The organism is Massilia sp. DD77 (assembly GCF_036961685.1).
In the GTDB taxonomy this organism is placed as follows: Bacteria; Pseudomonadota; Gammaproteobacteria; order Burkholderiales; family Burkholderiaceae_D; genus Telluria.
The window spans coordinates 167,783-225,453 of record NZ_JBAMDH010000001.1 but is presented as its reverse complement, the minus strand read 5'-3'; the positions used below and the strand labels follow the sequence as shown (position 1 = coordinate 225,453).

The 57,671-nt window shown below is 66.8% G+C and carries 47 protein-coding genes (2 of these 47 running past the window's edge); 17 read left to right on the top strand and 30 right to left on the bottom strand.

Annotated features, from left to right (window positions below):
• The 8 genes from V7778_RS01010 to V7778_RS00975 all read left to right on the top strand — a co-directional run.
• Positions 1-91 carry the 3' portion of a carbohydrate ABC transporter permease gene (locus V7778_RS01010; RefSeq protein ID WP_335551499.1) on the top strand. 785 nt of this gene lie to the left of the window's left edge, so 91 of the gene's 876 nt are visible here — the last part of the coding sequence; its start codon lies beyond the left edge, outside the window; the stop codon is at positions 89-91.
• A complete protein-coding gene (locus tag V7778_RS01005; RefSeq protein ID WP_442920675.1) occupies positions 88-984 on the top strand; it encodes a carbohydrate ABC transporter permease in 897 nt (298 codons plus the stop codon). Before V7778_RS01010 ends, V7778_RS01005 begins: the two co-directional genes overlap by 4 nt.
• 4 nt (positions 985-988) lie before the next feature.
• Positions 989-2,038, top strand: coding sequence for an ABC transporter ATP-binding protein (locus V7778_RS01000; RefSeq protein WP_335551498.1), 1,050 nt, complete (start codon positions 989-991; stop codon positions 2,036-2,038).
• A 71-nt stretch (positions 2,039-2,109) separates the two neighbouring features.
• Positions 2,110-3,138, top strand: a complete 1,029-nt coding sequence (locus V7778_RS00995; protein WP_335551497.1) for a LacI family DNA-binding transcriptional regulator — start codon at positions 2,110-2,112, stop codon at positions 3,136-3,138.
• 110 nt (positions 3,139-3,248) lie between these two features.
• Positions 3,249-4,613 (top strand): GH1 family beta-glucosidase, encoded by a 1,365-nt coding sequence (locus V7778_RS00990; RefSeq protein WP_335551496.1) that lies wholly within the window; start codon positions 3,249-3,251, stop codon positions 4,611-4,613.
• 23 nt (positions 4,614-4,636) lie between these two features.
• Positions 4,637-7,126: a glycoside hydrolase family 3 protein gene (locus V7778_RS00985; protein WP_335551495.1), complete on the top strand. Its 2,490-nt coding sequence runs from the start codon at positions 4,637-4,639 to the stop codon at positions 7,124-7,126.
• Positions 7,123-8,082: a glucokinase gene (locus V7778_RS00980; protein WP_335551494.1), complete on the top strand. Its 960-nt coding sequence runs from the start codon at positions 7,123-7,125 to the stop codon at positions 8,080-8,082. The genes V7778_RS00985 and V7778_RS00980 overlap by 4 nt, the downstream gene beginning before the upstream one ends.
• A gap of 13 nt (positions 8,083-8,095) precedes the next feature.
• Entirely contained in the window at positions 8,096-9,397 is a 1,302-nt protein-coding gene (locus tag V7778_RS00975) for a sugar MFS transporter (protein ID WP_335551493.1), read from the top strand.
• A gap of 69 nt (positions 9,398-9,466) precedes the next feature.
• On the opposite strand, the gene V7778_RS00970 is transcribed toward V7778_RS00975, so the two are convergent.
• The 5 genes from V7778_RS00970 to V7778_RS00950 form a co-directional block, all read right to left on the bottom strand.
• Positions 9,467-10,969 (bottom strand): tryptophan halogenase family protein, encoded by a 1,503-nt coding sequence (locus V7778_RS00970; protein ID WP_335551492.1) that lies wholly within the window; start codon positions 10,967-10,969, stop codon positions 9,467-9,469.
• 13 nt (positions 10,970-10,982) lie between these two features.
• A complete protein-coding gene (locus V7778_RS00965; RefSeq protein ID WP_335551491.1) occupies positions 10,983-11,996 on the bottom strand; it encodes a cupin-like domain-containing protein in 1,014 nt (337 codons plus the stop codon).
• The gene (locus tag V7778_RS00960) at positions 11,980-12,705 is read right to left on the bottom strand and encodes a SapC family protein (protein ID WP_335551490.1); all 726 of its coding nucleotides are present in this window, start codon (positions 12,703-12,705) and stop codon (positions 11,980-11,982) included. The genes V7778_RS00965 and V7778_RS00960 overlap by 17 nt, the downstream gene beginning before the upstream one ends.
• Positions 12,706-12,724: 19 nt before the next feature.
• Entirely contained in the window at positions 12,725-14,287 is a 1,563-nt protein-coding gene (locus V7778_RS00955) for a tryptophan halogenase family protein (protein ID WP_335551489.1), read from the bottom strand.
• 80 nt (positions 14,288-14,367) lie between these two features.
• A complete protein-coding gene (locus V7778_RS00950; protein WP_335551488.1) occupies positions 14,368-17,376 on the bottom strand; it encodes a TonB-dependent receptor in 3,009 nt (1,002 codons plus the stop codon).
• A 662-nt stretch (positions 17,377-18,038) separates the two neighbouring features.
• Between V7778_RS00950 and V7778_RS00945 the strand changes: the two genes are divergently transcribed.
• Positions 18,039-19,667, top strand: a complete 1,629-nt coding sequence (locus V7778_RS00945; protein WP_335551487.1) for a family 16 glycosylhydrolase — start codon at positions 18,039-18,041, stop codon at positions 19,665-19,667.
• Between the two features lie 122 nt (positions 19,668-19,789).
• Positions 19,790-20,557 (top strand): head GIN domain-containing protein, encoded by a 768-nt coding sequence (locus tag V7778_RS00940; protein WP_335551486.1) that lies wholly within the window; start codon positions 19,790-19,792, stop codon positions 20,555-20,557.
• A gap of 97 nt (positions 20,558-20,654) precedes the next feature.
• Here the strand turns inward: V7778_RS00940 and V7778_RS00935 are convergent, their stop codons facing one another.
• From V7778_RS00935 to V7778_RS00885, 11 genes are all read right to left on the bottom strand, one after another.
• Positions 20,655-21,794 (bottom strand): tetratricopeptide repeat protein, encoded by a 1,140-nt coding sequence (locus tag V7778_RS00935; protein WP_335551485.1) that lies wholly within the window; start codon positions 21,792-21,794, stop codon positions 20,655-20,657.
• Positions 21,795-21,820: 26 nt separating this feature from the next.
• Entirely contained in the window at positions 21,821-22,771 is a 951-nt protein-coding gene (locus tag V7778_RS00930; protein ID WP_335551484.1) for a type II secretion system F family protein, read from the bottom strand.
• A gap of 7 nt (positions 22,772-22,778) precedes the next feature.
• Positions 22,779-23,756: a type II secretion system F family protein gene (locus tag V7778_RS00925; RefSeq protein ID WP_335551483.1), complete on the bottom strand. Its 978-nt coding sequence runs from the start codon at positions 23,754-23,756 to the stop codon at positions 22,779-22,781.
• 12 nt (positions 23,757-23,768) lie between these two features.
• Positions 23,769-25,115, bottom strand: a complete 1,347-nt coding sequence (locus V7778_RS00920; RefSeq protein ID WP_335551482.1) for a CpaF family protein — start codon at positions 25,113-25,115, stop codon at positions 23,769-23,771.
• 41 nt (positions 25,116-25,156) lie between these two features.
• A complete protein-coding gene (locus V7778_RS00915; RefSeq protein ID WP_335551481.1) occupies positions 25,157-26,323 on the bottom strand; it encodes an AAA family ATPase in 1,167 nt (388 codons plus the stop codon).
• A 9-nt stretch (positions 26,324-26,332) separates the two neighbouring features.
• A complete protein-coding gene (locus V7778_RS00910) occupies positions 26,333-26,602 on the bottom strand; it encodes a hypothetical protein (RefSeq protein WP_335551480.1) in 270 nt (89 codons plus the stop codon).
• Positions 26,603-26,613: 11 nt separating this feature from the next.
• On the bottom strand, positions 26,614-28,197 hold the full coding sequence (locus tag V7778_RS00905) for a type II and III secretion system protein family protein (RefSeq protein WP_335551479.1): 1,584 nt from the start codon (positions 28,195-28,197) through the stop codon (positions 26,614-26,616).
• Between the two features lie 24 nt (positions 28,198-28,221).
• On the bottom strand, positions 28,222-29,094 hold the full coding sequence (gene cpaB / locus V7778_RS00900) for a Flp pilus assembly protein CpaB (RefSeq protein ID WP_335551478.1): 873 nt from the start codon (positions 29,092-29,094) through the stop codon (positions 28,222-28,224).
• Positions 29,091-30,482, bottom strand: coding sequence for an ATP-binding protein (locus tag V7778_RS00895; protein ID WP_335551477.1), 1,392 nt, complete (start codon positions 30,480-30,482; stop codon positions 29,091-29,093). The genes cpaB and V7778_RS00895 overlap by 4 nt, the downstream gene beginning before the upstream one ends.
• A 105-nt stretch (positions 30,483-30,587) precedes the next feature.
• Positions 30,588-31,121, bottom strand: a complete 534-nt coding sequence (locus V7778_RS00890; protein ID WP_335551476.1) for an A24 family peptidase — start codon at positions 31,119-31,121, stop codon at positions 30,588-30,590.
• Between the two features lie 63 nt (positions 31,122-31,184).
• Positions 31,185-31,370 (bottom strand): Flp family type IVb pilin, encoded by a 186-nt coding sequence (locus tag V7778_RS00885; protein WP_211520340.1) that lies wholly within the window; start codon positions 31,368-31,370, stop codon positions 31,185-31,187.
• 356 nt (positions 31,371-31,726) lie between these two features.
• Between V7778_RS00885 and V7778_RS00880 the strand changes: the two genes are divergently transcribed.
• Positions 31,727-32,743, top strand: coding sequence for a GGDEF domain-containing protein (locus V7778_RS00880; RefSeq protein ID WP_335551528.1), 1,017 nt, complete (start codon positions 31,727-31,729; stop codon positions 32,741-32,743).
• Here the strand turns inward: V7778_RS00880 and V7778_RS00875 are convergent.
• Both V7778_RS00875 and V7778_RS00870 read right to left on the bottom strand, forming a co-directional pair.
• On the bottom strand, positions 32,740-33,354 hold the full coding sequence (locus tag V7778_RS00875; protein WP_335551475.1) for a 2-hydroxychromene-2-carboxylate isomerase: 615 nt from the start codon (positions 33,352-33,354) through the stop codon (positions 32,740-32,742). The two genes, V7778_RS00880 and V7778_RS00875, sit on opposite strands and share 4 nt — an antisense overlap.
• Before the next feature lie 128 nt (positions 33,355-33,482).
• Complete coding sequence (locus V7778_RS00870) at positions 33,483-34,706, bottom strand: HD-GYP domain-containing protein (protein ID WP_335551474.1); 1,224 nt, start codon at positions 34,704-34,706, stop codon at positions 33,483-33,485.
• Positions 34,707-34,825: 119 nt separating this feature from the next.
• Here V7778_RS00870 and V7778_RS00865 point away from each other — a divergent pair, with 119 nt between their 5' ends.
• The 3 genes from V7778_RS00865 to icmF all read left to right on the top strand — a co-directional run bounded on the left by V7778_RS00865 (position 34,826) and on the right by icmF (position 42,956).
• The gene (locus V7778_RS00865; protein WP_335551473.1) at positions 34,826-35,758 is read left to right on the top strand and encodes a LysR substrate-binding domain-containing protein; all 933 of its coding nucleotides are present in this window, start codon (positions 34,826-34,828) and stop codon (positions 35,756-35,758) included.
• 183 nt (positions 35,759-35,941) lie between these two features.
• Positions 35,942-39,511 (top strand): indolepyruvate ferredoxin oxidoreductase family protein, encoded by a 3,570-nt coding sequence (locus V7778_RS00860; RefSeq protein ID WP_335551472.1) that lies wholly within the window; start codon positions 35,942-35,944, stop codon positions 39,509-39,511.
• Between the two features lie 142 nt (positions 39,512-39,653).
• Positions 39,654-42,956, top strand: coding sequence for a fused isobutyryl-CoA mutase/GTPase IcmF (icmF, locus tag V7778_RS00855; RefSeq protein ID WP_335551471.1), 3,303 nt, complete (start codon positions 39,654-39,656; stop codon positions 42,954-42,956).
• Positions 42,957-43,149: 193 nt separating this feature from the next.
• On the opposite strand, the gene V7778_RS00850 is transcribed toward icmF, so the two are convergent.
• Together V7778_RS00850 and V7778_RS00845 are read right to left on the bottom strand one after the other, a co-directional pair.
• Complete coding sequence (locus V7778_RS00850; protein WP_335551470.1) at positions 43,150-44,232, bottom strand: WD40/YVTN/BNR-like repeat-containing protein; 1,083 nt, start codon at positions 44,230-44,232, stop codon at positions 43,150-43,152.
• Between the two features lie 7 nt (positions 44,233-44,239).
• Positions 44,240-44,509, bottom strand: a complete 270-nt coding sequence (locus V7778_RS00845; protein ID WP_335551469.1) for a MoaD/ThiS family protein — start codon at positions 44,507-44,509, stop codon at positions 44,240-44,242.
• 100 nt (positions 44,510-44,609) lie between these two features.
• Between V7778_RS00845 and V7778_RS00840 the strand changes: the two genes are divergently transcribed.
• From V7778_RS00840 to V7778_RS00830, 3 genes are all read left to right on the top strand, one after another.
• Positions 44,610-44,927: a hypothetical protein gene (locus tag V7778_RS00840; RefSeq protein WP_335551468.1), complete on the top strand. Its 318-nt coding sequence runs from the start codon at positions 44,610-44,612 to the stop codon at positions 44,925-44,927.
• Positions 44,928-45,126: 199 nt separating this feature from the next.
• Positions 45,127-47,901, top strand: coding sequence for an XrtA/PEP-CTERM system TPR-repeat protein PrsT (gene prsT, locus V7778_RS00835; RefSeq protein WP_335551467.1), 2,775 nt, complete (start codon positions 45,127-45,129; stop codon positions 47,899-47,901).
• A 330-nt stretch (positions 47,902-48,231) separates the two neighbouring features.
• A complete protein-coding gene (locus tag V7778_RS00830) occupies positions 48,232-48,807 on the top strand; it encodes a GNAT family N-acetyltransferase (RefSeq protein ID WP_335551466.1) in 576 nt (191 codons plus the stop codon).
• 10 nt (positions 48,808-48,817) lie between these two features.
• On the opposite strand, the gene V7778_RS00825 is transcribed toward V7778_RS00830, so the two are convergent.
• The 10 genes from V7778_RS00825 to V7778_RS00780 form a co-directional block, all read right to left on the bottom strand.
• Positions 48,818-49,465 carry a hypothetical protein gene (locus tag V7778_RS00825; RefSeq protein WP_335551465.1) on the bottom strand — a complete coding sequence of 216 codons (648 nt, stop codon included), beginning with the start codon at positions 49,463-49,465 and terminating at the stop codon, positions 48,818-48,820.
• A 154-nt stretch (positions 49,466-49,619) separates the two neighbouring features.
• The gene (locus V7778_RS00820) at positions 49,620-50,429 is read right to left on the bottom strand and encodes a PEP-CTERM sorting domain-containing protein (RefSeq protein ID WP_335551464.1); all 810 of its coding nucleotides are present in this window, start codon (positions 50,427-50,429) and stop codon (positions 49,620-49,622) included.
• A 222-nt stretch (positions 50,430-50,651) separates the two neighbouring features.
• Positions 50,652-52,262: an FAD-binding oxidoreductase gene (locus V7778_RS00815; protein ID WP_335551463.1), complete on the bottom strand. Its 1,611-nt coding sequence runs from the start codon at positions 52,260-52,262 to the stop codon at positions 50,652-50,654.
• Between the two features lie 6 nt (positions 52,263-52,268).
• Complete coding sequence (locus tag V7778_RS00810; protein ID WP_335551462.1) at positions 52,269-52,994, bottom strand: GAF domain-containing protein; 726 nt, start codon at positions 52,992-52,994, stop codon at positions 52,269-52,271.
• A 122-nt stretch (positions 52,995-53,116) separates the two neighbouring features.
• Positions 53,117-54,220: a nucleotidyltransferase domain-containing protein gene (locus V7778_RS00805; protein ID WP_335551461.1), complete on the bottom strand. Its 1,104-nt coding sequence runs from the start codon at positions 54,218-54,220 to the stop codon at positions 53,117-53,119.
• On the bottom strand, positions 54,217-55,134 hold the full coding sequence (locus V7778_RS00800; RefSeq protein ID WP_335551460.1) for an HprK-related kinase A: 918 nt from the start codon (positions 55,132-55,134) through the stop codon (positions 54,217-54,219). Before V7778_RS00800 ends, V7778_RS00805 begins: the two co-directional genes overlap by 4 nt.
• Positions 55,128-55,409: an HPr-rel-A system PqqD family peptide chaperone gene (locus V7778_RS00795; RefSeq protein WP_335551459.1), complete on the bottom strand. Its 282-nt coding sequence runs from the start codon at positions 55,407-55,409 to the stop codon at positions 55,128-55,130. The genes V7778_RS00800 and V7778_RS00795 overlap by 7 nt, the downstream gene beginning before the upstream one ends.
• Positions 55,402-55,980 carry a hypothetical protein gene (locus tag V7778_RS00790; RefSeq protein ID WP_335551458.1) on the bottom strand — a complete coding sequence of 193 codons (579 nt, stop codon included), beginning with the start codon at positions 55,978-55,980 and terminating at the stop codon, positions 55,402-55,404. The genes V7778_RS00795 and V7778_RS00790 overlap by 8 nt, the downstream gene beginning before the upstream one ends.
• Before the next feature lie 207 nt (positions 55,981-56,187).
• Positions 56,188-56,802, bottom strand: a complete 615-nt coding sequence (locus tag V7778_RS00785) for an XrtA/PEP-CTERM system exopolysaccharide export protein (protein WP_335551527.1) — start codon at positions 56,800-56,802, stop codon at positions 56,188-56,190.
• 157 nt (positions 56,803-56,959) lie between these two features.
• Positions 56,960-57,671: the 3' portion of a S1 family peptidase gene (locus V7778_RS00780; protein ID WP_335551457.1), read on the bottom strand. Its footprint extends 74 nt past the window's final position; only the last 712 of its 786 coding nucleotides appear in the window; the start codon falls outside the window, past its right edge; its stop codon occupies positions 56,960-56,962.

The window sequence follows — 57,671 nt, the reverse complement described above, 5'->3', positions numbered from 1 at the left end:
GGCCTCGGCCGGCGCGGTGACGATGCTGATCCCGGTGCTGGCCGTGCTGGCGCCCTATGCCTATGCCCGGGCAAGGAGGCAGCACGCATGAACCACTCCAGCGCACCCACGATGGCCGCCGCCCTGCCTACGTCGCCCGATACAGTCCGCCCTCGCCGCCGCCGCATCAACGCCGCGCGTATCGGCGTCTATGCCTTCCTGTTCGGCGCGGCACTGTTCTTCCTGCTGCCGCTGTACGTGATGATCACCACCTCGTTCAAGACGATGGACGAGATCCGCATGGGCAGCGTGCTGGCGCTACCGCTGCAGGCGACCCTGGACCCGTGGCGCAGCGCCTGGGACCAGGTCAGCGGCGGCTTCTGGAATTCGGTGGCGATCACCGTGCCCTCTACCTTGCTGCCGATCCTGATCGGCGCGGTCAATGGCTACGCGCTGTCGTTCTGGCGCCCGCGCTTCGCCAACCTGCTGTTCGGCGTGCTGATGGCGGGCGCCTTCATCCCGGTGCAGGTGATGATCTATCCGCTGGTGTGGATGATGGCCAAGGCCGGCCTGTTCGGCTCCTTGCCCGCCATCGTGCTGGTGCACTGCATCTTCGGCATGCCGGTGATGACCCTCCTGTTCCGCAACTACTACGCCTCGGTGCCGCACGAGCTGTTCCAGGCCGCGCGGGTCGACGGCGGCGGCTTCTGGCGCATCTTTCTACAGGTGATGCTGCCGATGTCGCTGCCCATCATCGTGGTGGCGGCGATCATGCAGGTGACCGGCGTGTGGAACGACTACATCCTGGGCCTGGTGTTCGCCGGGCGCGACAACCTGCCGATGACGGTCCAGCTCAACAACGTGATCAACACCACCACCGGCACGCGCCTGTACAACGTGAACATGGCCGCGACCATCCTGACGGCGGCGCTGCCGCTGGCGATCTACTTCATCTCCGGACGCTGGTTCGTGCGCGGCATCGCCGCCGGCGCCGTGAAAGGCTGAACGCATGTCGAACGTCCATCTGCGCAAACTGTGCATCACCCGCGGCAGCAACGAGATCATCCGCGACCTCGACCTGCAGGTGGAGCCGGGCGAGTTCCTGGTCCTGCTCGGGCCGTCGGGCTGCGGCAAGTCGACCCTGCTGCACAGCATCGCCGGCCTGATCGACCTGTCCGGCGGCGCGATCGAGATCGGCGGGCGCGACATGAGCCATGCCGACCCGAGCGAGCGCGGGATCGGCATGGTGTTCCAGTCGTATGCGCTGTACCCGACCATGACGGTCGAGAAGAACATGTCCTTCGGCCTGCGCATCGCGGGCGCGCCGAAGGCCGAGATCCAGCGCCGCGTGGGACGCGCCGCCGCCATGCTGCAGCTCGACGCCCTGCTGGACCGCAAGCCGGCCCAGCTCTCGGGCGGCCAGCGCCAGCGTGTGGCGATCGGGCGCGCCCTGGTGCGCGAGGCCGGCGTCTACCTGTTCGACGAACCGCTGTCGAACCTGGACGCCAAGCTGCGCACCGAGCTGCGGCGCGAACTGAAGATGCTGCACCAGACGCTAGGGTCCACCATGATCTACGTGACCCACGACCAGGCCGAGGCGATGACCCTGGCCACCCGCATCGTGGTGATGCAGGGCGGGCGCATCCAGCAGATCGGCACCCCGTGCGAGGTCTACGAGCGTCCCGCGAACCGCTTCGTGGCGGGCTTCCTGGGTTCGCCCTCGATGAACTTCATCGAGGGCGAGGTCGACCTCCACGGGTGTTTCCGCGCCGGGGCGCTCGTGCTTCCGCTCCTGGAAACCCGCGCACTGCCCGGCGCGGCGACCCTGGGCGCGCGTCCCGAGCACCTGCGGATCCGCGACGACGGCCCGCTCGAAGCCCTGGTCACCCTGGTGGAGCCGATGGGGAACCACCAGGTGGTCTGGCTCGATTGCGGCGGGCACGCCTTATCCAGCCTGGTGCACGAGCCGCGCCCGATGGCCGCGGGCCAGCGCGTGCGCTTCGCGATCGATGCGGCCCGGGTATCGCTGTTCGATCCGTCCAGCGGAAACAGCGTGTAAAGACGGGTGCCGTGAAAACAAAGATGCAGTATGCTTCGGTGTTGTTTGAATAACTCAACAGGAAACGGTCAGTGGCGACTATCAAGGATGTAGCGCGTCTTGCGGGTGTGGGCCTCGGCACCGCCTCGCGCGTGGTCAGCGGCAAGGGCTCGGTGTCCCCGGCCACGCTGGAACGCGTGCGCAAGGCGATCGACGAGCTGGGCTTCCGCCCTTCGCACGCCGCGCGCGCCCTGCTGTCCGGCACCAGCCGCATGATCGGCGTCTACATCCCGGCCCTGAGCGGCACCTTCTACACGCCCATCCTGCAGATCATCGATACCGAGCTGCGCGCCGCCGGCCTGCACATGGTGGTGGCCTTCGGCGTGGGCCTGGGCGATGCGCGCCGCCAGGCGGTGGACGGCATCGAGTTCCTGATCGAGCGCGGCTGCGACGGCCTGATCATGATGACCAGCGCCCTGCTCGACGAGGACATCGCCGCCCTCGGCGTCAAGCAGCACCAGCTGGTGGCCCTGAACCACGAATTCAGCAAGGTTCCGGAACAGTGCTTCACGGTCGACCACGCGATGGGCGGACGCCTGGCCGCGCGCACCCTGCTCGACTACAAGCACCGCGACATCGCCATCATCGCCGGCCCGGCGGCGCTGGCCGACAACGTGGCCCGTATCGACGGCTTCATGGGCGAACTGGCGAGCGAAGGCATCGATACCAGCAAGATCTGGGTGGCCGAGAGCGACTTCTCGCCCGCCGGCGGCTGGGCCGCGGCCAAGGAACTGATCGAATCGGGCACCCCGTGCAGCGCCCTGTTCTGCGCCAACGACGAGATGGCGGTCGGCGCCCTGTCCTACTTCCAGGAAGCCGGCATCAGCGTGCCGCGCGACCTGTCCGTGATCGGCTACGACGACACCGAGAGCGCGGCCTTCTCGGCGCCGCGCCTGACGTCCGTCCACATGCCCTGGCGCGAGATGACCCTGAATGGCCTGAACATGCTGCTCAACCGCTGCTACGACCTGCAGCGCCCAGTGTCGCGCACCTTCCCGGTGAGCGTCACGCTGCGCGCCTCGCTGGCCAAGGCGCCGACGACGCGGAAGAAGAAATCATGAGCGGACACAGGGTTGCGACCCTGCGGCCGCTTGCCGGCCATTTTTTTGTCGCCGGATTGGAAAGCTTTCCATTAGAATGTCCGAATAACGCTTTTATTTGACGTGAGACCATGACCACTGCCAACCGCCCCGAGCCCGTCGCACCAGCGCGCAGCGACTTCGCCTCCGACTTCCTGTGGGGCTGCGCCACATCGTCCTACCAGATCGAGGGCGCCGGCGCGGTCGACGGCCGGGTCGAATCGATCTGGGACCGCTTCGCCGCCACGCCCGGCAAGGTGCGCGACGGCTCCAACGGCTCGGTCGCCTGCGACCACTACCACCGCTGGCCGGAGGACTTCGACATCGGCCGCGACATGGGCCTGAACGCCTACCGCTTCTCGATCGCCTGGCCGCGCATCTTCGGCGAATTCAAAAGCAAGCCGAACGTCAAAGGATTGGATTTTTATTCTCGCCTGGTGGACGGCATGCTGGAACGCGGCCTGCAGCCCTGGGCCACGCTCTACCACTGGGACCTGCCGCAATATTTACAAGACCGCGGCGGCTGGGCCAATCGCGAGACGGTGGACGCCTTCCTGGAATTCACAGATGCGATGACGCGCCGCCTGGGCGACCGGGTCAAGCACTGGATTACCCACAACGAACCCTGGTGCACGGCCATCATCGGCAACTTCGAAGGCTGGCATGCGCCGGGCAATACCGACTTCAAGACCGCGCTCCAGGTCGCGCACCACGTGCTGCTCTCGCACGGCAAGGCGGTGCCGCTAATCCGCGCCAACGTGCCGGATGCGCAAGTCGGCATCGCGCTCAGCCTGCACCCGCTGCGCGCCGCCAGCAATCAAGCCGAGGACGTGGCCGCGATGGAGCGCCACGACGGCCTGCGCTACCGCTGGTTCCTCGACCCGCTGCACGGCCGCGGCTATCCGCAGGCCGTCCTGGACTACATCGGCGAAGCCGCGCCGACGGTCCTGCCGGGCGACATGGACGCGATCGCGGTCGACACCGACTTCCTGGGCGTGAACTACTACTTCCCCGAGACCATCGCCAACGCCCCGGGTCACGCGCCGCTGGACGCCAAAGTGCTGCCGCCGGGCGAGGTCGAGACCACCGCGATGGGCTGGGAAGTCTCGCCGCAAGGCCTGGCCGAGCTGCTGGTGCGTATCGAGCAGGACTACCACCCGGGCCCGATCTACATCACCGAGAACGGCTCCTGCTACGAAGACAGCGTGGATGCGAACGGCGAGATCGAGGATACCGGGCGCCGCCACTACCTGATGCGCCACTTGTCCACCCTGAAGTCGGCCATCGCCGACGGCGTACCGGTGAAGGGCTATTTCGCCTGGAGCCTGCTCGACAACTTCGAATGGGCGGAAGGCTACCTGCGCCGCTTCGGCCTGACCCACATCGACTATGACACCCAGCAGCGCCGGCTGAAGAGCAGCGGCAAGTGGTACCGCTCCTTCCTGCGCCAGGAATAACCCACTTCTCCCCGAGACCGCCCATGACACCCAAGCTTCGTTCCCTTGTGCTGGCCCTTGCCGTCGCCCTTCCCGCGCACACCATCCAGGCCGCCGCCCCCACGGCCGCCTGGCCGAAAACCGGCAGCGCCATCCAGCACGACGCCGCGCTCGAGAAGCGGGTCGCCGAGATCGTCGGCAAGATGACCCTGGCCCAGAAGATCGGCCAGATGACCCAGCCCGAGATCAAGGCCGCGACGCCGGCCGACGTGACGCGCTACTACCTGGGCTCGGTGCTGAACGGCGGCGGCAGCTGGCCGAACAATAACAAGCATGCGACGGCGAAGGAGTGGCTGGCGCTGGCCCAGGCCTACCACGAGGCCTCGATGAAGACGGACATGGCGGTCAAGGTGCCGGTCATCTGGGGCACGGATGCGGTCCACGGCCACAACAACGTGCCGGGCGCCACCCTGTTCCCGCACAATATCGGCCTGGGCGCGGCGCGCAACCCCAAGCTGGTACGCGAGATCGGCGCCGCCACCGCCAAGGCGGTGCGCGCCACCGGTATCGCCTGGGTGTTCGGCCCGACCCTGGCCGTGGTGCGTGACGACCGCTGGGGGCGCACGTATGAAAGCTATGCGGAAGACCCGGCCGTGGTGAAACGCTATGCCGGCGAATACGTGAAGGGCATGCAGGGCGCGTTCAAGAGCGACGCCAACACGGTGGCCACCGCCAAGCACTTCATCGGCGACGGCGGCACCGAGAACGGCAAGGACCGTGGCGTCACCAAGGTCAGCGAAGCCGAGCTGCTGGGCATCCACGGCCAGGGCTACCTTACCGCCCTGGGCGCGGGCGCCCAGACCGTGATGGCCTCGTTCAACAGCTGGACTGACACCGCTACCGGCGTCGAGCATGGCAAGCTCCATGGCAGCAAGGTGGCGCTGAACGACATCCTGAAGAACAAGATGGGCTTCGACGGCTTCGTGGTCAGCGACTGGAACGGCATCGGCGAGGTGGCCGGCTGCCGCAACGACAGCTGCCCGCAGGCGATCAACGCGGGCATCGACATGATCATGGTGCCGGACGAGTGGAAAGCCTTCATCGCCAACACCATCAAGCAGGTGGAAAGCGGCGAGATCCCGATGGCGCGCATCGACGACGCCGTCACCCGGATCCTGCGCGTCAAGCTGCGCGCCGGCCTGTTCGACAAGAGCCCGGCCCAGAACGCCCACGCCGGCAAGGACGAGGCGATGCAGGCGCGCGCCCTGGCGCGCCAGGCGGTGCGCGAGTCGCTGGTGCTGCTCAAGAACGAAGGCCCGGCGCTGCCGCTGGCGCGCGGCAAGAAGCTCCTCGTGGTGGGCAAGAGCGCGGACGACTTGTCGAACCAGTCCGGCGGCTGGTCGCTCACCTGGCAGGGCACGGCGAATACCAATGCCGACTTCAAGCATGCCGACACCATCCTGGCCGGCATCCGCGCAGCGGCCGGCGCCGCCAACGTCAGCTACAGCCTGGATGCCAGAAATGTCGATGTGTCCAGCTTCGACGCCGTGATCGCCGTCATCGGCGAGCGCCCGTATGCGGAAGGCGACGGCGACATCGGCCTGTCCGGCACCCTGCGCCACAGCAGCCGCTATCCGGAAGACCTGGCTGTGCTGCGCAAGGTCGCGGGCAAGGGCAGGCCGGTGATCACGGTGATGGTGTCCGGCCGCCCGCTGTACACCAACGACCTGCTGAATCTGTCCGACACCTTCATCGCGGCCTGGCTGCCGGGCTCCGAGGGCAAGGGCGTGTCCGACCTTCTGGTGGCGGGCGCCAAGGCCTACGATTTCCGCGGCAAGCTGCCCTTTTCGTGGCCGAAGTCGGCCTGCCAGACCCGCCTGAACGTGGGCGACAAGGACTATGCGCCGCTGTTCGCCTACGGCTACGGCTTGAACAAGGCCAGCCGTTCGCGCCTCGGCAAGCTGGACGAGTCCATCCCGGCAGGCGGCTGTGGCGTGAGCAATACCTATCCTATTTTCAGCCAAGCCGACCGCGCCAGCTTCCCGCTGACGATCCGCGCTGGCCAGCAGAGCACCGTGCTGGGCGCCGACCTGAACGCCAGCTTCGCGCTGCCGGGCATCGTGGTCACCACCTCGCAGGTAAACACCCAGCAGGACGCCAAGCTGGTGAGCTGGACCGGCCCGGCCACCTTCGAGGCGCGCGGCGCGCGTCCGATGGCGCTGCCGGCGGCCGCCAGCGACAAGGCGGCGCTGCGTTTCGACACCATCGTCCAGGCGGCGCCCGCCGGCAAGGTGGCGATGGCGATGCAGGGTGCCACGATCGACGCGACCGCCCTGTTCAAGCGCCTGGCCGGCAAGGGCAAGCAGAGCGTCAAGATTCCGCTGGCCTGCTTCCCCGGCCTCGACCTGGCCAAGGTCGACACGCCCTTCAGCATCACCAGCGACGCAGCCTTCGCGGCGGCCTTCACCAACATCGAGATCGCCGGCGGCGCGGCTGCCGAAGCGGACGCCGTGCGCTGCGAGGAGCTGCGATGAGCGCACTGCGCCTGCTGGCCGACATCGGCGGCACCAACGCCCGCTTCGCGCTGGAATCCGATGCCGGCCTGCTTGATGTCGAAGTGCTGGCCTGCGCGGGCTACCCGAGCCTGGACGACGCGATGCGCGCCTACCTGGCGAATGCGCGCGGGCGCGGCCTGGCGGTGGACACGGTGCGCCATGCGGCGCTCGCCATCGCCAATCCGGTCGAGGGCGACGAGGTCAGGATGACCAACCACCACTGGAGCTTCTCGATCGAGACCCTGCGCCGCGCCCAGGACCTGACGACCCTGCTGGTGGTGAACGACTTCGCCGCGCTGGCGATGTCGCTGCCGCACCTGGCGCCGGACCAGCGGCAGCGCATCGGTGGCGGCGTCGAGCTGGCGAACCGCCCGATCGGCCTGATCGGACCCGGCACCGGCCTGGGCGTATCCGGCGTCATCCCGGCCGGGAAGCATTGGGTCGCGCTGGCCGGCGAAGGCGGCCATGTCAGTTTTTCTCCCGCCAACCGCGAAGAGGTGGCGATCCTGGAAGCGCTATGGGGCGAGTACGGCCACGTGTCGGCCGAGCGCCTGCTGTCGGGCATGGGCCTGGAGCTGATCCACTGGGCGCGCACCGGCAAGCGCATTGCCGCGCCGGAGATCACCGGCGCCGCGCTGGACGGCCGCTCGGGCGACTGCGCGGGGACGGTCGAGACCTTCTGTGCGATACTTGGCAGCGTTGCCGGAAACGTCGCCCTGACCCTGGGCGCCACCGGCGGCATGTACATCGGCGGCGGCATCGTGCCGCGCCTCGGCGGCCTGTTTACCCAATCGGCCTTCCGCGCGCGCTTCGAAGACAAGGGACGCCTGGGCTCCTACCTGGCGCGCATCCCGACCTACCTGATCACCGAGCAGTATCCCGCGCTGCGCGGCGTGTCGGCCATGCTGGCCGACCACGTCGCCAGCCTGCCATAACCACGGAGACACCATGCAGAACACCGTACCCAACCCCACCCTTTCGGCGGCGGCCGACGGAGAGCACAACCCGCACACCGGCGCGCTGGTGGTGGTCACCATCCTGTTCTTCATGTGGGGCCTGCTCACCTCGCTGAACGACGTCCTGATTCCGCACCTGAAATCGATCTACACCCTCACCTACCTGCAGGCGATGCTGGTGCAGCTGTGCTTCTTCGGCGCCTACTTCATCGTCTCGCTGCCGGCCGGCGCCCTGATCCGCCGCATCGGCTACCAGAACGGCGCCGTCACCGGCCTGATGATCGCGGCCGCCGGCTGCGCCCTGTTCTACCCGGCCTCGCAAGGAGGCTACGGCCTGTTCCTGTTCGCCTTCTTCGTGCTGGCGAGCGGCATCACCATCCTGCAGGTGGCGGCCAACCCCTATGTCACCGTGCTCGGACCGGCGCGCACCGCGTCCAGCCGCCTGACCCTGACCCAGGCTTTTAATTCGCTCGGCACCACCGTGGCGCCGGCCCTGGGCGGCATCCTGATCCTGTCGGCCGCCACCCTCGGCGCCGACCAGCTGGCGGCCATGTCCGCCGCCGACCAGGCCGCGTACAAGGCGACCGAAGCGGCGGCCGTGCAAGGCCCCTACCTGGGCCTGGCGGCGGCGCTGGCGCTGCTGGCGGTGCTGTTCGCGGTGGCCAAGCTGCCGAAGATCAACCATGACGACAGCACGGTCGCGGTGGACGGCAAGGGCGGCGCCCTGGCCTACCGCCACCTGGTGCTGGGCGCCCTGGCGATCTTCCTCTACGTGGGCGCGGAAGTCAGCATCGGCAGCTTCCTGATCAACTTCCTGGGCGAGAGCCACATCGCGGGCCTGAGCCACGCCGACGGCGCCCAGTACGTCAGCCTGTACTGGGGCGGCGCCCTGGTCGGCCGCTTCATCGGCTTCGCCGTGATGCGCTACGTCAGCCCGGGCAAGACCCTGGCCGTGAACGCGCTGGGCGCGATCCTGCTGGTGCTGCTGGCGACCTTCGGCGAAGGCAAGGTGGCGATGTGGGCGATCCTGGCGGTGGGCCTGTGCAACTCGATCATGTTCCCGACCATCTTCAGCACGGCGCTGCACGGCCTGGGCAAGTACACCGGCCAGGGTTCGGGCATCCTGTGCATGGCGATCGTGGGCGGCGCGGTGGTGCCTTTTGTCCAGGGCATGTTCGCCGATACCATCGGCCTGCAGCCGTCCTTCCTGGTGCCGGCGGTGTGCTACCTGTTCATCATGTACTTCGGGGTGAAGTATGCGAACCTGCATCGCCAGAAAATAACGGCGGAGTGAACGTAGGGTCGGCGGCGGAGCCGCCAACCCTACGGATAGAAAAATGCCCGCTGTTGCGGGCATTTTCTTTTATTTTGGCGCGGCGCAGTAGCGTTCGATGTACTGCTGGTGGGTCGGCAGCCCGCTCACCGTCTTGTCGATCGCGCTCTTGATCCCGCCAAGGAAGTGGGCCAGCTCCTCGTCGCCCATCAGGTCGGCCGCCTGGTGGTGCTGGAGCGGGGTCACGCCCTGCCCCAGCAGCACCTGGATCCAGGAATTCTCGGCGAACAGCTCGTTCGAGATGCGGAACACGCGCCCGGACTGGCGGAACAGCGCGATGCGGTGGCGCAGGCCGGCCGGCACCTCCATGTTGCGCGCGTCCTTCCAGTAGGGCGAATCGGTGCGGTTGTTGACGTGGTAGTGCAGGATGATGAAATCGCGGATGTGCTCGATCTCGGTCCAGGCCTGCTTGTTGTATTCGTCGACGTCGGCCTGGGCGATGCCCTCGCTCGGGAACATCTGCATCAGGCGGATGATGCCGCGCTGGATCAGGTGGATGCTGGTCGATTCGATCGGCTCGAGGAAGCCGCTCGCCAGGCCGAGCGCCACGCAGTTGCCCTTCCAGACCTGCTTGCGCTGGCCGGGCTGGAACCTGAGCACGCGCGGCTTCATCAGGGGCTCGCCCTCGACATTGTCCAGCAGCGCCTGGATCGCCTGCTCCTGCTCGACATAGCGGCTGGAGAACACGATGCCGTTGCCGACGCGGCTCTGCAGGGGGATGCGCCATTGCCAGCCGAAGCCGTGCGCGATCGCGCGCGTATAAGGCACGGCGTCGCCCGCCGACGTGGTCTGCAACGCCGCTGCGCTGTCGTTGAACAGCCAGTGCGACCAGTCCTCGTACTCCACCTTCATCGCCTGGCCGATCAGCAGCGCCCGGAAACCCGTGCAGTCGATGAACAGGTCGCCCTCGACATCCAGGCCCGAATCGAGGGTGAGCGAACGGATGTGGCCAGTGAGGGCGCTGGTGGTGACGTCGACGATCTTGCCTTCGATGCGCTGCACGCCATAGCGCTCGCTGAAGCTGCGCAGGAAGCGGGCATAGGCGCTGGCGTCCAGGTGGTAGGCGTAGTTCATGCCGTCATGCGGCAGGTGGGCGAAGCGGTTCTGCTGGGAGGCGCGCAGCTCCAGGCAGTAGTCGCCATACTCGCCCGCCAGGCCGCGCTCGCGGCCCTTGTGCCAGAAGTGCTGGAAGCCGGCGGTCCAGTGGTCGGTGCCGGTCAGCCCGAAGGAGTGGATGTAGTCTTCCTTGACGTTGCGCCAGTTCTCGAAGCTGATGCCCAGCTTGAAGGTGGCCTGGGTCGCGGCCATGAATTCCTGCTCGCTGATCTCGAGCAGCTTGTGGAAGTGCACCAGGGTCGGGATGGTCGCTTCGCCCACGCCCACCGTGCCGATCTCGTCGGACTCGATCAGCTTGATGTCGAGGCGCTTGCCCAGCACCTTCGAGAGGCAGGCGGCGGCCATCCAGCCGGCGGTGCCGCCGCCGGCGATGACCACGCGCCGCACGGGACGGGTCGTTTGCTTGCTCTGTTCCACGGTCGGTCTCCTGTCAGCGGTTCATCCGCTTTAATAATTGGGTACGGATTCCGCGCGTCGCGGCGTCGTCCAGCGGCGCCAGGATGCGGCGGGCGGCTTCCGGAATATGGGCCGCGGTGCCCTCGCCGGCTTCGAACACGTAGTGGCGGAACAGCTCCTGCCAGGCCTTGCGCTGTTCCGGCGGCAGGTCGCGCACCGTCATCAGGGCGTGCATCAGGGCGTTGGTTGGCGTGTCCATGTAGTCGGGCGACTGGCGCCACCAGTAATTCACCAGCACGTTGAAGCGGTCCAGCGCCTCGACGTGGTGCCACCACATGCTGGGGATGAACAGGGCGTCGCCCGGTTCCATCTCGGCGACCTGGGCGTGCTCGAGCGCCTGGGCGAAGCGCGGGAAGCGCGCGTAGTCGGGCCGGGCGAAGTCGACCAGGCTGATGGCCTGCCCGGCCGGCGTGAAGTCGAGCGGGCCGATGTACAGGTTTTCGAGCTGGTTCGGCGGGAACAGGGTGAAGCGGCGGTGGCCGGCGGCCACGCAGGCCAGGTTGTCCGGCAGGTCGTAGTGGGCGGCGATGCGGGTGCGGTTGCCGATCCAGATGCTGGCCAGCGGATTGCGCTCGCCCAGGTCGACGTCGTTCTCGGTGCGAAAACCCGGCAAGGCGGTGTCGATCGTGGTGGAGCCCACGTAGATCGAGGGCGGCGATTCGGTGGCGCGGTGCTTTTCCAGCTCGTCCAGCACGGAGTCCAGGCGCACCCGCACCGGGTAGAAATTGAAGCCGCTCAGGTCTTCGTTGTAGAAGTAGCGGCCCTCGATCTCGGGCGCGCCGAGCATGGCGCCGACCGTGGCGTCGCGATAAAAACGGCGCAGGTAGGCGTCGGCCGCGTCCTGCGACTGCCTGGCGGCCGCCACCATGGGCCAGTCGGCCACCAGGCCGCGCAATAGCAGCGGCGCGGTGGATGCCAGGATCTCGGGGCCCAGGTCGCGTGGACGCAGGCCCGTGAGTTCGCGGATGGGCTTAGCGGCGGGCAGCATCGGCTTTCATGCGGCGGTTCTTGCGGTCGATGAGGCCACGGAAGTTGGACAGCGACGCCAGCGCGTAGTAGATCGGCGCCAGGTGGCCGGCCTGGTGCAGCTCGTGCAGGGCGGCGGGGCTCAGGGCCGCCAGGCGTTCCTCGTGGATGGTGTAGAAGCCCGACATGCGGCTTTGGGAACCGTCGTCGAGGGTGATGTCGAGCGCGAAGGTCTCCAGCAGCTCGTGCTTCATGAGCGCCCACAGGAAACCGGCTTCGGCCTCCATGCCCTGGTGGATGACCGACAGCATGGCATTCACGCGCTGCAGGTATTCCGAATTGCCGCCGTGCGGCAGGAACACCGGTTCGCCCTCGCCGTCGCCGCGGGTGACGCGCGGGTTGTCCAGGTCGACCTGGATCATGAGTTCGTCGCCCTTGCGGCCGATCAGGAAGGGCTGGCGCGCGATCATCAGCGGAATCGCCGGCGCGTCCCAGCCTTCCGGGCCCAGGAACAGGTTTTCGTTCTCGGTAAAGCCCATCAGCGCGACCGCTTCGAAAGGCACGGCGCCTTCGGCGCGGCGGAAGATGATCGGGTAGTCCGACTGCAGCAGGCGGAATTCCTGGGCAAAGGTGGTCACCCAGGCGACTTCGTCGCCCAGGCCGGGACGGTTGGCGGTGATGATGCGCAGGTCCTTGTGGTCCACATTGTTCAGGAGGGCGATGTTGGGCATGTGTCTCTTTCGTTCTCGGTTATCGTTGTTGCAGCCCATGACGGCAAATGTGGTCGATGAGCGCGCGGTTGTCCGGCAGCGCCGGCAGCATCCGGCGAGTCAGGTTCGCCGCGTCGCGCAGGAAGCCATCGGCCAGCGCGCCGTCGTCATGACGCAGCGCCGGTCCCGGCTCGTGGCGGAAGCCCATCCCGTACAAGACATACTGATAGCTCGCCGCCGGGAAGACTTCCTGGATGCGGTTGATATCGTAGCGCGAGGGAGGGCGATGACGCCAGAGCAGAAGCAGATTTTGCAGGCGTTCGGGGATGGTCTCGGGACGCCGGTTGTCGCGCCAGTAGCCGGAACCGGCGGAATCCTCGCGCCGGCTCAGCACATAGTGCAGCTTGAGGAAGTCGATCACCCGCTCCCAGCGGTAAGCGAAGGTCTCGTTGAAGCGGGCCGCGGCGGCTCCCATCTGCCCGCGCGTGACCGGCATCTCGTCGGCCAGCATGGCGGCCGACAGCTCCACCATCGCCAGGGCCGAGGCTTCCAGCGGCTCGATGAAGCCGCTCGACAGGCCGATGGCGACACAGTTGCGGTGCCAGAACTTGGCGCGGTAGCCGGGCTCGAAGCTCAATTTGCGCGGCGCCGGGATGTCCTCGCCCGCTCCGCTTTGCTTCAGGTAGGCGCGCAGCTGGCGCTCGGCCTGGTCGTCCGAGATGTGGGCGCTCGAGTACACGTGGCCGACCCCGCGCCGCGTGGGAAGGCCGATGTCCCAGATCCAGCCTGCTTCTTGCGCGGTGGAGGTGGTCTGGGAGGCGATCGGGTCGGTCTCGTGCGCATAGGGGACTTGGACCGCCAGCGCGCTGTCGTTGAACAGGACGCCGCGCTGGGGCAGGAAGGGAATGCCGTAGTGCTTCCCGAGCAGCATGGACTGCATGCCGGTGCAATCGACGAACAGGTCCCCTTCCAGGTCGCCGTGGGCCTTGGTGTGCAGGGCGGCGATGTCGCCGTTATCGTGCGAACGGATGCCGGTGACGTGGTCGGGCACATAGTGCACACCCAGCTTTTCCAGGCAGTGCGCGCGCAGGAAGACGCCGAACTTGCCGGCGTCGAGGTGGTAGCCGTAGTTGGCCACCGCCGCGAATTCAGGTGTGGAGAGCTGCTTGGGCCCGCGGCCGGCCACGCACAGGTGCGGCTGGTAGCTCACCATGTCGGCAAAGGGCACGCCGCCGTGGTGCTGTTGCCAGTGGCGCGCGATGTCGGCCTCGCCGTAGCCCTGGGGCAGCACGAAGGGGTGGAAGTAATAGTCGTCCGCGCCGCCGGTGACCCAGCGGTTGAAGCGCGAGCCTTGCTTGAAGGCGGCGTCGCAGGAGCGGAAGAAGGCGGTTTCGGATACGCCGGCCTCGCGCAGGGTATCGCGCATGGTGGGCCAGGTGCCCTCGCCCACGCCGATCGGCGCGACGTCGGGCGATTCGATCAGGGTGATGCGCAGGCCGCCCTGTTCGAGCCCCCGGTAGCGCGACGCCAGAACGGCGGCCGTCAGCCAGCCGGCCGAGCCGCCGCCGACGATCACGATCTGCCTGATGGTGTTCGTCACCATGGTGCTTCCTGAAAAACAGATGGGGCAGTCTACCCCGAACGGGCCGCGGCGGGAATGCCCGCGGCCCTCGCACCGCTACATCAGAACTTGTAGCGCGCGGCCAGCATGTAGCGCGGGCCGGACTGTTCGACGAACAGCAAGGTCTGCTTGGTGCGGCCGTGGATGCGCTTGATCTCGTCCGTCAGGTTGATGCCTTCGAACTGGATGCTCAGGTTCTTGGTGACGTTGTAGCCGATGCTCAGGTCGAACTGGCCGTAGGCCTCGACATAGTTCGGGTTCGGACCCGAGCCGTCGAAGGTCGACGAGAGGAACTCGTCGCGCCAGTTGTAGGCCGCGCGCACATTCCACTTGTCGTTCTCGTAGATACCGACCAGATTGGCCGAATCGCCCAGGCCGACCAGCGCGAACTGCTCGCCGATGCTCGCATTGTTGTATTTCAGGCCGGAATGCACGTAGGTGTAGTTGGACTGCACACCGAATCCGCTGTTGCCGAACATGTGGAGCAGGTTGAACTCCAGGCCGCGCACCCGGTCCCTCTTCTGGTTCGAGAACGAGGTGATGCGGAAGTTCGCGACCGGATCGGTGGCGGTGGCGGTGATGGTGCCGGTCGGGTTGCCCGCACCGTCGTCCGCGCCGCGCACCACGCCCGGCTGGCCTGCGTAGTTACGCAGGATGTAGTTGCGGATGCAGGTGGTATCGCCGTTGCCGCAGCCGTTCTGGAGCGCCGCATTCCAGTAGGCGCCGCCGACCGGGGTGCGCACGCCGAAGGGCTGGGCGATGATCTGCGACTGGCCGGCATAATTGTCCAGGTGCTTGCGGAAGTGGTTGACCGAGAAGAAGCTCGACTTCGCGTAGTACCACTCGAAGGCAAGGTCGATGTTCTTGGCCTTGACCGGCTTCAGCGAAGGATTGCCCTGGCTGCCGGTGCCGCCTTCGACGCGGGCCAGGGTGTCGAGCACCTGGCCGCCGGCGATCTGGTCGTAGCGCGGACGGCCGATGGTTTCGCCGTAGCTGAAACGGGCCTTCATGTCCGGACGCAGGTCGATGTCGGCGTCGAAGCTGGGCAGCAGGTGCTTGTACTTGCCCTTGAGCGTGGTGAAGCCGCGCTCGCCGAACTGGACCGGGAACTCGTTCTGCGACACCCAGCTGATCGCGGTGGCGGTCGGCACCATCGCGCTCGAGCTCACGTCGGTCTTCTCGTAGCGCAGGCCGATCGAGGTGTGGATCGGCAGCGCGGTATCCCAGTCGGTGTTGAACTGCAGGTAGAGGCTCTTCGACTTTTCCTCGGTGCGGCGATCGGTGTCGTAGGTGGTCTTCGGGCGGTACAGATCCGGCAGGCCGGTGACCTGAGCCGCCAGCGCGCGCAGCTGCTCGAAGTCGAAGGTGTAGAACTGGTTGAACAGGGCCGGATTGTCGCTGCCGTCGATGTTGTCGAAGTATTTGCGCAGCGTCTCCTGGTGGAACATGCTGGCCGGGTAGTCGGCCGGGCTGGTGGCGCCGGTCCAGGTGTCGCGCTGCTGCACCGAGAAGGCCGAGCGGTAGTCGACCTTGGACGCGGCCAGGCCGAACTTGAGCTCGGAGGCTTCCAGCATCTTCCAGCTGCCGTGGACTTGCGCCTGGTCGATCTCGGTCTTCATGTAGCCGTTCTCGAACACCGAGCCGGTCACCTGCTGCGGCGCCCGCGCGAAGTCGGCGCCGGCGATGCTCAGGACCGGGAAGTCCTTGCTGAAATCGGCGGTGGTGTCGCCGCGGCTGAAGCTGGCGGTGCCCAGGGTGGCGCTCGAGCCCCAGGGGCTGTCCGGGGTCGATTCGGCGCTCGAATGGTGGGCGTCGAACTCGAGACGGACGTCGTTGTTGACCTTCCAGGCCGTGTTGAAGCCGAGCGACTTGTTCTCGTTCTTGGTGGCGAAGGCGGCGCCGCCCATCGCGATATCGCTGTTGGCGCCGGGGATCAGTTCGGTGTAGACCAGCGGGCTGGCCACCGGGCCGTCGGTCCAGCTGCTGCGCGACGCGCCGAAGTTGAACCAGGCCGAGACGTCGTTGCGGCGGGTCTGGACCTTGTTTTCCGAGTAGGTGTAGTCGAGGGTGGTGGTCAGCGCCTTGGTCGGGGCGAACTGGAACACGACCTGGCCGTTGGTGCGCTGGCGCTGCACGCCGTTCATGTTGTAGTTCAGGTTCTGCGGCACCTGGTAGACGTCGGTCGGGTCCGGACGATTGGTGATGTTCTCGGAACCCGGGGTGCCCGGCTGCGGGATGGTGCCCCAGTTGTTCTCGTCGCCGCGGAACGGACCCTTCCAGCCGTTCGAGACGGCGGCCTGGTTGAAGCCCAGGTTGCGTTCCTGGTAGCTGGCGGTCAGCGCCACGCCGAAACGGCCGTCCGCCGAGGTGTTGCTGTAGATGCCCGATATCTCCGGGGTGACCTTGTCGCCGCGCTTGACGTCGTCCGGCAGGTTCTGGGCCGACTTGTCGTACACGCCCTTGACGCCGACACTGGCCTGCATGCCGGGACGCGACAGCGGACGCGGGGTGATGATGTTGATGGTGGCGCCGATGCCGCCGGTCGGGGTCTCGGCGCGCGCCGACTTGTACACCTGGATCTGGGACACCGCCTCGGACGCCAGGTTGGCGAAGTCGAAGGCGCGGCCGTTGCGGTCGCTCAGGCCCGAAGTCGGCATCTGGCGGCCGTTCAGCAGCACCAGGTTGAAGTCGGGGCCGACGCCGCGCACGGTCACCTTCGAGCCTTCGCCAATGGTGCGGTCGATCGACACGCCGGAAATACGCTGCAGCGATTCGGCCAGGTTGGTATCGGGGAACTTACCGATGTCTTCGGCCACGATGCCGTCGACGAAGCCCTGGGCATTGCGCTTGAGGTTGAGGGAAGACTCGAGGCTGGCGCGCAGGCCGGTCACGACCACGGTCTGGGTGGCGCCGCTCGGGGACAGTCCGGGCGCGCTGGCGCCGTCGGTGGGCTGGGAGGCCGCGCTGGTCGGGGTGGCCGGAGCGGTGGTTTCCTGCGCCGCCGGGCTTGCCTGTTCCTGGGCATAGGCCGGCATGAATGCCGCGCATGCGCTTGCCACTGCCAGACTCATCAGTGTCTGTTTAGCCTTGGGGTAATACATGTGTTCTCCTGTTCTTTTTAAAATATGACCGTCACCCATCCACGGTGCCTACCCTGTCTCCACTACCGGCCGGCGCTCCGAACGCCCTGGAGCTGCGCCGGCCGGCCCTCCTATCCTTGCACCCGCATACTTTCCCGCCCGAAGCAGGCCCTGGCGCCGGCCGGACCGGCAGTGCCAGGGCCGCTGTCTGCTTCCCTGCCTGGTGCGCAGCGCCGCTGCAGGCCTGCGAAGCGGCGCGACGAGGACAACCGGCCGGGGCCGGTGTCCTCGTCGTGCGCTTGCGGATCTCGGGGTGCGCGCTGCGCTGTTTCATCTGTCATCCCTCAGCATGTGTCGGTGCCGTGGTTACGGAATCAAAGCTTCTCTGCGACTCGCTTCAACTACATGGAAACGTTTCCATGTAGTTGTCTGAATATTAGGGTTGGAAAAAAAAATTGTCAACGGAATATTCCATACAGATATGGGTCGATATGCGGCAGTTTTGCAACACTCCCCCCGCGCTAGAGGCGCAGGACGGCGGCGCTACCGGGACGATGGCTTTGGAAGGAATGGTTGACATCGATTTTTCCGCAGTGCTATAGTCGGCTTGTCGTTTTGGTAACGTTTCCAAATTCGCCGGGGAGAAGTGCCTGATGCGCCATTCTTTCGTTCCTGCCTTCCGTCTGCGGCCGCTGCTGGCGGCGGCGCCGTTCGGGTCGCTCCTTGGCCCGTTATTCGCCGCTTTCCTGCTGGCGGCGCCGGCAGCCGCCAGCGCGCCGGACCAGGGCTTCCGCTGGCCGAACGGGGCGCGCGCCGCGGTCAGCCTGGCCTACGACGATGCCCTCGATTCCCAGCTCGACCATGCCATTCCCGCCCTCGACCGCCACGGCATCAAGGGCACCTTCTACCTGCAGCTGTCCAATCCGGCGGTCGCCAGGCGGATGGACGCATGGCGCGCGGCCGCGCGGAGCGGACACGAACTGGGCAACCACAGCCTGTTCCACCAGTGTTCGGGCACGGGGACGGATCGCGCCTGGGTCGAGGCCCACCGCAACCTCGACACCACCACGCCGGAACAGATGCGCGACCAGGTCTTGCTCGGCAATACCATGCTGGAAGCGATCGACGGACGGCGCGAACGCACCTATACCGCGCCCTGCGGCGACATGCTGGCCGCGGGACGGCCTTATCTGCCTGCCTTGCGCGAAGCCTTCGTGGCGATCAAGGCGGGCGGAGGCGCGGACGTGGTGCAGTCCATGGCGCGGCTCGATCCCTACGCGGTGGCGGTGGTCGGGCCGGTGAACGCCAGCGGCCAGGAGATGATCGCGCTGGTCAAGCAGGCCGCCGCGCGCGGCACCATGGTCGCCTTCACCTTCCACGGCATCGGCGGCGACTACCTGAGCGTGTCGGCGCAGGCGCACGAGGAGCTGGTGCGCTTCCTGGCGCAGCACCGGCAGGAATACTGGACCGATACCTTCCTCAACATCATGAAGCATGTCAGGCAGGAGCAGGCGCCAAAGGCGGCAGCGGCAGCGGCAGCGGCAGCGGCGCCGGCCGCCGGCTGGACGCTCGACTGGAGCGACGAGTTCGACGGCGACAGCCTGGACCGCGGCAAGTGGGTCGCGGAGACCGGCGGGCATGGCTGGGGCAACAACGAGCTGCAGTTCTATACGGGGCGCCCGGAAAACCTGCGCGTATCCGGCGGCCACCTGGTCATCGAAGCGCGCAAGGAAGCCTTTGAGCACCGCGAGTACACCTCGGCCCGCATCAAGACGGCGGGTCTGTATGAGCGCATGCATGGCCGCTTCGAAGCGCGCATCAAGGTCCCGCAGGGCCAGGGCATCTGGCCGGCGTTCTGGATGCTGGGCGCCGACATCAAGCAGGCCGGCTGGCCGCGCAGCGGCGAGATCGACATCATGGAAAACATCGGCAAGGAGCCGGCCATCGTGCACGGCACCCTGCACGGGCCGGGCTATTCCGGCGACAAGGCCTTCGGCAAGCCTTCTCCCCTGGCCAGCGGCAAGTATGCGGACGCCTTCCACGTGTTCGCCGTCGAATGGGAGCCGGGCGAGATCCGCTGGTATCGCGACGGCATGCACTTCCACACGGCCCGGCCGGGCCTGGTCAAGGGCGACTGGGTGTTCGAGCATCCCTTCTTCATCCTGCTCAATCTTGCGGTGGGCGGCTACTGGCCGGGTTATCCGGACAGCACGACGGTCCTGCCGCAACAGATGCTGGTGGATTACGTGCGGGTGTACCGCAGGGCCGGTCCGGGAAGCTGAGTGCGGCAGGAGCGGAATTGTGCGGTCTATCCCGTCGAATGCGCAGTCCGTCGCAATCCGGAAGGCAAATCCTGCCCCCTTCCCTATCCTGTCTCCATCGACAATCATTTCGGAGACCCACCATGCAAAAACTCTTGACCGCCGCCCTCGTCGCCGGCTCGCTCGCCCTGGCCGCCGGCCCTGTCCTCGCCGACGAAGCCGTGCGCGAGACCCGCGCCGTGGACGCCAAGGTCACCAAGGTCAAGCTGGGCGGCGTGGTCGACCTGGTCCTGCGCCAGGGCGCCACGCCCTCGCTGGTGGTCTCGGGCGACCGCCGCTACGTCCAACGCATCACGACCGCGCAGCGCGGCGACACGCTCGAAATCGGCACCGAATCCTTCACCAACCGTAACGAGCGCATGGAGCACAAGCTGCGCGCCGAACTCACCGTGCCGAATCTGGCCGAGTTCGCGTCCAACGGCGTCGGCGCCTCGACCGTCAGCGGCTTCTCGGGCGATGCCGTCAAGCTGGCCCTGGACGGCGCCGGCGCGGTAACCGTCGACGGCGGCTTCCGCCAGATCGATGCGCGCCTGGGCGGCGTGGGCGCCATGACCCTGAACGGCGTGCGCGCCGAACGCGTCGACCTGAGCCTGCGCGGCGCCGGCCGCATGTCGGTCCAGGGCCAGACCCGCCTGCTGCAGGCCAAACTGAGTGGCGTCGGCAGCCTGGATGCCCAGGGCCTGCAGGCCGACACCGTCGACCTCGACCTGAACGGCCTGGGTGGCGCCTCCGTGTATGCCAAGCAGGCGGCCGATGTGAGCCTGAATGGCCTCGGCTCCGCCACCGTCTATGGCAACCCGGCCAAGCGCAACGGCAATGCCAATGGACTCGGCAAGATCAGCTGGAAATAAGTAGCTGGAAGTAAGCAGCTGGAAGTAGCGAAAGCTGCTCGTCTTGCGGCACGCCGACGGCCGCGTTCGAGCCGGCGCCAACGTGCCGGGGAAGCCTTCAGCTGGTCTTGCCGCGCTCCGCAGGCGGCGTACTGGCCGCCGTCGCCGCACCGGCTGCGCCGGTCACGCCTGCCGGGGCCTTCGGCGGACGCAGCGCGACGCCGCGGCGCCCCAGGTCGCGTCCGAGCACCAGGCGCAGGTCGGCCGGCGCGGCATCGCGCACCTCCTGCAACTGCACGCTGCCGACCCGCGCGGCCAGGCGTTCGGCGGCCGCGCGGTGGGCCGCCGCGTACTCGATGCGTGTGCGGCGCACGTCGAAACCCTTGTCGTTCGACAGGCGCGTGACCTTCATGCCGGGTTCGCCGAGCCGGCGCGCCAGCGCGCGCGCCATGCCGGGCACGCCGTTGCCGTTCCGGATTTCCAGGCGCACCATCGCGCCTTCGATCACCGGCGCCGTCGGTGCCGGCGCCAAGGGAACCACGGGCGCGGGCAAGCCGGCAGGCGCCGGCGCCTTGCCGCGGCGTAGTTCGAACATGCCGCCGGCGGTCATGCGCAGCTCGGTGTCCAGCCAGCCGTCGTCCTGGTCCTTCACCGTCTCCCGCGTCTGCGCCGCCTGGCCGATCGCCGGCACCGAGGTCTTGCCGCCGATGGCCGCCAGGTCGGCGCGCAAATCGTGTTGGCGCAGCGTGGCGGCCTGCCGCAGCATCTGCTCGGCGCGCGCATCCTGGCCCAGCTTGCGCAGGGTTTCACCCATCAGCTGCCAGGCGCGCGGGTTGAGCGGATCGAGCAAACACGCTTTTTCCAGCGCCACCAGGGCATGCTCGTAGTCACCGCTCAGGAAATAAGCATGGCCCAGGTTGCCGAACAAATAGGCCTTGCCGGGACCCGAGGACAGGGTCAGCGGCGCGGTCAGCTCGCGCCAGATGGCGACGGCGGCCGCGAATTCGCGCTGCTCGGCATGCAGGGTCGCCAGGCCGTTGCGCGCGCTGATGTGCCGTGGCTCGGCCCGCAGCACTGCCTGGTAGGCGGCGCGCGCCTCCTGGTAGCGCCTCGCCAGGTGGTGGTTGCGCCCGGCCAGGTAGGCATCGTCGCCGCCCGCGGCGGCGGCGGTGTCGGCGGACTGCATAGACAGCGGCGTACAGGCCAGCAGGCCGGCGCAAGCCAGCGCCAGGGTGGTCAAGGTGGTAGCGGTTCGCATCGCAGGCTCCATCGGCTCGGTTGAGGTCAGCGCGCGCCGTGCAGCGCGCCCAGGGCGCGCGATATCTGGATCGCGGCCGGCCCGAGCAGCACCATCAGCAGCGTCGGGAAAATGCAGAAAATCAGGGGGAACAGCAGCTTGAGGCCGATCTTGGCCGCGCATTCCTCCGCCCGCAGGCGCCGCTTGTGGCGCAGGTTGTCGGAATACACGCGCAGCGAGGCGCCGATGCTGGTGCCGAAGCGCTCCGACTGGACCAGCATCGCGACCAAGGTATCGACATCTTCGACGCCCGAGCGCAGGGCGAAGTTGCGCAGCGCCTTTTCCTTGCTGAAGCCGGCCCGCATTTCCATCAGCACCAGCTGCAGCTCCTGGGCCAGCACCAGGCTCTTGATGTGGATCTCGCCGGCCACCTTGACCATCGCGCGTTCCAGGCTCAAGCCCGCCTCCACGCACACGGTCAGGAGGTCCAGCGCGTCGGGGATGGTCTCGAGGATCTCGCGCCGGCGCCGGTTGACGATGCGGGTCAGGACCACGTTCGGGAAGTAGTAGCCGAGGGCCGCGCCCAGCAGCAGACTGGCCAGCACCTTGTTCGACCCCAGCTCCCCGCCATACAGGATCAGGAAAGGCGCGCACAGGGCCGGCACCAGCAGCGCCAGCCCGGTCTTGGATGCGAAGTACAGCGTCGGCGCGGAAGGGTTGCGCCAGCCGGCGTTCATGAAACGGGTGCGCAAGGTCGATTTTTCCCAGCCCTCTTCGGGAATCGACAGCTTGGTCAGCGGCCGGGCGACGCTGGCCACGCGCTCGGCCCAGCCGGTGCCGCCATCCAGGCTGTTCTCGGCTTCGGCCGGCTTGGTCCCGAGGAAGCGGCGCAGGCGCTCGCGCAGGGCGACCGGTGCGAACAGGACCACACCGAGCCATCCGAGTCCGCAGACGACGAGGAAGACGACGGCCAGGAAAGCGAGTTGGGTGGATTGCATAGGCACCTCAGATGCGGATGCGGATGACCTGGCGCAGCCAGAACACGCCGAACACGATCATGGCGGCGCCGTACCACAGCAGCCGCACGCCGGACGGATCGGTCCACATCAGGCTGATGTAGCCGGGATTCGCGAGCACCATGGCGGCCCCCACGCAGAAGGGCATCAGTCCCAGGATCCAGGCCGACATGCGGCCCTCGGCAGAGAGCACGCGTACGTGGGCGACCAGCTTCAGGCGGGCGCGGATGATGTCGCTGATATTGCCGAGGATCTCGGCCAGGTTGCCGCCCGATTCGCGCTGTATCAGCACCGCGATGATCAGGTAGCGCAGGTCGGTCAGCGGAATGCGCGCCGCCATACCGTGCAGTGCTTCGCTCATCGGCACGCCGTAATTGATCTCTTCGCGCGCGATGCGGAACTCGCTGCTGAGCGGTTCGGGCAGCTCGTTGCCGACGATTTGCAGCACGTTGCTGAAGGAATGGCCGGCGCGCAGGGCGCGCGCGATGAAGTCGGCCGCATCCGGCAGCTGCTGCTCGATGCGCAGCAGGCGCCGCTGGCGCGCGCGGCGCATCAGGCCCAAGGGCAGGCACAGGCAGGCCAGGCCGACCAGCGTCCATGCCGGCCACGGCATCGGCCAGCCGGACGCCAGGACCAGCCCGAACGCCATGCAGCCGAGCGACCAGGCGGCGAATTGCGCCACGGTCCAGGGCGAACCCGCCTGCACCAGCAGCACGTCGATCCGCTTCGCCACGCCGGCGTGGTGCAGCAGGCGGTCGAAGGCCTGGTGGCTGCTGTAGCGGCGCTGCTTGAGGATCGAGATGCGCTCGCCCGAGCGGCCCACGCCGCCCGACATCAGCTGCAGGCGGCGCGCGATGCGCCGCGCCGCCGCGCCATGGGTGCCCATCCACCACAGGTAGACGCCTTCGACCGCCAGGAACACCGCCGCGAACAGGAGCACCACGAAACCGTAGAACAAGGCATCCATGCCGGCCTCCGCTCAGTCGAACATCCGGTCGGGATCGAAGCCGTCTTCCGGCACCGGCACCCCGAACAGCCGCAGGCGGTCGGCGAAGCGCGGGCGCACGCCGGTGGCCGAGAAATGGCCCAGTACCTTCCCCTCAAGGTCCACGCCGCGCTGCTCGAAGCGGAAGATCTCCTGCATCGAGATGATGTCGCCCTCCATCCCGGTGATCTCCTGGATGCTGACCACCTTGCGCGTGCCGTCGGTCAGGCGCGAGGCCTGCACCACCACCGTCACCGCCGACACGATTTGCTGGCGGATCGCGCGCGCGGTCAGGTTCACCCCGGCCATGCTGACCATGTTCTCCAGGCGCGACAAGGCATCGCGCGGGGTGTTCGAGTGGATGGTGGCGAGCGAGCCTTCGTGGCCGGTGTTCATCGCCTGCAGCATGTCGAGCGCCTCGGCGCCGCGCACCTCGCCCAGGATGATGCGGTCGGGCCGCATGCGCAGCGCGTTGCGCACCAGGGCGCGCTGGGTCACCTCGCCCTTGCCCTCGATATTCGGCGGACGGGTCTCGAGGCGCACCACGTGCGGCTGGCGCAGTTGCAGCTCGGCCGCGTCCTCGATCGTCACCACCCGCTCGCTGGCCGGGATGAAACCCGAGATCAGGTTCAGCAGGGTGGTCTTGCCGCTGCCGGTGCCGCCCGAGATCAGGATGTTCACCTTGGCCGTGCCCAGGCCTTCGAGCACGCGGATCATGGGTGGGGTCAGGCTCTTGTAGTCGAGCAGGTTCTGCACCGTGAGCGGGCTGCCGCCGAAGCGCCGGATCGACAGCAACGGTCCATCCACCGCCAGCGGCGGGATGATCGCATTCACGCGCGAGCCGTCCGGCAGGCGCGCATCGACCATCGGGCTCGACTCGTCCACGCGGCGACCCACGCGCGAGACGATCTTCTCGATGATCTTCATCAGGTGGGCGTTGTCATGGAAGCTGACCTCCGTGAGCTCCAGCTTGCCGCGCCGCTCGACGTACACCTTGCTGGCTGTGTTGACCAGGATGTCCGAGATGGTGGGGTCGTTCAGCAGCGGCTCGAGCGGCCCGAAGCCCAGCATCTCGTGCTGGATGTCGAGCACCAGGTGGTGGCGCTCGTGCTGGTTGAGGACGATGCGCTCTTCTTCGATGATGCGCTGGACCAGCAGCGCCAGCTCGTGCTTGAACTGTTCGGACGTCAGGCGCTTGAGGCGTTCCAGGTCGATCCGGTCGAGGATCATCTGGTGCATCAGCTTCTTGAGCTCCTGGAATGCCTGGTTGCCGGTTTCCGGCAGGCCGCTGGCCATCGGACGTTCCTGGCCGCCCGCGGCGAGGCGTTCACGTAGGGACATGGGTGCTCCAATCGTCAACGGTAATCGGGTGAAATGGCGGACTAGGCGCTTCCGCCGAACAGGCGGTCGAGCAGGCCCTTGCTTTCCTGGACGCGGCGCGCCGTCACCAGCTCCACCATCTCGGCCAGGCTGCGCGCGGCCGCGCTCGAGCGCGACAGCTGGAGCACCGGCACGCCCTGGTTCACCGAATCGGTGACCGCGATGTAGTCGTTCGGGAAGGTATGCATCACTTCGCAGCCGAGCGCCGCGTGCAGGTCGTGCAGGCGCAGCTTGCCGCCCTTCTCGTAGCGGTTGACGATCAGGCGGATGTGGTCGAGCACGTAGCCGAGCGAGCGGAAGATGTCGAGCAGGCGGCGCGCGTCGCGGATGTCGGGCAGCGCCAGCTGCAGTACCGGATAAATGGTGTCGGTGATGTCGAGCGCGCGCAGCGAGACCGCGTCGATCTGGCGCCCGACGTCGAGCAGCACGTAGTCGTAGTGCTGGCGCGCCACGCGCAGGATGGTGTCGATGTGCTCGGGCTTGGCGTCCTTGGCGTGGGCCGGGTCGTCGGCCGCAGCCAGTATGCCGAAGCCGGGCGTGACGTGCACCAGGCAGGACTCCAGGAAAGGCGCATCGATGCGGCCGATCTGGGCGCAGACGTCAGACAGGGTCATGGTCGGCTTCTGGTCCGACACATACAGCGCGGCGTCGCCGAACTGGCCGTGCAGGTCGATCAGCAGCACCTTCTTGGCAGCCAGGGTCGCCAGCGCGTAGCCGAAATTGGTCGAGATGAAGGTGGCGCCGCTGCCGCCCTTGCAGGCGATGAAGGCCAGCACCTTCCCGTCACGCATGAGGGACATGCCGGCGGCGGACGCGATCCGGTCCATCGCCTCATGGAAGGCGCGGTGCACCAGCGGCAGCTGCAGCACCTCGCGCACGCCGGCGCGCATGGCGGTGATGAGCAGGTCGGGCTGGTGGTGGTCGGTCAGCAGCATCAGCTGCGCCGACGGGTACTGGCGGCCCAGGCGTTCGAGCAGCCCGGCTTCGAGCGGCTCGCCGTCGCTGGCGTCGATGATGAGCAGCTGCAGATTGTCCGACTCGACGCGGTCGAGGGCGTCGCGCAGGCTGGCGCGGGTGCCCGCCAGGTGCAGGGGCGGGACCCGCGCCGCGCCCTGGGAGGCGATTTCCGAGTACAGCTGGCCGTCGCGGCTGATCAGGAGCGCTCTCATGGCACACGCTTATTGGGTGACCAGCGAGCGCGCCGGCTCGGCTTCCGGCCGCGCATACGAACGCTGGTAGCGCTCGTGCGCGGCGCGGGCGGCGTGGCCGTCGATGCCGGCGACCGGGTCGGTGCTGGCGCTGGCGGCGGGATCGAGCACCTGCGCCGACAGGTTGGCGCGCACCGCGTTGCCGAATTCACGGTCCCAGCGCGGCGTGGCCGGCGCACAGCCCAGCAGGGCGGCGCAACACGTCCCCAGCAGCAGCTTCCGTATCGTGTTGCTTCCCATGGCCATTCCCCTTATTTGAGTTCGAATCCGCCGGCGGTGGTCGATGCCGGCGGCGCAATGCGCGGCGCCGACTGCAGCGCCGTGCCGGCGGCCGGCGGGTCGCCCTCCAGGCGGCCGCCGAGCAGCACTTCGGCGCGCGTCGGCGTGCCGATCTTGTCGGTGGGCAGGGTGTAGCCGGCGCCCGTCATCGGCTTGACCAGCCGCGCCGTGATCACGAACACCAGCTCGGTGCGGTCCTGCTGGTAGTCGGTGCTGCGGAACAGCGCGCCCAGCACCGGCACTTCGCCCAGCACGGGCAGGCCCTTCAGGTTGGTCACCAGGTTGTTCTTCACCAGGCCGCCGATGGCGAAGCTCTGGCCGTCGTGCAGCTGCACCGTGGTGCTGGCGCGGCGCGTGGTCACCAGGGGCATGATGGCGGTGCCGGCGATGCCCACCGCGCTGATGCCGATCCCTTCGCGCGACAGCTCGGAGACTTCCGGCGCCACCTTGAGGTTGATGCGTCCTCCGCCCAGCACGGTCGGCGTGAAGCGCAGGCCGACGCCGAATTCCTTCTCTTCCAGGGTGATCTTGTTGTTGTCCTGCGCCACCGGGATGTAGAACTTGCCGCCCGCGAGGAAGGTGCCTTCCTGGCCGCTGATCGCCAGCACATTGGGCTCGGCCAGGATGCGCACCAGGCCGTCCTGCTTGTCGGCTTCGACGTCGAAGCGGTTGCCGTTGGTCTTGCGGCCCGCCAGGCCGCCGCGCGCCAGCCCGGTCACGAATTCCGTGGCCAGGGTCGTGGTCCAGCTGCCGGAACCGAAGGAAAAGCGGGTGCCGGTTTCCAGGCGCTCGATCAGGCTGCGCGAGACCTCGGCCACCTTGACCTCGAGCTGTACCTGCTGCGGCGCGCTGACGCTGAGCAGGTTGACCACGCGCGCGGCGGCCGCGGACGCGCCGCTGTTGTTGTTGGCGCTGTTCACCGCCACCGCGATCACGCCGTCGGTGTCGTTATCCTTGGCGGCCGGCGGCAGCTGGCGCAGGGGGCGGCGCACGTAGGCGCTGGCCAGCTCCACCGCGCGCGCCACCGCCGCGGCATCGCTGACGGTGCCGGTCAGCACCAGCGAATCGGCGGCGGACATCACCTTGATGTCCTTTTCCTCGGGCATGGCCGCCGCCAGGGTGGACTGCAGGCCGGCCGGGTCCATCGCCACCACGATGTCGACGATGCTGCACAAGCCGCTGCGGCCCTGCACGATCATGTTGGTGCTGCCGACGTCGACGCCGGCAATGTAAAGCGTGTCCGGGGCGACCAGCATGGCCTGCACCACGGCCGGATCGCCGACGCTGCGGTGGCGCACCGGCTCAGGGAGCTTGAGCATGGTCGACTTCCCCATGTGGAGCGACATGCGCGCCGGGCGCGCCGCGTCGCCGCTGCAGCCGGCTTCCTGCCGTGCTGTCGAAGGCTGCTGCGCTTGCGCTTTCGGGGTGGCCTTGGCCGACTGTTTCGCCTGCGCTTGGGGAGCGTTGGCATGGGCGGCAACGGTGGCCAGCGCCAGTCCTGCCGCGAGGCAGGCGCGCAGCATGCGGGGCCGCGCAATCGTTGAGCGTCTGTTCATGGCATCAATCCAGGCGAGGAGGTCTCAGAAGCATTCCTGCGAGCTGTGCAGGCCGTTGATCACGCCGACGCAATCGTGTCGCGGCGCCGGTGGGGCTGGCGGCCGCTGCGCCGGCGGCCGCGGCCGGGATACCGGCAGCGCGACCCGGCGCACCGGCGCCGCTGGCGATGCCGGCGCGGCCAGCGGCGGCAGCAGGTTCTGCTTGGTGGCGCCGGCCGTCGCGCTGGCGGCCGGATCGACCTGGTTGCGCAGCGCCAGCGACAGGGAGCCGACGCTGCGCGCCAGGTCGAGCTTTTCGGCCTGCTCCGGCGTGACTTCGAGGGTCACGGCGTTGACGACCTTGGGCTTGGTCTCGTCGCGGTTGACCTCCTGGGCCACGGCCAGCACCAGGATCCGTTCGAGCACGATCTTCGAGATGCTCTGCTCGCGTTGCCCGCCCTGCGACTGCGGCTGCGGCTCGGTCTCGGTGCTGACGATGATGTCGACGTAATTGCCCGGCAGGGCGAAGCCGGCCACCCCGATCACGTCGTTGACGCGCACCGTGATGGCGCGCTTGCCCGCGGTGATCAGGGCCGACAAGCCGCCCAGGGTACCGGCCGGCGCCAGCTTGGATTCGCTCACCGGTTCGCCCGCCTGCACGCTGGTGCGCATCACGCGGCCGCTGAGCTTCTGGGGATCGTTGAAGGCGCCCTTGGGCACGCTGTCGGCCGGCCAGTCGACCAGCTTGAGCATCTCGGGCGCCAGGCGCTGTCCGATGTCGATGTCGACCATGGCGACGGCGATGCGTCCGGCGCCGGAGGCAGGCGCATGGAGCAGCCACTGGGCGGCCAGCGCCACGGCCCCCAGCCCGAACACGACGGCCAGCGCCATCACGATCACGGCACGCTTGTTTTTCATCGCACATCTCCCGTCGGAATCGGCGGCGAGCCTGCGCCGAACAGGCTGCTCCAGGCCTGGGCCACGCTGTCCATGTCGAAGCGTGGAGCGCGTCCGGCAAAGCCGGCGAAATCGAGGATGCGCTGGACCAGTTCCTGCGGATAGGCCGCCAGCATCGGACGCCGGGTGCGGCGGTGCAGTTCGTGCACCAGGTAGTCGAGCGCCCCGGCCTCGGGCTCGAGCCGGTTCAGACGCGCCTGGCGCAGCAGCAGCGCGCGGTAGCCCGCCTCGGACAGCGGCCCGATCCCGATCCGGTAGCCGATGCGGCGCAGGCAGGAGTCGTCGAGCACCGATTCGGGCGCCAGGCTGGTGGCCAGCACCAGGCCGGCGTCGAAGGGCAGCGCGTGGGTCGGTCCATTCGGCACGGCGACGTGGTCGCGTCCCTGCTCGAGCGCGCCCAGCAGGCGGTGCAGCAGCTCGCCGGCGGGCATGCGCTGGCGTCCCAGGTCGTCCACCACCAGCAGGCCGCTATTGGCCAGCAGCTGGGGCGGCGCGTGGAACAGGCCGCTGGACGGATCGTGGCGCAGCTCCAGCATGTCGCGGGTCAGCTCGGCGCCGACGTGCACCAGGGGGCGCTGGCACAGCGCCCAGCGCGCGTCGCAGCTGCGCCGCTCTTCCATGCCGCGGCTGGCCAGCGGGGCCGGATGCAGGACCGGATCATAGACCTGCACGATCTCGTGCTTGACCAGCACCGCATACGGCACCGCCACCGGTTCCTGGCGCAGGCGCGCCAGCTTCCTGGCCAGCGTGGTCTTGCCGCTGCCGGAGGGCCCGAACAGCAGCAGCGGACGGTTCGAGCGCAGGGCCGCGCCGACCAGCTCGCGCACCGCCGGCTCCAGTCCATCCTCGCCCAGCGCGGCCTGCAGGTCGGCGGGCGTGACCCGCAGCGCGTCGTCGCGGCGCAGCGACTGCTCCCCGATCGCGGCGTGCCAGGCGGCCAGCGGTACCGGCGCCGGACCGGCATAGCGGGAGGCGAGCAGGTAGTCGGCGGCGGCGCGCTGGCCGTGGGCGGTCAGCTGGTAGTGCACGTCGATGTCGGAGTCGCCGGAATACGCCACCTCGGCCTGCTGGGCGGCGATCAGGTGCTGCATGACTTCGCGTACCACGCTCACCGACAGGCGCAGCCGGCCGGTCAGCACCGACAGCGCCGTCTTGCCGCTCGCATGCATGGACTTGACCACCAGGGCGGTGACGAAGCGCGGCTCCAGGCCGGTATCGCGGATGGTCCTTGCCTGGCGCGGCAGCACCGGCACGGCGTCGCTCTCCAGCGGCGCGAGGCGCTCGCCGGCGCCGCCCGCGGCCGCTTCAGCCGCCGCGCCCAGCCCTGCGCTTCCCGTTAGCGCTTCCATATTGCAACCTCCTGCTCAAGGCAAGTGTTTAAGAGAACTTGATTTGATTCTAGCGAGCGTCCATGCCCGGCCTTTGACAGCCAACAAGTGCGCACCCGCCCCCGATTAGCCATAGCGGCTTATCAAAATGATCATTGTTCCGGCAGCGATGGCGACCCCATAAGGCATGGAGCCGGCGCTCTTCTGGCCCGTTGCGCCGTAGGCGCCCGGGGACGGCGGCAGGCGCAGCAATGCGCCGCGCAGGATCGACCACATGTTCGACAGCGCCAGCAACAGGCGGCCGCGCCAGGCGACGATCGCGATCGCCATCACGCCGCCCACGCACCAGGCCATGATGGCGATGTGCAGCGCGTCGACCGCGCCGGTGAAGGCGCCCACGGCGGCCATCATCTTGACGTCCCCGGCAGCCATGCCGCGGATCAGGTAAAACGGCAGAAAAACGATCAGGCCGGTGGCGATGCCGCCCAGCCAGGACTGCAGGCCGCCAAGGGGCGCTGCCGAGGCAAGGTGCAGGCACAAGGCGCCGGCCGCGCCGGCCAGCAGCAAGCGGTTCGGAATGCGGCGGCTTGCCAGGTCGTTGACGGCGCAAGCGGCTACCATCAGCAGCAGCAGGGTATCGAGGTATGGTGCGACAGGCATGATGCGCCCTCCTCCCGAAAAAAAAGCCCCCCAGGGCGACATGCAGCCGCGGGGGGCGGACGATCAAGCGGTGGTGTCAGGGAACTGGTCGCGGATGAACGTGAACGCGTCCTTGATCTTTTCGCCGACTTCGCCTGCCACGGTCGCCATCACGACGCCGATGAGGGCGGCGATCATGCCGTATTCGATGGCGGTCACACCGTTTTCGTCGGCAATGAAGGCTTTGATGGCGGAGGACATCGTGCTCATGACAAACTCCTTGTGGTGGTTGAGGAAAACTGGCTGCGTCGGGGCCCCGTCGCCACTGCTTTGTTGCGTTTGCCAGTGAGTTCACTTTAGCGAATCGTGCCGTACAGCAACTTGACTACTGTCAATTTTTCCTATTGGAAACGGAAGATTCTGATGAGGAACAGCTTTGAAAGAGCTTGATAAGGCCAGCACCGGAGATGCTCAAAAAAGAATAATTTTTGATAAGAATAATTGCCTGCAATACAAAAAAGTATTATCCTGTGTCGCTTCGCCGCCCAAAAAAGCGGCACCATCGGTACCCCAGCCCCGTGCCTGTGATTGACGACGCTTCCGTGAACGACACCCTGCTGCGACACATGGTCGACATGACCGGCCACCGCGATCACACGATGCTCGACATCTCCGTGATCTCGGCCGTGCAGGAATTGGGACGGGCGGTGCAGACGCGGGTGCTGAACATCGCCACGGTCTGCGGGCACCGCTTCGTGCGTTCGCGCGCCTGCATCCGCATGGGCGGCGTGGCCTGCCCGGAGGAGCCCCAGGACAGCGCCAGCCCGGGCGAGCCGATCGCGCTCTATCCAGCCCTGGCCCACTGCCTCGACAACCACGACTCGCGCGCCGAAGCCGCCGGCGAGGATGGCCTGCGCCGCCTGTGGCTGCCGATCTGGTTCGGCGACAAGGCCGACACCTGCCTCGAGATCGTCCACCAGGGGCCGTTCACGCCGGAAGCGATCCACATGATCAGCGGGATCGTCAGCGTCTACCGCAACTTCCAGAGCCTGCTCGACTACAGCGAGCGCGATTCGCTCACCGGCCTGCTCAACCGCAAGACCTTCGACGACCAGCTGGCGCGCATGCTGCACGCCTCGGACAGCGAACCGCTGGTGCCGGGCCAGCCGGAGCGGCGCCACCACGGCGGCGAGGAAAAGCAATGGCTGGCGGTGGTCGACGTCGACCATTTCAAGGGGGTCAACGACCGCTTCGGCCACCTGTACGGCGACGAGGTGCTGATCCTGGTCGCCAACCTGCTGCAGTCCTCCTTCCGCGCCCAGGACCGGGTGTTCCGCTTCGGCGGCGAGGAATTCGTGGTGCTGCTACGTTCGACCACCCTGGAGAACGCGCGCAAGATCATCGACCGCTTCCGCACCAACGTCGAAGCCCATGTCTTCCCGCAGGTTGGCCAGGTGACGGTCAGCGTCGGCTTCACCAGCGTCAGCGCCAGCGATTCGCCGGTGGTCACGCTCGGCCACGCCGACCAGGCGCTCTACTACGCCAAGGCCAACGGCCGCAATCGCGCCTGCTACTACGAAGAGCTGGTGGCGCACGGTCTGCTGCAGACCGTGGCCACCAACGACACCGCCGAATTCTTCTAGGCCTGTGTGGCGAGGGCGAAGTCGATCGCATCCTCCAGCCGGTCGTCGCCCCAGAACATCTCGTCCCCGACAAAAAAGGTCGGCGCCCCGAACACGCCGCGCCGGCGCGCCTGCGCCGTCTGCTCGCGCAGCGCCAGCTTGTTGGCCTCGCCGAGGGCCGCCGCCAGCACCGCCTGCGGGTCCGGCGCCAGGCCTGCGAGCGCCTCGAGCGCGGCCTCGTCCGAGGCGATCTCGAGGTCGCGCACCCAGTTGCGCTGCATGATGCGGCGGCAGAATTCCCCGATCCAGGGTTCGTCCGCCGCCAGCAGCGCAACCCGCATCGCCGGCAGGGCCGTACGCGGGAACTCGCTCGGACGCCGGAACGCCAGTCCATACTTGGCGGCGCGCCGTGCGACGTCGCGCCAGGCGTACTCGCCCTTTTCCTTCTGCTGTACGAAGGGCGCGTTCTCGTAGCCCAGCTCGCGGAAGATGGGGCCGAGCAGGAAGGGCTTCCAGGCCAGCCGCAGGCCGGCGCGCCGCACTTCCTCCTCGATGCGCATGAGGGTCAGATAGCTGTAGTTGCTGCCGAATTCGAACCAGAACTCGATGACGGGCGGTGTGCCGGCGCTCATGCCTTCTCCTTGTGCCAAAGTGGGAACTTGCCCTGGACGGGACCTGCGCCCACACTGCCACAATCGCAGCCCGACAACAAGCTGACAGGAAGAACAGGTCCTGATCGTCGCCGGCGCGGGGCGCGGATTCAGGCCAGCTGCATGAAGCGGAAGGGATCGACCTTCCACTTCTCGGGCGACTCGTGGCGCACGATCTTGTCGCCGCCGCCGAAGCCCAGCGCCTTGGACAGGTCCAGGGTTTCCGGCTTGATGTAGATCTGGCGCTTGGTATTGAAGAAGACGTTGACCTTGGGCGTGAGCAGGCTGCTCTCGTGCGGTTCGACGACCACGCCCAGGCGGCCCGACTCCAGCATCACCAGGGTGCCGACCGGGTAGATGCCGACGCAGCGCATGAATTCCTGCGCCAGGCTGGGGCTGAAGTGGAACTTGCTCCACTCGTAGATCTTGCGCAGCGCCTCGGCCGCCGACATGCCCTTGTGGTAGCAGCGGTCCGAGGTGATGGCATCGTAGACATCGACGATGGCCGCCATCTGGGCCAGCTCGCTGATGCTGCCTTCGGCCTGCTGGTCCGGGTAGCCGCTGCCGTCGCGCCGCTCGTGGTGGTGCAGGGTGATGTCGAGCGGGATCGCGCCGATCTCCGGCGTCTTGCGCAGCAGGTCATAGCCGTCGCGCGGGTGGCGCTTGATGACCGCGAATTCCTCGTCGGTCAGGCGGCCCTGCTTGTTCAGGATATGGTCGGGCACCAGGGCCTTGCCGGTATCGTGCAGCAGGCCGCCCAGGCCGGCCTGGTAGATGCTGTCCTCGGCCATGCCGCGCGAGCGGCAGAACGCCACCAGCAGCGCACACACGCTGACCGAGTGCAGGAAGGTGTAGTCATCCTTGTTCTTGATGCGCAGCAGGCCGAGCAAGGCGCCCGAATTGCGCAGGATGGATTCGGTCACGCTCTGCACCACCGGGCCGACCTTGTCGAGTTCGACCGCCTTGCCCAGGCGCGCGTCCTGCATCACGGTGCGCACCAGGCCGGCGGCCTGCTTGCGGATGGTGGCGGCGCGCGCCAGTTCCTCGCCCAGCGAGACACGGGTGACAACGACGGGTTTGGAAGCGGCGATGGCCGTGACTTCCGCCTCGGTGGCGGCGTCGGCCTCGGCCAGTGTCGGGGCGTCGTCGATGTCCATGCCGCGCGCGCAATCGATCACCACGCCGCGGATCCTGGCGTTGCGGATCTTGTAGATCTCTTCCTCGGTACTCAAGAGGAAACGGTTGCGCACGAAAGGATGCTCCATCCAGCCGCAATCCAGATCATGGATGAACATCCCGATCTTCAACTGTGACGCATCCACTTTCTTTAACATCTTGTAACCTTGCTATGTTAATCTCGCCGCCCACCGGCCAAAGTGCAGTATAGCAACTTTACATTTTGTGTAGGCGCACGTTGTTGCTTTGTAGACACATATATTGATTTTTGGGATTTATGGAACTTCGCCAGCTGCGCTATTTCGTCGCTATCGTCGACCACGGTTCGCTCTCGCGCGCGGCCCTGGTGCTGCACGTGGCGCAGCCGGCGCTGACCCAGCAGCTGCGCCAGCTCGAAGAAGAGCTGGGCGCCCAGCTGCTGCACCGCTCGGCCCATGGCGTGGTCAGCACCGATGCCGGCAAGGTGTTCTACGAGCACGCGCAGGCGATCCTGAAGCAGGTGGCCGACGCGCGCGCGGCCGTCACCCAGTCGCTCGACCGCCCCTCGGGCAGCGTCACCCTCGGCCTGCCGCACAGCATCTCGGGCGCGCTGGCCCTGCCCCTGCTCACGGCGGTGCGCGAGCGCTATCCCGAGATCACCCTCCAGCTGACCGAGGAAATCTCGGGCAACCTCACCGAGCAGCTCAAGTCCGGGCGCCTGAATCTGGCGGTGCTATTCGACGACGCCCCCACCGTGCAGTTCACGGCCACGCCCCTGGTCGAGGAAGACCTGGTCTTCATTTGCAAGCCCGGCTCGCCCTTCGCGCCCGCGGGCGCCACGCTCAGCCTGCGCCAGGCCCTGGCCAGCATCCTGATCTTGCCGGCGCGCCAGCACGGCGTACGCCCGCTGGTGGAGCAGGTGGCGCAAGGCGCCGGCCTGGTGCTGCGTAATGTGTTGGAGATCAACTCGATCACGATCCTGCGCTCGGCCATCCTGGCCGACCTGGGCGCCACCCTGCTGCCGCGCGCGCCCTTCCAGGACGACCTGGCGCGCGGCGCCATGGCGGCCTGGCCGGTGGCGGACCCCGCCGTCACCCGGCGCGTGATCCTCTGCGGTTCGCGTAATATCCCGCTGACCAATGCCGCCGCCGCCATCGGGCGCCTGGTGCGCGAAGTGACCGAAGACCTGTGCGCGCGCGGCGCCTGGCCCGGGGCCCGCCTGGCTGCCTGAATATCAGCCATCATTTTTTCTTATACCCCCATCCGCAATCCCTATTGGATTGTGGACTACTAAATCCCTACACTCCACGCGGCTACTAAGCCGACTGCGAAGCGCCATCTGCGCTTTGCCCATCCACGGCCCGCCTACCCGGCGGCGCCGCGGACACACAAGCCAATACCCTTGGAGACAGCAATGCCCGATACCGTCACGCCCGGCGACCTGAACGCCAGCGCGCCCGCCGACTATTCTTCCCGCCTCACCACCGTCACCCTGGACGACAAGTACACCGCGAAGTCGGGCGCCATCTTCCTGTCCGGTATCCAGGCCCTGGTGCGCCTGCCGATGATGCAGCGCGAGCGCGACCTGGCCGCGGGCCTGAACACGGCCGGCTTCATCTCGGGCTACCGTGGCTCCCCGCTGGGCGGCCTGGACGAGACCCTGTGGAAGACCAAGAAGCACCTGGAAGCGAACGCCATCCAGTTCGTCCCGGGCGTGAACGAAGACCTGGCCGCCACCGCCGTCTGGGGCACCCAGACCGTGGACCTGATCGGCCCGGCCAAGTACGACGGCGTGTTCGCCATGTGGTACGGCAAGGGACCGGGCGTGGACCGCTGCGGCGACGTCTTCAAGCACATGAACCATGCCGGCACCGCCAAGCACGGCGGCGTGCTGCTGGTGGCCGGCGACGACCACGGCGCGTATTCGTCGACCCTGCCGCACCAGTCCGACCATATCTTCTCGGCCTGCATGATCCCGGTGCTCTACCCCTGCAACGTGCAGGAATACCTGGACCTGGGCGTGCACGGCTGGGCCATGTCGCGCTATTCGGGTTGCGCGGTCGCCTTCAAGGCCCTGGCCGACACGGTCGAATCGAGCGCCTCGGTCGACGCCGACCCGTTCCGCGTCGAAGTGAAGTATCCGAAGGATTTCGCGATGCCGGAAGGCGGCTTGAATACCAAGCTGTCCTCGGTACCGCTGGGCCAGCAGGCGCGCAACCAGGAAGCGCTGATGCAGGACTACAAGATCTACGCGGCCCTGGCCTACGCCCGCGAAAACAAGCTGAACCGCACCACCATCGACAGCGCCAATGCGAAGCTGGGCATCATCGCGTCCGGCAAATCCTACCTGGACGTGCTGGAAGCGCTGGAAGAACTGGGCATCGACGAAACCATGGCCGCCAAGGTCGGCCTGCGCCTGTACAAGGTGGCCATGATCTGGCCGCTGGAGCCGGAAGGCGTGCGCGAATTCGCACAGGGCCTGGAAGAGATCCTGGTGGTCGAGGAAAAGCGCCAGGTGGTGGAATACCAGCTCAAGGAACAGCTGTACAACTGGCGCGACGACGTGCGTCCCCACATCGTCGGCAAGTTCGACGACAAGGGCGAGTGGGTGGCCCCGCGCGGCGACTGGCTGCTGCCTCCCAAGGCCGACTTCTCGGTGGCCCAGGTGGCGCGCGTGATCGCCGGCCGCATCGCCCGCCTGGACCTGGACGACAGCACCCGCGATCTGATCAAGGCGCGCCTGGCGTTCCTGGACGCCAAGGACGCCGTGCTGCGGAAGGCGATCACCACGCCCTTCCGCCCGGCCTTCTACTGCTCCGGCTGCCCGCACAACAGCTCGACCAAGGTGCCGGAAGGCTCCTTCGCGCTGGCCGGCATCGGCTGCCACGTGATGGCGACCTCGATCTACCCGGAGATGAACAAGCTGACCACCCACATGGGCGGCGAGGGCACCCCGTGGATCGGCCAGGCCGCGTTCTCCCAGGTGCCGCACGTGTTCCAGAACCTGGGCGACGGCACCTACTTCCACTCTGGTTATCTCGCGATCCGCGCGGCGGTGGCGGCCAAGGTCAACATCACCTACAAGATCCTGTACAACGACGCGGTCGCGATGACCGGCGGCCAGCCGGTCGACGGCCAGACCTCGGTGCCGATGATCGCCCAGCAGATGGCGGCCGAAGGCGTCAAGCGCATCGCCCTGGTCACCGAAGACCTGTCGCGCTACGCCGACCGCTCCAACCTGCCGGCGCTGGTCACGCTGCACGACCGCAAGCACATGGACGACATCCAGCGCGAACTGCGCGAGCTGCCGGGCGTGACCGTCATCATCTACGACCAGACCTGCGCCGCCGAAAAGCGCCGCCGCCGTAAGAAGGGCGAGTTCCCCGACCCGGCCCAGCGCATGGTGATCAACGAAGCCGTGTGCGAAGGCTGCGGCGATTGCGGCATCCAGTCGAACTGCGTCTCGATCCTGCCGAAGGAAACCGAATTCGGCCGCAAGCGCCAGATCGACCAGTCCTCGTGCAACAAGGACTACTCGTGCAACAAGGGCTTCTGCCCGAGCTTCGTGACCGTCGAAGGCGGCGCGCTCAAGAAGAGCAAGGCCGGTGTATCGAAGAACGGCGCGGATGACGGCTGGGGCGAGCTGCCTCTACCCTCCCTGCCGGGTGTCGAACATCCGTACAACATCCTGATCAACGGCATCGGCGGCACCGGCGTGATCACCGTCGGCGCCCTGATGGGCATGGCCGCCCACCTCGAAGGCAAGGGCGCCTCGGTGCTGGACATGACCGGCATGAGCCAGAAGAACGGCTCGGTCACCTCGCACGTGAAGATCGCCGCCTCGCCCGAGCGCCTGCGCGCCCAGCGCATCGCCACCGGCGAAGCGGACCTGATCCTGGGCTGCGACATCCTGACCACCGGCGCCGCCGATGCGGTGTCGAAGATGCGTCCGGGCCGGACGCTCGCCATCGTCAACCTGCACGAGCAGCCGACCGGCACCTTCGCCCAGCAGCGCGACTGGGAATTCCCGTCCGGCGACGTGCGTTCGCTGATCCTGGAAGCCGTGGGCGGCGACGCGGGCGTCGATTTCGTCGACGCCACCAAGCTGGCCACCGCGCTGATGGGCGACTCGATCGCCACCAATCTCTTCCTGATGGGTTACGCCTGGCAGAAGGGCCGCATCCCGCTGAGCGAAGCCGCCCTGCTGCGCGCGATCGAACTGAATGGCGTGGCCGTCGCTTCGAACAAGATGAGCTTCCTGTGGGGCCGCCGCGCCGCCGTGGACTTCAAGCGCGTCGAGAAGCAGGCGATTCCCGTGCAGACCGTCGTGATCCAGATGCCGCAAAACCTGGAAAGCGTCATCAAGAAGCGCGTCGAACACCTGACCGGCTACCAGGACGCAGCCTACGCAGCCGTCTACGAAGACCTGGTCAAGCGCGTGCGCGAGGCTGAATCGACCAAAGGCCTGGGCAACAAGCTGTCCATGGCGGTGGCGAAGAACTACGCCAAGCTGATGGCCTACAAGGACGAATACGAAGTGGCGCGCCTGTACACCGACGGCCGTTTCCTCGAGCAGCTCAAGACCCAGTTCGAAGGCGACTTCTCGCTCAGCTTCAACCTGGCCCCGCCGCTGCTGGCCAAGAAGGACGCCAAGGGCCACATGGTGAAAGCCAAGTACGGCTCGTGGATGTTCGGCGCCTTCAAGCTGCTGGCCAAGCTCAAAGGCCTGCGTGGCGGCGCCCTCGACGTCTTCGGCTACACCGCCGAGCGCAAGATGGAACGCGCCCTGATCACCGAGTATCGCGAGATGATCGAAGGCCTGCTGGCCACCCTGGACGCCTCGAACCACGCGACCGCGGTGGAGCTGGCGGCGCTGCCGGACCAGATCCGCGGCTTCGGCCATGTGAAGGAAAAGGCCGTGGCCGAGTACCGTGTGCGCAAGGCGGAGCTGCTGTCGGGCAAGGTCAAGCGCCGCGCGGCCTGATTCTTTGCCAACTTAAATCAACGTCATCCCCGCCTACGCGGGGATGACGAATCAGGCGCAGCGTGCCTGGCTTGACGTTAACGTTAACGTCATATACCGTACCAGAATATCCTCAGTCCGCCGACACCTAAGGACCTATCCAATGAACGACATCACTTCCGCCGCCAAGCTCGACCTGCCGGAACAGCCGAAACTCGCCAACAAGGTCCGTTTCGTCACCGCCGCCTCCCTGTTCGACGGCCACGACGCCTCGATCAACATCATGCGTCGCATCCTGCAGTCGAACGGCGCCGAGGTCATCCACCTCGGCCACAACCGCTCGGTCGACGAAGTCGTCACCGCGGCGCTGGCCGAGGACGTGCAGGGCATCGCCATCTCCAGCTACCAGGGCGGCCACGTCGAATACTTCAAGTACATGATCGACCTGCTGAAACAACGCGGCGGCGCCCACATCAAGGTGTTCGGCGGCGGCGGCGGCGTCATCGTCCCGCATGAGATCGAGGAACTGCACGCCTACGGCGTCACCCGCATCTTCAGCCCGGAAGACGGCCAGCGCATGGGCCTGGTCGGCATGATCCGCTCGATGCTGGAAGCCTGCGACGTCGACCTGTCCTCGTACGCACCGACCTCGATCGACGCCCTGCAGCAGGGCGAGATCGGCGCACGCCACCGTCCGCTGGCCCAGCTGATCACCGCGCTGGAAAACGGCAAGGCCGATGCCGCTCTGCGCGAGCAGATCGTGAACGCCGCCGACGGCGTCAAGACTCCGGTCCTGGGCATCACCGGCACCGGCGGCGCCGGCAAGTCCTCGCTGACCGATGAACTGATCCGCCGCATCCGCCTCGACCAGGGCGACCGCCTGAACATCGCGGTGATCTCGATCGACCCCTCGCGCCGCAAGTCGGGCGGCGCCCTGCTGGGCGACCGCATCCGCATGAACGCGATCAATCCGTGGAACGGCCAGGCGCGCGTCTTCATGCGCTCGCTCGCCACCCGCGAAGCGGGTTCCGAGATCTCGCAGGCCCTGCCTGACGTTATTGCGGCCTGCAAGGTCGCTGGCTTTGATCTCGTCATCGTCGAGACCTCGGGCATCGGCCAGGGCGACGCCGCCATCGTGCCGCACGTCGACACCTCGATGTACGTCATGACCCCGGAATTCGGCGCCGCGTCGCAACTGGAAAAGATCGACATGCTCGACTTCGCCGACTTCATCGCCATCAACAAGTTCGACCGCAAGGGCGCCCAGGATGCGCTGCGCGACGTCGCCAAGCAGTACCAGCGCAACCGCGAACTGTGGAGCAAGTCGCCGGACGAGATGCCGGTGTTCGGTACCCAGGCCTCGCGCTTCAACGACGACGGCGTCACCGCCCTCTACCACGGCCTGCTGCCCAAGCTGGCCGAGCTGGGCCTGCAGGTCGAAGCGGGCAAGCTGAACGCCCCGTCGCAGAAGTACTCGAGCGGCAAGAACGTGATCGTGCCCCCGGCCCGTGCGCGCTACTTGGCCGAAATCGCCGACACCGTGCGCGGCTACCACCGCAACACCCATAAACAGGTGAAGCTGGCGCGCGAACGCCAGCAGCTGCAGGAAACCAAGCGCATGCTGGCCGCGGCCAATCGTGCGGACTCTACTCCTGACCTTGTGCTGGACGACCTGATCACGGAGCGCGACAACGCCATGGAAGGCGGCGCCAAGAAGCTGCTGGCCATGTGGCCGGACATGCAGGCCGCCTACGCGGGCGACGATTACGTCGTCAAGATCCGCGACAAGGAAATCCGTACCCGCCTGGTGCAAAAAACCCTGTCGGGCAACCCGATCCGCAAGGTGGCCCTGCCGCGCTTCGAGGACCACGGCGAGATCCTGCGCTTCCTGATGCTGGAAAACGTGCCGGGCTCCTTCCCCTACACCGCCGGCGTGTTCGCCTTCAAGCGCGAAGGCGAAGACCCGACCCGCATGTTCGCGGGCGAAGGCGATGCCTTCCGCACCAACAAGCGCTTCAAGCTGGTCTCGACCGGCATGGACGCCAAGCGCCTGTCCACCGCCTTCGACTCGGTGACCCTGTACGGCGCCGATCCGGCGATCCGTCCCGACATCTACGGCAAGGTCGGCAACTCGGGCGTCTCGATCGCGACCCTGGACGACATGAAGGTGCTGTACGACGGTTTCGACCTGTGCAGCCCGAGCACCTCGGTCTCGATGACCATCAACGGCCCGGCCCCGACCATCCTGGCGATGTTCATGAACACCGCCATCGACCAGCAGATCGACAAGTTCGTCCTCGAGAACAAGCGCCAGCCGACCGATGACGAAGCGCAGAAGATCAAGGACTGGGTCCTGATGAACGTGCGCGGCACGGTGCAGGCCGACATCCTGAAGGAAGACCAGGGCCAGAACACCTGCATCTTCTCGACCGAGTTCTCGCTCAAGGTCATGGGCGACATTCAGGAATATTTTGTTCACCACCAGGTGCGCAACTTCTACTCGGTGTCGATCTCGGGCTACCACATCGCCGAAGCGGGCGCGAACCCGATCTCGCAGCTGGCCTTCACGCTGTCGAACGGCTTCACGTTTGTCGAAGCCTACCTGGCGCGCGGCATGCACATCGACGATTTCGCGCCCAACCTGTCCTTCTTCTTCTCGAACGGCATGGACCCGGAATACACGGTGCTGGGCCGCGTGGCACGCCGCATCTGGGCGGTGGCGATGCGCGACAAGTACGGCGCCAACGAGCGTTCGCAGAAGCTCAAGTACCACATCCAGACCTCGGGCCGCTCGCTGCACGCCCAGGAGATCGACTTCAACGACATCCGCACCACCCTGCAGGCGCTGATCGCGATCTACGACAACTGCAACTCGCTGCACACCAACGCCTACGACGAGGCGATCACCACGCCGACCGACGAATCGGTGCGCCGCGCCCTGGCGATCCAGCTGATCATCAACCGCGAATGGGGCCTGGCGAAGAACGAGAACCCGAACCAGGGGGCCTTCATCATCGACGAGCTGACCGACCTGGTCGAAGAGCAGGTGCTGCAGGAGTTCGAGCGCATCGCCGAACGCGGCGGCGTGCTGGGCGCGATGGAGACCGGCTACCAGCGCGGCAAGATCCAGGAAGAGTCGATGCTGTACGAGCACCAGAAGCACGACGGCACCCTGCCGATCATCGGTGTGAACACCTTCCGCAACCCGAACGGCGCGGGCGCGCCGGCGACGATCGAGCTGGCCCGTTCCACGGACGACGAGAAGCAGTCGCAGCTGACCCGCCTGGAAGCCTTCCACGCGCGCAATGCCGCCCAGGCGCCGGCCGCCCTGGCCGCGCTGCAGCAGGCGGCGATCGACAACGAGAACGTATTCGCCAAGCTGATGGACGCGGTGCGGGTCTGCTCGCTGGGGCAGATCACCACGGCGCTGTTCGAGGTGGGTGGGCAGTATCGCCGCAATATGTAATCGGCGGCGGTTAACGAAAAAGGGCGCGGACTCCGCGCCCTTTTTTATGTGTTCACTGCTCTGGCAAACTTGGATTCCGGCCTTCGCCGGAAATCGTAGGCGCCAGTGGCGCGTACGACGGCCTTTGAGCGAACGGTAAACTCAAACAGCGTCGTTCCGGCGAAGGCCGGAACCTAAGTTCGTCGCGTACCACTCACCCAAAACTCACCGCATACACCGGCGGCAGATTCCCCGCCACCGCATGCCAGCTGTCCCCGCCGTTATCCGACACCCACACGTTGCCGGTCGTCGAGCCCATGATCAGGGTCCGTCCATCCTGGTGCACGGCCAGCCCGTGCCGGTACACCAGGTCGTAGCAATGCTCCTGTGGCAGCCCCGCGCGCAGCACGTCGAAGGTCTTGCCGCCGTCGCGGGTACGTGTCACCGCCAGCGAGGCCCCTAAAGGAATGCGGCGCTCGTCCTTCTCGGCCGGCACGAACCAGGCGGTCTGGCCGTCGTGCGGATGGGCCGCCACCGCGAAGCCGAAGTGCGACAAGGGCATGTTCCTGACTTCCTGCCAGCTGCGGCCATCGTCCCCCGAGCGCCAGACGCCGTTGTGGTGCTGGCACCACAGCACATCGGGCTCGCCCGCGCAGCGCACGATGCGGTGCGGGTCCTGGGCTTCCTCGCTGTCCTGCATGTCGGGCGGCATGTAGTCGGCGCGCATGCCCTTCGCGCTCAGGGCCCAGCTGGCGCCGCCATCGGCGCTGCGCCAGGCGCCGGCGCAGGAGATCCCGACCAGCAGACTGGCGCTGTCGCGCGGGTCGACGCAGATGCTGTGGATGCCGGGGTCGTCGTAGCCACCCCCGAACCAGTGCGGCCGGCCGGGCTGGTCCCACAGCGGGCGCACCAGCTCCCAGCTGTCGCCGCGGTCGTTCGAGCGGAACAGGCCGCCCGGCAGAGTGCCGGCCCACAACACGCCCGGCTGGTCGGCGCCGCCCGCTTCCAGCGACCAGATCAGCTTGTTGGTCCATTCGACCTTCTCTTCCAGGCCTTCCGGCTTGGGCGGATAGCTGGGCGCCGGCAGCTCGGTCCAGATCTCGCCCTGCTTACGGTGCAGCTTGACGCCGAAGTGGCCCAGGTTCAGGGCCGCGTACAAGCTGCCGTCGCGCCGGTCGGGCAGCACCATCGACACCGGCTCGCCCAGGAAGTGCACGGGGCCGAACTCCCAGCGTCCGCCACTGAACGACAATTCGAACAATCCCTTGCGGGTCGCCACATAGGCCTGCACGTTCATTTTCCGCTCATCCTCCTGACAGGGCCTGCAGCACGTAGACCTTGCTGTCAGGCTGAAGTGGGTCGTCGAGGCGCCGCGTGTCGAGGCAGCGCCGGCCATCGATGAAGATCACGACATTGGGCCGCAGGGCGCCCTGGTCGTCCAGCACGTAGCCGCGCAAGCGCGGGTTCAGGGCGAAGGCGCTGTCCAGGCCTTCGCGCAGGCGGCCGGCATCCGTGCTGACCTCGGGCACGGCGGTGAAACGCGCCAGCTGCTGCGTAAAGAAGAGTTGCGCCATGATCGGTCCATCGAAACGGGCGTCCCGCCTTGCGTATCCCGTGGGCGTTACGGGGCGGGCAAACCTACAATGTAGCCGTGAACCACTCGCGGAGCAACGCATGCCGATCAAACCGGAGCAACTGGCCGCCCTGATGCAGGAAGTCGAGCAGGAAGACCCGATCGACTTCGCCGACCTGCCCTTTCCCGAAGACGAATTGCGCACCCTGGTCGCCACCCACCTGTGCGAGATGGCGGCCTCGATGGAAAACTTCAGCACCGAGGACCGCCTGATGACCCTGCTGGCGGTGTCCGCCAAGCTGGTGCTGGAAAACCTGGTGCTGCACGTGCAGCTGCTGCGGCGCCACGGCCTGCCGGTGAGCGACAACGTCGAGGCCTTGCTGGACCGGCTCAAGAAAGGCGAAGGGCCGGCCGGCTGAGTCAGGGCTGAGTCCAACAGAGTGAGCGCCAGTTGGTATTCATGCAGGATTGCGTAACTATCATGGCAAGTCCGCAACAGTCAGGCCCTTAGACTCACTGCATATGAACCCGTTCGGGTATTATTGTCGATGAGGAAACTCTCCTCCCGGTCATCCCGGTCCCCCCATCGCCGCGATACTACCTAAAAGGAACGATTCAATGCCGCGTCATGTCCATAAGCTTACTCTTACCGCAGCCCTCGTCTCCGGCGCCCTCGTGCTGGGCGGCCTGGCCGGCTGCAACCGCACCGAATCGACCGCGACCCTGCTGGCCGAGGCGAAGGCATACCAGGACAAGGGAGACCGCAAGGCCGCGCTGATCCAGCTGAAGAACGCAGTGGCCCAGAGCCCGGAAGACGGCGAAGCACGCTTCCTGCTGGGCAGCCTGCACCTCGACAGCGGCGACGCCGTGTCGGCCGAGAAGGAATTGCGCAAGGCCGCCAGCCTGGGTATCGCATCCGAGCGCACCCTGCCGCTGCTGGCGCGCGCCCTGCAAAACCAGGGGCAGTCCGACAAGGTGCTGGAAGAAGTCACGCTCGAGAAGGCCAAGGGCTCGGCGGCCCTGATGGCCCTGCGCGGCGACGCCCTGCTCGAGCAGCGCAAGACCGACGAGGCCAAGCAGGCCTATGACGCTGCGCTCCAGCTCGATCCCGCCACCGGCGAAGCCCTGATCGGCCTGGCGCGTCACGCGCTGTTCAGCCAGGATACGGCCGCCGCCGAACGCTACGCGCTCGAGGCTGTGACCAAGGATGCCAAGAACGCGGACGCCTGGCTGTTCCAGGGCGGCATCCTGCGCGCCCTGAACAAGACGGACGAGGCCATGAAGGCCTACGACCAGGTCATCGCCCTGCGCCCGCACGACCGCAGCGCCTACGTCGAGAAAGCCTACATCCAGATCAACCAGGGCAAGTTCGACGCCGCCAAGGCCTCGATCGAGGCCGCGCGCAAGAATGCGCCGGGCAACCTGCTGGCGACCTACGCCCAGGGCCTGCTCGACTACACCCAGGGCAAGCACGCCGAGGCCCAGGAATCGCTGCAGAAGGTCCTGAAGGCTTCTCCCGACCACCTGCCCAGCATCCTGCTGTCGGGCGCGGTGGAGCTGAACCTGGGCGCCCTCCAGCAGGCGGAGCTGCACCTGCGCAAGTACCTGGCGTCGAATCCGGACAACGTCTTCGCCCGCAAGCTGCTGGCCCAGACCCTGCTCAAGAGCTCGCAACCGAAGGATGCGGTCGATGCCCTGGCCCCTGTGCTCAAGGACGCCGGCAACGATCCGCAGCTGCTGGCCCTGGCCGGCCAGTCCTACATGCAGGTGCGCGACTTCGACAAGGCCACCAGCTACTTCGAGAAGGCCAGCGAGCTGGCGCCGAAGGTGGCGGCGATCCGCACCTCGCTCGGCCTGTCGCGCCTGGGCCAGGGCGACCGGGACAAGGGCCTGAGCGATCTGCAGGCAGGCGCCACCCTCGATCCGAAGTCGCCCGACGGCGGCATGGCGCTGGTGCAGGCCGAACTCGGCATGAAGAACTACGACAAGGCCCTGGCCGCCGCCAAGCAGCTGGCCAAGCAGCAGCCGAACAATGCCCAGGTCCATAACCTGCTGGGCCTGGTCCACCTGGCCAAGCAGGACGCTGCCTCCGCCCGCGCCGCCTTCGAGGAATCGATCCGCCTGCAGCCGGCTTTCTACCCGGCCGCCACCGCGCTGGCCGAACTCGACATGCGCGACAAGAAGATCGACTCCGCCAAGGCGCGCTTCAACGGCGTCCTGAAGGCCGATCCGAAGCATGTCGGCGCCATGACCGCGCTGGCCCAGATCGCGCTCTACGAGAAGAAGCCGGCCGAAGCGACTACCTGGCTGGAGAAGGCCAGCAACGACAACCCGGGCGCCGTGGCCCCGATCGTCAAGCTGGGCAGCCACTACCTGAGCCAGAACGAACCGCAAAAGGCCCTGAACCTGGCGCGCAAGGCCAGTACCGAGAACCCGACCCAACCCGACCTGCTCGAGTTGCTCGGCCAGGCCCAGCTGGCCAGCAAGGACGGCGCCGGTGCGCTCGAGACCTACAGCAAGCTGGTCAAGGTGTTGCCGAAGTCGGCGATGGCCCAGTACCGCCTGGCCAACGCCCACGTGGCGCTGAAGAACGAAAGCGCCGCGGCCGAGGACATCAAGCGCGCCCTGGCCCTGCAGCCGGACTTCCTGCCGGCCCACCTGGCCCAGGTCGAGCTGGCGATGCGCGCCAAGAAGCCGGAGCAGGCGCTCGAGAGCGCACGCGCCCTGCAGAAGCAGCCCAACAACGCCGCCGTCGGCTACGTGCTGGAAGGCGACCTGCTGACCCGCGAGAAGAAGCAGGACCAGGCGCTGGCGATGTACGAAAAGGCGTACGCGCTGCAGCCGAGCTCCAAGGTGCTGCTGACCATCCACCGCGCCATGCTCGCGTCCGGCAAGGAAGCCCAGGCCGACGCCCGCCTGGCCGACTGGATGAAGAAGAACCCGAACGACATGACGGTCATCATGTACCAGGCCGAGCGCAGCCTGACCAAGGGCCAGCTCAAGCAGGCGGCCGCGCAGTTCGAGACCATCGTGAAGGCCGCGCCGAACAATGGCGTGGCGCTGAACAACCTCGCCTGGACCTATCAGCAGCTGAAGGATCCGAGGGCGCTCGAAACCGCCGAGCAGGCCTACCGCGCCAGCGGCGACCATCCGGCAGTGATGGACACCCTGGGTGCGATCCTGGTCGAGCGCGGCGATCTCAAGCGCGCCGTGCCACTGCTGCAGAAGGGCGTGAACCTGGCGCCGAACAGCGGCGACCTGCGCCTGCACCTGGCCCAGGCCCTGATCAAGTCGGGCGACAAGGCCGGCGCCAAGAAGGAACTGGAACTACTGGCATCGAAGGGCAACGGTCCCGGCGCCGAGCAGGCCAAGGAACTCTTGAAGCAGCTGTAAGTCGAAACGAAAACGCCACCGCAAGGTGGCGTTTTAGCATCATTTGTTATAAATTTGCAATTTCTTTCTGGCACGCCCGTGCCGTCAGTGCTAGGATACAAGAACCGCCAATGCGTCAGTCCGGCGCCCATCCTGCGGAGAGAGAATATGACCACGCTAAATTCCACAGAATTGAAAGATTTAATCTCTGAACCGGGGAGCGCACGATACAGCTCAGCTACCGAAGGCTCACCGGCCTCATGTGATAGGATCACCGACGTGGCCATCAACGAAAAATCCTTCGGGATTCGGGTTGCCGATACTGATCAAGGCCGAAGCAAGGCCAGTCTCTTGATCAATAAAATGTATGCGTGGCGCGGTTATGCAGGCACGCATCGTCTTGAGGACAACCCGAACCGGATCACCCTCTCCGCATCCGACCACGGCGAAGTGGTGGGCACGGTGACACTCGGCATTGATTCCGACATGGGACTGCTGGCCGACGAGATCTTCAAGGACGAGATCGACCGCTTCCGCAACAGGGGCGGCAAGGTATGCGAAATCACCAAGCTGGCTTTCGATCCCAAGGTGCGTTCCAAGATGGCGCTGGCCTCGCTGTTCCACATCCTGTTCATCTACGGCCGCCGCATCCACAACTGCACCGACGTCTTCATCGAGGTCAACCCGCGCCACCGACGCTTCTACGAGACCATGCTGGGCTTCACCCGCCTGGGCGAGATGCGCACCAATCCGCGCGTCGACGCGCCGGCCTGGCTGCTGTGGAGCAGCCTCGACCATGTACAGGAACAGATCGAGCGCTTTGGCGGCACCAGCAATCATCCCGGTAACGAGCGCTCTCTTTTCCCCTACTTCTTCTCGCCGAAGGAAGAGGAAGGCATTACGCGGCGCTTGATGTCGCTCGGTTGAGACGATCGTCCTACGCCCTGGATGCGGCCTGCGCGAGCAGGCCGTTTTCATGTGGGCGCCCTTCGAAGCGCTCCAGGATCGGCAGCACCAGGCGGCGCAGGAACAGCCCCACTCCGCCCCACAGGGTGATGAACCACAGCGGCACGCCGCCCGGCGGATCGCCGGGATAGGCCCAGTTGCCGCTCAGGACGCCCGAATACTCGATCAGCGCGCCCAGCAGGATCATATAGCCGGTATAGGCCAGGTCTTCGCGTTCGTGGAACAGCACCAGGCCGATCGCCAGCAGGACCCCGGTGACGGCCAGCAGGGTATTGCCGTCATGGATGGCGGAGAAGGCCGCCGAATAGGCCAGCGCCAGCGCCCAGACGGCGCCGCGGCGGTCGTGCGCGGCCTTCCCGCCCAGCACGCGGCGCGTGTGCAGCAGGTAAAAACCCCACATGAACAATTCCCATACCGGCATGCCGAGCACGTCCGGTTCGGTGAAACGGAAGATGCCCTGGGCCAGGGAGGCGCCGTTCATGGCGGTGAAAAACACGCACGCCACCGCGAAGAACACGGCCTCGACCTTGCTCAGGCGGCCGAAGGTGAGCGCCCATACGAGCAGCAGGGCGGCCAGCTTGCCGAGGTTGGTCGGCACGAAGGCGAGGATGGCCATCACCAATGGCACTTGAAGCAATAGACGGTAAGGAATTCGCATGTCGGAGAGTAGACTATGATTCCGTCAATATTGTCAATAAACTCAGCATACGAATTGGGCGTACCAACGCAAAAAAGGCCTCCGAAGAGGCCTTTTTTAGCGGGAAGGAAGACGCTTAGTCTTTCTTCTGGCGGCGGCGCAGGGCGGCGCCCATGCCGACCATTGCCAGGCCCATCAGCGACAGGGCGCCCGGTTCCGGCAGGGCATAAGCCTGGCCCGGATCGTCGATGCGCGCGCCGAGGATGTTGTTGGCGCCATTGCCCCAGTTCGGGTTGTAGTTGTAGCTGTTCTTGAAGCGCAGGTCGCGCAGGCCTTGCCAGCTCGAGAACCAATCCGAATCCAGCTGGTCAGCCCAGAGGCCGCCGGCCGAGGTGTCCACCGATGCGTAGGAGTCGGCAGTGCCCGAGAAGCCGTTGCTGCTCGGAACCTGGTCGCCCACGACGGTGTTGTTCGGATCGATGATGTCCATGCCGGTGTCGAAGAACAGGCGGGCCAGGAAGGTGCCTTCGGTGAAGCCGGTGGCGCAGCTGAAGCCGCAACGCACGCCTGGGTTGATGGTGTCCAGGGTGGTCTTGGTCATGCTGTCCAGGTCGCGCCAGTACAGGTCCATGTAGCCCTTGGTCGCCGGGAACGGGTTGCTTGCGTTCGGGGTGCCTGCCTCGACGCCGTAGAACATGCCGGTCACTTGGCCGCCGCCCAGGCCGTTGACGAAGAAGATGTCGCCGGTCGGGTCGATCTGGTCGTTCGGGGTGTTGACCGAGCCGCGTTCCATGGTCGAGATGGTGAACACGCCCCAGTTGATTTCGTTCGAACCCGCCCAGGTGGTGGCGCCATTGATGGCGATCTGCTCTTGACCCGAGAACTTCAGGTAGATCGGGCCCGGAGGAAGCTGGGTAGCCGGTGCGGCATATGCGCCAAAGCTCATGGCAGCGCCAAATGCGAGTGCGAGAATCTTTTTCATGCTGCGTTCTCCAAGATAAAGAAATTCTGTTTGATAGATAACGACACCGACACTGGGTATTTAGCAATCCGTGTGCCAGCGTTTAAAGATCCTCGCTAAGTAGTTGAAAATGCATCGCTTTTCACAAAGTTCACAATTCTGGACGACCGTGCGGACTCGGCCATTGTAAAAATTCCCGACAGATAATTAACGATAGCGGCCCGGCGCCAGCAAATCGTGCGGATCGAGGGCGCGGCGCAGGCGCTCGTGCAGCTGCTGCGAGTCCTGGGTCAGGGCGCTCAACCCGGGCATGGCCGAGGTCGTTACCCGGTAGGGGAACCAGCCCTGCTCGCGGCCGCGCTCGATCAGCTCGCGGTAGCAGGCCTGGGCCGCTTCCACCGCGGCGGGAGAATGGCGGTCGAACAGCAAAGGCACGGTACTGTCGAATAATTTGTCACTCAGCGAGGTGAAGGTCAGCAGCGGTTCCATGCCGTGCTTGCGGGTGACGGCGCTGACCATCTCGACATAGGCGCGGGCGCCCTGCCCGCGCATCGGCACCAGCGGCGCGTACCAGATCAGCCCGCAGCCGTCCTGGGCCGGATTGCGCGCGCCGTCGGCGCCTGGCGCGGGGTTGCGCCAGTAGGCCAGCGGCAGCGCCGTCTCGTTGGGACGCCCGCCCGCCAGTTCCAGCGAGCGCGCCAGGGTGGCGGCGGTGCTGGCCAGGCGCTGGCCGGCCGCGCCCGGCAGCCAGCCGGCTACCCGGCGCAGGGTGTTCGCGTTGTCCTGGCTCAGGAACAGCATGCGGCTGGCCACGCCCTTGAGCGCGGCGCGGATCTCCTTCTGGGCCGCGGCCACCATGCGCCGGGTGCCGTACAGGGTGCCGAAGCCGGTCCAGGGGAAGATCTGGTACTGGCGGCCCAGCTCATCGACCAGCGCGGGCGGGATCAGGCCGTCCGCTCCCAGGCGGTCGGCCGGGTAAGGCGCCGACATTGCCAGCACCCGGTGCCGGTTCATCAGGTTCAGGCCGGCCACGGTGCCGGGCAGCTTGCCGAGGATGGCGCGGATGCGTTCGATCGCCGGTTCCAGCAGCGCGTCGTCCTTGAGGCTGAACAGGCAGACCTTGACCACCTCGGGCCGGCGCGCCAGCAGGATGCTCATGCGCGTAACCACGCCCAGTCCGCTCTGGGTGAACAGGCCGGCCGAATAGGCGCCGATGCCCCACTTGAACAGGCGCGCCAGTTCCTCGCCGCCGGCTTCGCGCATCGCGGTGCGGTAGCGGCTGCCGTCGGCCAGCACCGCTTCCAGGTCGGTGACCGCGGCGAAGTGATCGGTATATGGCGTGACCCCATAGCCGCGCTCGAGCGCGTTGCCGAGCAGGCTGCAGGAGGGCCCGGCGCCGGTGGTCGGCACCATGAAAGGATAGTTGTTGCTATCGAGGAAGTCGGCCAGCATGCCCTGGGTCACGCCGGGCTCCAGGGTCACCACGCCCATCTCGGCATCGAAATGCAGGATGCGGTTCATGCCGGACAGGTCGAGGATCACGCAGTCGGGCTGGACCGCCAGCGCGCTGCCATAGCCCCAGTTGCGCCCGGTGCTGACCGGATAGACCGGCACCCGGTGGCGCTGGGCGATGCGCATCACCTCGGGCAGGTGGGCAGCGTCGAGGATGCGCAGGGCCGCCGGAACGCTGCGCTCGATGCCGGTGGTGTCGGGTCCGTAGGCGGCGCTGGCGGCCTCCCGGGAAAGAACTTGCTGAGGGCCGAGCACGGCCTGCCACTCGGCGGCGGCCGCCTCGAGCGGGGTGGGTTGTGTTTCCATTGCGGTTCAGGCGGCTTTTCCGTCCGCCTGCAATTGACGATTGAGTTGATCGATGAGTTCGGTTGCCGCGCTGACGATCTGGCCGGAAGCGAAGCCGGCCTTGGTCATTTCGCGGAAGAAGGCGCGCGCCAGGATGCGCGCCACGTCCTCGGGATTCTGGTAGGCGGTGCGGACCTGCTCGCCCACCTTGTGCTGGGCTTCCTGCAGCAGGGCCAGCTGGGCGAAGCGCGAGTCCAGCACCCGCTGCAGCTGGGACACCTGGATCGACTTGCCGATCAGGGTGGCGACGATGTCGAGCAGGGGCAGGTCGAGCGGGTCGAAGCGCGCGCCCGACACGTTGACCACGCCGATGATCTTGTCGCCCACCCGGACCGGCGCCGCCATCAGGGCGCGGCCGGCGGCGTCGGGGCGGCGCGCCAGCAGCGCGAAGGGCGAGCGCCCGATGTCTTCCACGAACAGGGCCTCGCCGCTGGCCAGCACGTGGCCGCAGATGCCCTCCCCGGTGCCGATCGAGGCATGCAGGGCCGCGTCCGGCAAGTCGCCGTGGCGCGCATACATGCTCATCCGCATTTCCTCGCCGCTGCCGCTGTTGATCAGCATGATCGAGCAGTGATCGGCGCCGACCAGCAGGGCGGCCTGCTCGGCCTGGCGCTGCAGGCTGTCTTCCAGGCTGCCGCCGGCCAGGAACTGGCGAAGGTCTTGCAGGCGTACCAGCTTGTCCGCTGTTTCCATGGGTCCTATCCGCGTGAGGGTTGACGTTGGACGAATCGCAAGGGTCCGGGATGCAATCTGTTAATAGTATGCCATTCTTCCGCACCGCACCACCCCTCCAGTCCGCTTTCCGCCGGCCTGGCTCAAACCGCCTCGGCGGCCTTGGGCGACAGGAAGGCCTTGTGGAACAGGTGGCGCGACAGCAGCAGCGGGGGCATGCGCAGCCAGTTGCCGCGCACGTAGAGGGCGAAATGCGCCAGGGCGAGCGCGCGGCCGCCGCAGCTCGGGTGCAGCGGCAGCAGGGCGCGCGCGAACAGCGCATCCATCAGCGCCAGCAGCGCGCCGTTGGGACGCCCGCCGCCAGCCGCGGCCTGGGCCAGCACGGCCGCCGGGACCGGCGTGCCCAGCATGCGCACGCACCAGCGCAGCGCGTAGAACAGCGGGCGCGCCAGTTCCAGCTCGGCGGCGCGCGCCGCCAGGCCGTCCCAGAAGCCGGGCCGGGCGCCGAAGTGCAGGGCCAGGCGGTGCAGGTCGAACAGGTCGCGCAGGCCGTGGTTGAATTCTCCGCCCCAGAACAGGTGCACCGCGCTGTGCAGGAACATGTCGTGCGGGCACAGGGTCCACAGTCCCGGTTCGCCCGGCAGCGCCACCGCGGCGGCGCGCAGCTTGTCCGGATCCGGGCGCGCGGGCGCGGTCTCGGGCAGGATCGCGTGGTGCACGTCGATGGCGTTGCCGCGGTGGACATGCACCAAGGGCGGCAGCTCGTGCATCCACTGGCGGTAATAGCGCTGGTCGTACTCGTCGTGGTGGGTGCTGGCCCAGCCGTGCAGCATCAGGGCCGATTCGACCTCGACCAGGCGGCCCTTCGGCACCAGGATATCGATATCCGAAAACAGGCGGCCGCGTGCGGCAGGCAGCGCCGCCATGGAATACGCAGCCCCCTTGAGCAGGATCAGCGGCAGGCCAAGCGAATCCAGCACCTCGCGAATGCGCGCCACTTCGAAGCGCACCGCGCGCGCGTGGCGTTCGGCCGCGACGCCCCACCAGGCCAGGTGTTCGCGCGGCGCCGCCGGCGCCAGCCCGAGCTTGCCGGCCTCGTCCAGCAAGGAGCGCACGGTCGCGCCCATGTCGCTATGCGCCGCCTGGCGCATCAGCAGATCCCAGCCAGCCAGGTCGAGCGTGCTCGCAATGCCGGGATCGCGCAAGAAAACGGGCAGCAGTGCGGGAAGGTGCGCCGCGGGCGTCATACCGCTTCCCCGACCAGGCCGTCGAATACCGTCATGGCCTCGTCCAGGCTGCTGTACGCGAACTCGATGCCCTCGCTGGCGTCGATCACCGCCGCCAGGGCGGCAAAGCCGCGCTCGCCCAGCACCGTATAGTTAAATGCGTTGTCGGCCACGCGCATGAAGGTTTGCGCCTTGGACAGCGGCGCCAGGGTCGTGGCCGCTCCGGCTTGATAGCGGGGAAACACGACGGCCACGGGGTGCGCGGGCTCGGCCGCGCGCACCACGCTGGCTGCCGGCGCGCGCATGTGGCCGATGGTTCCCTTTTCCGTGCCCGCGACCGGCGGTCCGAACACGGCATCGGGCGCAAAAGCGCGGATGACATCGATCGATGCATTCTTCAGGCTGACCGGGCGCGGCAGTGGGACGACGCTGCCGTCGTCCTGGCGGATAAGTGTCAATTCGTCCGACAACAGGCGCCAGCCACGGCATACCAGGGCGGCGCACAGGGTGCTCTTCCCTGAACCGGGCGGGGCTGGCAGGATCACAGCGCGGCCATGCTTCTCGACCACGGCGGCATGCACGATCAGGTAGCGGTGGGCGCGGTTCGCTACGCACCAGTTGAGCACCCATTCGAACATCGGGTAAGCATGGGCGAGCGGCAGGGGTTTGAACGGGGTCAGGCCATCCTGGTCGAAGCGCGCTTGCGGCCTGAACCAGCGCCGCAGGCCGCCGGGCTGGCGCAGGTTGACGTGGAAGTCGGCGAAACCACCAGCCTCCTGGACCGGATAATCGCCATACAGCAGCGAAATGCCCTTGGCCAAGTGGGGGATATTGCTGTAGACACGGGTGGTAAACGGTCCCGTCACCAGGTCCAGGCCGGCGCCATGCAGCCGTGCCTGCAACTGCACGGGACCGAGAGCAGAGACGGTCAGCATGGTTCGATCAGGTACAGGTGCGCCAGGGAACGCAGCAGGGCGTCGACTTCCTCTCGCACATGGTCGGCGTCAGGGTCGGGGGAAGCGGGGTCGGTCAGCAGCGCCGCGAGGTCGGCAGCGCCGCGTGGGGCGGCGCGCAGAAGGTCCAGCACCTCGACCGCGACCAGCGACAGCATGTGGGTGGCGCCGGACAGGTCGTTGAATACCACCGCTTCGTCGTCCCATTCGCGCCAGGCCAGCTTCTGGCCCGGCACGACACGCCAGTTCTCAGTCACCGTGGATGGAAGCGAGGTAGTTCTTTACCTGCTCGGGTGACCAGTACACGTCGGGAGCCGGGCTGTAGTGCAGGTCGTACTGCAGCTCGTTCCACATGTTTTCCAACCACTGCTCGTTGATGAAATTAATCTTCTTGGACTTGATGTTCAAATAGGTCGCAATCATGTGGCGGCCCAGGTTGAACGTGTCAAACTTTTTCTCAGTCAAGATGTACAGCATCGTGTACTTGCCGTAGGTCTCCGCATTGGCGTTACTGCAAGGGAAGGCCTCGCTAAATTTCATATCACGACGTACCGGCCATTCACTGGCATGCTTCGGACGGCTCCAATAGCCCGGCGAACGGGGATTGTTGCACACGACATTCGAAGCATACGTACTGTGCTTGGCGCCGGACAGGGAAGCCGATGGCGAGGCGCAGGTCAGTCCCGGGGTCATGCCGGCCCTGCCTTCGAGGGTCCACAGCACGCCCGCCGCGCCCAGGCCCGCCTTTGCCAGGCGCCGCCGCTTGGCGCCATGCGTACTCAGGCCAGGTGTTGTGTTCTCTTGATCAGGTCGTTGTTCGGTAGCCACGTCGGGTTCCTCGAGGATTGATGGCCGGTCGGCGCACGCCCGTAGCATATTGCAAGAATCGTGCCTCCGTTAGCAAGGCTTTCCAAAATACAATGTAGTTTGGAAAAAACTCCTTGATAAACAGAGACCTAGCCGCGGCCGGGCGGTTTGCCGCTTAAGCTATTGTAATTTGGGAACGCGTCCGTTTGTAAAAATTCTCGACAGCGTTCAGAAGAAACTCTCGGGAACGATCAGAACGTCGCCTGGACGCATCATCACGTTGGCCGAGATGTCGCCATCCTTGAGCAGGGCGTCGAGGCGCACCGGCAGTTTTTCCTGCTTGCCGTCGACGGTGCGCACGATCGTCGCCTTGTTGCCGGCAGCGAATTCGGTGACGCCGCCGACCGCGATCAGGACATCCATCAGCGACATGTCGCGGCGGTACGGCAGGGCTTGCGGACGGGCCGCCTGGCCGATCACGCGGATCTGCTCGTTGAAATTGCCGACGAAGTTGGTGACGATGACGGTCACCACCGGCTGCTGGATGAACTTGGCCAGGGCCTGCTCGATGTCGCGCGCCAGCTGGGTCGAGGTCTTGCCGGCGGCCGGTAGGTCTTCGACCAGGGGAGTGGTGATCTTGCCGTCCGGACGCACCGGGACCGACATCGACACTTCGGGATTGCGCCACACGATGATGTTGACGCTGTCGCCCGGCCCGATCAGGTAGTCCGGATTAACCGGGGCCAGGGCCGCCTGGCTCGGCGCCGCGGGAGTGGCGCAACCGCCCAGCAGCAGCAGACAGCCGGCGGCGCCCGCCGCCGCAGCATATTTCATCAGATGCATCATCTTGCTCACGTCGATCCCCTTCGCACGGTGGCGCGGCGCGTGGCCTGCGCGCATCTTCTTGCGATCTAAAAAAAGTTATTCACCCATTAACAGGCGTGGCTATTGTATAACAGGCTCCCGCGGAATTGCGTGCACAGTTGAAATAGTTTCATTTCTACTGCTTACGCTGCAACAGTGCCTGCACATGGCGCACCGGAATCGCATAGGTGATGCCGCTTGGGTTGCTGATCGCGGTCTCCTTCAGCCCCTTGACGAACACCGCGTTGATCACGCCGAGCACGGCGCCGCTGGCCGGATCGTAGAGCGGGCTGCCGCTGTTGCCCGGATAAGCAGTGGCGTCGAGCTGGAACACCTGGTAGGACGAGCGCTGCAGCTGGGTAATGGCGCGCGCATCCAGCTTGCGCGAATTCAGCGACGGCCGCACCACCGGCGTGATGGCCGCCAGCAGGGCGCGGTGGGTGGCCGCATACAAGCCCAGGTTCATGCCCAAGGGGAATCCGGTGAAGGCCAGCTCCTGCCCTTCGACCACCCGTTCGCCGTCGCCCAGGGCCAGGGCCGGCAGCGGCACGCCGGACAGGCGCAGGTGGGCCAGGTCGTGCTCGCGGTCCAGCGCCATCAGGGTAGCCGGACGGAAGGCGACCTGCTCGCCCTTGCCCACCACCACGCCCAGTTCTTCCAGCCGGGCCCCGTTCATGGTGTCGGGCACCACGTGGGCGTTGGTGATCACGCTCAGGCCGTCGCCCACGACGAAGCCGGTACCGACGAACACGATCGCCGGACTGCGGGTCTTCTGGTAGGTGCCGATGCCGAGGACCGACTGCTTCACGGCCGCCGCCGTTTCGGTCAGTGGCGCGGCATGCGCGGAA

Bases quoted from the DNA above. Each gene is read 5' to 3' on its own strand.
- V7778_RS00975 (WP_335551493.1), top strand. From the start codon at position 8,096: ATGCAGAACACCGTACCCAACCCCACCCTTTCGGCGGCGGCCGACGGA.
- V7778_RS00800 (WP_335551460.1), bottom strand. From the start codon at position 55,134: ATGCTGACCGTCTCTGCTCTCGGTCCCGTGCAGTTGCAGGCACGGCTG.
- V7778_RS00920 (WP_335551482.1), bottom strand. From the start codon at position 25,115: ATGTCCCTACGTGAACGCCTCGCCGCGGGCGGCCAGGAACGTCCGATG.
- cpaB (WP_335551478.1), bottom strand. From the start codon at position 29,094: ATGAAAAACAAGCGTGCCGTGATCGTGATGGCGCTGGCCGTCGTGTTC.
- V7778_RS00810 (WP_335551462.1), bottom strand. From the start codon at position 52,994: ATGGAAACAGCGGACAAGCTGGTACGCCTGCAAGACCTTCGCCAGTTC.
- V7778_RS00945 (WP_335551487.1), top strand. From the start codon at position 18,039: ATGCGCCATTCTTTCGTTCCTGCCTTCCGTCTGCGGCCGCTGCTGGCG.
- V7778_RS00990 (WP_335551496.1), top strand. From the start codon at position 3,249: ATGACCACTGCCAACCGCCCCGAGCCCGTCGCACCAGCGCGCAGCGAC.
- V7778_RS00805 (WP_335551461.1), bottom strand. From the start codon at position 54,220: ATGACGCCCGCGGCGCACCTTCCCGCACTGCTGCCCGTTTTCTTGCGC.
- V7778_RS00960 (WP_335551490.1), bottom strand. From the start codon at position 12,705: ATGCCCAACATCGCCCTCCTGAACAATGTGGACCACAAGGACCTGCGC.
- V7778_RS00955 (WP_335551489.1), bottom strand. From the start codon at position 14,287: ATGGTGACGAACACCATCAGGCAGATCGTGATCGTCGGCGGCGGCTCG.
- prsT (WP_335551467.1), top strand. From the start codon at position 45,127: ATGCCGCGTCATGTCCATAAGCTTACTCTTACCGCAGCCCTCGTCTCC.
- V7778_RS00885 (WP_211520340.1), bottom strand. From the start codon at position 31,370: ATGAGCACGATGTCCTCCGCCATCAAAGCCTTCATTGCCGACGAAAAC.
- V7778_RS00785 (WP_335551527.1), bottom strand. From the start codon at position 56,802: ATGCATCTGATGAAATATGCTGCGGCGGCGGGCGCCGCCGGCTGTCTG.
- V7778_RS00865 (WP_335551473.1), top strand. From the start codon at position 34,826: ATGGAACTTCGCCAGCTGCGCTATTTCGTCGCTATCGTCGACCACGGT.
- V7778_RS00840 (WP_335551468.1), top strand. From the start codon at position 44,610: ATGCCGATCAAACCGGAGCAACTGGCCGCCCTGATGCAGGAAGTCGAG.
- V7778_RS00980 (WP_335551494.1), top strand. From the start codon at position 7,123: ATGAGCGCACTGCGCCTGCTGGCCGACATCGGCGGCACCAACGCCCGC.
- V7778_RS00940 (WP_335551486.1), top strand. From the start codon at position 19,790: ATGCAAAAACTCTTGACCGCCGCCCTCGTCGCCGGCTCGCTCGCCCTG.
- V7778_RS00860 (WP_335551472.1), top strand. From the start codon at position 35,942: ATGCCCGATACCGTCACGCCCGGCGACCTGAACGCCAGCGCGCCCGCC.
- V7778_RS00895 (WP_335551477.1), bottom strand. From the start codon at position 30,482: ATGGAAGCGCTAACGGGAAGCGCAGGGCTGGGCGCGGCGGCTGAAGCG.
- V7778_RS00930 (WP_335551484.1), bottom strand. From the start codon at position 22,771: ATGCAATCCACCCAACTCGCTTTCCTGGCCGTCGTCTTCCTCGTCGTC.
- V7778_RS01000 (WP_335551498.1), top strand. From the start codon at position 989: ATGTCGAACGTCCATCTGCGCAAACTGTGCATCACCCGCGGCAGCAAC.
- V7778_RS00910 (WP_335551480.1), bottom strand. From the start codon at position 26,602: ATGGGAAGCAACACGATACGGAAGCTGCTGCTGGGGACGTGTTGCGCC.
- V7778_RS00870 (WP_335551474.1), bottom strand. From the start codon at position 34,706: ATGTTAAAGAAAGTGGATGCGTCACAGTTGAAGATCGGGATGTTCATC.
- V7778_RS00925 (WP_335551483.1), bottom strand. From the start codon at position 23,756: ATGGATGCCTTGTTCTACGGTTTCGTGGTGCTCCTGTTCGCGGCGGTG.
- V7778_RS00965 (WP_335551491.1), bottom strand. From the start codon at position 11,996: ATGCTGCCCGCCGCTAAGCCCATCCGCGAACTCACGGGCCTGCGTCCA.
- V7778_RS00880 (WP_335551528.1), top strand. From the start codon at position 31,727: ATGGTCGACATGACCGGCCACCGCGATCACACGATGCTCGACATCTCC.
- V7778_RS01005 (WP_442920675.1), top strand. From the start codon at position 88: ATGAACCACTCCAGCGCACCCACGATGGCCGCCGCCCTGCCTACGTCG.
- V7778_RS00915 (WP_335551481.1), bottom strand. From the start codon at position 26,323: ATGAGAGCGCTCCTGATCAGCCGCGACGGCCAGCTGTACTCGGAAATC.
- icmF (WP_335551471.1), top strand. From the start codon at position 39,654: ATGAACGACATCACTTCCGCCGCCAAGCTCGACCTGCCGGAACAGCCG.
- V7778_RS00890 (WP_335551476.1), bottom strand. From the start codon at position 31,121: ATGCCTGTCGCACCATACCTCGATACCCTGCTGCTGCTGATGGTAGCC.
- V7778_RS00845 (WP_335551469.1), bottom strand. From the start codon at position 44,509: ATGGCGCAACTCTTCTTTACGCAGCAGCTGGCGCGTTTCACCGCCGTG.
- V7778_RS00820 (WP_335551464.1), bottom strand. From the start codon at position 50,429: ATGAGCTTTGGCGCATATGCCGCACCGGCTACCCAGCTTCCTCCGGGC.
- V7778_RS00905 (WP_335551479.1), bottom strand. From the start codon at position 28,197: ATGAACAGACGCTCAACGATTGCGCGGCCCCGCATGCTGCGCGCCTGC.
- V7778_RS00950 (WP_335551488.1), bottom strand. From the start codon at position 17,376: ATGAGTCTGGCAGTGGCAAGCGCATGCGCGGCATTCATGCCGGCCTAT.
- V7778_RS00815 (WP_335551463.1), bottom strand. From the start codon at position 52,262: ATGGAAACACAACCCACCCCGCTCGAGGCGGCCGCCGCCGAGTGGCAG.
- V7778_RS00935 (WP_335551485.1), bottom strand. From the start codon at position 21,794: ATGCGAACCGCTACCACCTTGACCACCCTGGCGCTGGCTTGCGCCGGC.
- V7778_RS00875 (WP_335551475.1), bottom strand. From the start codon at position 33,354: ATGAGCGCCGGCACACCGCCCGTCATCGAGTTCTGGTTCGAATTCGGC.
- V7778_RS00985 (WP_335551495.1), top strand. From the start codon at position 4,637: ATGACACCCAAGCTTCGTTCCCTTGTGCTGGCCCTTGCCGTCGCCCTT.
- V7778_RS00850 (WP_335551470.1), bottom strand. From the start codon at position 44,232: ATGAACGTGCAGGCCTATGTGGCGACCCGCAAGGGATTGTTCGAATTG.